The following is a 57,671-nucleotide window of genomic DNA, read 5'->3' as shown; positions in this document are numbered from 1 at the left end:
CAAAATGTCGTAGATTAAAACAAGAACAGGGTCTTGGTATGATATTGATTGACTACTTGCAGCTTATTCAAGGAAGTGGGAAATCAGGAGAGAACCGTCAGCAGGAAGTATCTGAGATTTCTCGTACATTAAAAGGGATTGCGCGTGAATTACAAGTGCCTGTTATTGCCTTGTCACAGTTATCTCGTGGTGTAGAATCTCGTCAAGATAAACGTCCGATGATGTCTGATATTCGTGAATCGGGAAGTATTGAGCAGGATGCTGATATTGTAGCCTTTCTATATCGTGAGGATTACTATGACCGAGAAACGGAAAATAAAAATACGATTGAAATTATTATTGCAAAGCAGCGTAATGGTCCAGTAGGCTCAGTAGAGCTTGCATTCGTTAAGGAGTTCAATAAGTTCGTTAACTTAGAACGTCGCTTCGAAGATGGACATGCACCGCCGGCATAAAGATAGTATAAAAAAGAAACGCATTTCTTATAATAAGATGTGTTTCTTTTTTTTTATATAAAAGATAAGGCTTTCATAATGTAAAAATATAATTCTTACGAACGAAAAAGTTTTTTTATAAAAAAATGTTCGCTTTTTGGTTGACTTCTTTTTCCGTTTTGGTACAATTATATTGTTTGAATAGATCGTTTGAAAATTGCGGAGGTGCTTTAATAATGTCTTCAGTAGTAGTTGTAGGAACACAATGGGGCGACGAAGGAAAAGGTAAAATTACTGATTTTCTTTCTGAGCATGCGGAAGTAGTTGCAAGATATCAAGGTGGAAATAACGCAGGACATACAATCGTTTTTGGTGGAGTTAAATATAAATTACACTTAATTCCATCTGGTATTTTCTATAAAGAGAAAATTTGTGTAATCGGAAACGGCTTAGTAGTAGATCCGAAAGCATTACTTGAAGAGTTAAAATACTTACACGATCGTGGTGTAAGTACTGATAATTTACGCGTAAGTAACCGTGCGCACGTTATTTTACCTTATCACTTAAAACAGGACGAGTTAGAAGAAGCAAGTAAAGGTGATAACAAAATCGGTACAACGAAAAAAGGTATCGGTCCTGCATATATGGACAAAGCTGCTCGTATCGGTATTCGTATGGCTGATCTTTTAGACCGTGAAGCATTTAAAGAGAAGCTTGAGCAAAATTTAGCACAAAAAAATCGTTTATTTGAAAAAATGTACGATACAGAAGGTTTCAGTGTAGACGAAATCTTCGAAGAGTACTTCGAGTACGGACAGCAAATCGCACAATATGTATGTGATACGTCTGTTGTATTAAATGATGCATTAGATAACAATCACCGTGTATTATTTGAAGGTGCACAAGGTGTTATGCTTGATATCGACCACGGTACGTACCCGTTCGTTACATCTTCTAACCCAATTGCTGGTGGTGTAACAGTTGGAACTGGAGTTGGTCCTGCGAAAGTTACTCGTGTTGTAGGTGTATGTAAAGCATATACAAGCCGCGTTGGTGATGGTCCATTCCCTACTGAGCTTCATGACGAAATTGGTCATCAAATTCGTGAAGTTGGTCGTGAGTATGGAACGACAACTGGTCGTCCACGCCGCGTAGGTTGGTTCGATAGCGTTGTTGTAAGACACGCACGTCGTGTTAGTGGTTTAACAGATCTATCATTAAACTCTATCGACGTTCTAACTGGTATTCCAACACTTAAAATTTGTGTTGCTTACAAATGCGATGGCAAAGTTATCGATGAAGTTCCAGCAAACTTAAACATTTTAGCGAAATGTGAGCCTGTATACGAAGAGCTTCCAGGTTGGACAGAAGATATTACTGGTGTAAGATCATTAGATGAGCTTCCTGAAAATGCACGAAAATACGTAGAACGTGTTTCTGAGTTAACAGGAATTCAATTATCTATGTTCTCAGTTGGACCAGATCGTAACCAAACAAATATCGTTCGTAACGTATACGAAGCTTAATTGATATTTTTGAGAAAAACTCATGTCCGCATGAGTTTTTTCTTATCTTTTATAAAAAAATAAAAAAAGGTATTGCGAAATATAAAGAAAATATGTTATGATACATCTTGTCGTCACGAAAATATGACGTTGGTGAGTATGAGCCATTAGCTCAGTTGGTAGAGCATCTGACTTTTAATCAGAGGGTCGAAGGTTCGAGTCCTTCATGGCTCACCATTTTATTTTTCGTGGCCCGTTGGTCAAGTGGTTAAGACACCGCCCTTTCACGGCGGTAACACGGGTTCGAATCCCGTACGGGTCATGTTTTTTTTATGTTTATTTTTGGTCCCGTGGTGTAGTGGTTAACATGCCTGCCTGTCACGCAGGAGATCGCCGGTTCGACCCCGGTCGGGACCGCCACTTTTGTTTATACCACCATTAGTGGTTTTATATATAGTTTTGGCTCGGTAGCTCAGTCGGTAGAGCAGAGGACTGAAAATCCTCGTGTCGGCGGTTCGATTCCGTCCCGAGCCACTCTCAGGATATTAAGTGGGCCCACTTAATATCCTTTTTATTTGTGTAATTTTACAAAATTGAGTAGTTATTTTAAAATAGAATGAGGAGCCTCTAGCAGTTGAAGCTAGAGGTTTTTCTATAGATCGTATAGGATTCCGTGTAAAAGTGGATTATACATGAGTCTGTGAGAATAGAGTAGAAGTTACTTAAGCAAAAGATGCGGTCATATAGGGACATACTATGTAGACATCAATGTGTTTAAGGATATTGACCATATTTTTACCCCGCTATTTACCGGGCAGTAAGACTCCCACCTTAAAATTTAGCGAAAGCAAAGAAGTTAGGTGGGAAGCGAGCTTCCCGTAAAAGCCCGATTGGTGAGGGCTGATTAAAGTTTCACTTTATAAGGAGGAAATAGACGATGATGGGAAAGAAAATTTTAGTAGTTGATGATGAAAAGCCGATTGCAGATATTTTGAAGTTCAACCTAGAAAAAGAAGGTTTTGAAATTGTAATGGCACACGATGGTGATGAAGCGATTGAAAAAGCGACTGAAGAACAGCCAGATATGGTTTTATTAGATATTATGCTACCAGGTAAGGATGGCTTAGAGGTTTGCCGTGAAATACGTAAAAGCTCAGAAATGCCGATTATTATGCTTACAGCGAAGGACTCTGAAATCGATAAAGTATTAGGTTTGGAGCTTGGGGCAGATGATTATGTAACGAAGCCATTTAGTACGAGGGAATTACTTGCTCGCGTGAAGGCGAATTTACGTCGCCATCAGCAAGGTGGTGCTGCAGAAAAAGAAGAAAATACGGAAATGGTTATTGGGCCAATTGTTATCAATCCCAATGCGTATAGTGTAACGAAACGTGAGGAAAATATTGAGCTTACACACCGTGAATTTGAGCTGCTGCATTATTTAGCAAAACATTTAGGACAAGTTATGACACGCGAACATTTATTGCAAACAGTTTGGGGTTATGACTACTTTGGAGATGTACGTACAGTGGATGTAACAGTACGTCGTCTACGTGAAAAAATTGAAGATAATCCAAGTCATCCTACATTAATTGTCACTAGACGTGGAGTAGGGTATTACTTGCGTGACCCAGAGCAGGAATAGTATATGAAGAAAGTCGGTTTTTTTCAATCTATTCATTTAAAATTTGTACTCATATATATGCTATTAATATTGATAGCTATGCAAGTTATTGGAGTATATTTCGTAAGAGAGTTAGAAAAGAGTCTTGTACAAGGCTTTAGAGATTCTTTAACGCAACAAACGAACTTATTATCGTATAACTTGAAACAAGAGTTTAAAAAAAGTTATACAAAAGCAGAGACAGAGTCAACAGATGAAACGATTAAAACTTCCATTCGAAAATTTGCCTCTGATCGAAAGAAAGATATTCAAGAGGTAAGTGTATTTGATGCGAATAGAAAGCTGCTCGCTATTTCAGATGAGTCAAAGCAAAACAAGGTAAATAGAACATCAACTGATATAGCTGTTCAGCGGGTATTGGTACAAAAAAAACCAGAAGTGAAAATTGAGAAGGATGGTCGTACAGGTCACCGTGTACAAGTTATGATTACTCCTATTATGGATGATAACAACAAAGATGCACTTGGTGCCATTTACGTTGTTGCATCCATGGAAGATGTTTATAAGCAGATGAAGGATATTAATCAAATCTTTGCGACCGGAACCGTTATTGCATTACTCGTAACAGCTGTACTTGGAATTTTGTTAGCTCAAACGATTACGAGACCAATCTCTGATATGCGAAGACAAGCGATTGAAATGGCAAAAGGAAACTATTCAAGAAAAGTAAAAGTGCATAGCCATGATGAAATTGGACAATTAGCATTATCTTTCAATAATTTATCAAAAAAATTACAACAAGCTCGTTCTTCAACAGAAAGTGAAAGACGTAAATTGTCATCTGTATTATCACATATGACAGATGGAGTAATCGCTACTGACCGAAAAGGGGACATTATTTTATTAAATGATCCTGCGGAAAAGATGCTAAATGTTTCGCGTGAAACGGCGCTCGATCAATCTGTTTTAGAGGTATTGGGAATACAAGAAGAATTTACACTCGATCATTTATACGAAGAGCCTGATTCTGTTTTATTAGATTTTAGTACGAGAAATGAGCCATATATTTTACGCGCTAGTTTTTCTGTTATTCAAAAAGAGACAGGAAAAGCAAATGGTTTAATTGCCGTATTATATGATGTGACTGAGCAGGAGCGTATAGAAAGGGAACGCCGCGAGTTTGTAGCAAACGTCTCTCATGAATTAAGAACGCCATTAACGACAATGCGCAGCTACTTAGAGGCACTTACAGACGGTGCATGGCAAGATCCGAATATTGCACCGCAATTTTTAACAGTTACACAAGAAGAAACAGAAAGAATGATTAGACTTGTAAATGCGTTATTGCAACTATCTAAACTAGATAGTACAGAACATCGTTTAATGAAAGAATGGGTCGACTTTACTGACTTCTTTAATAACATTATTGATCGTTTTGAAATGTCTAAAGAGCAAAACGTAAGTTTCAAACGATCTTTCTCTAAAAAATCTCGATTTATTGATATGGATACGGATAAAATTACGCAAGTATTGTATAACATTATTTCGAATGCATTAAAGTATTCACCAGAAGGTGGAACAGTAACATATCGTTTACGTGATCGCGGAGAATTATTAGAGATTAGTGTAAGTGACCAAGGAATGGGTATTCCGAAAGAAAACGTCGATAAAATCTTTGAACGTTTTTATCGTGTAGATAAAGCGCGCTCACGACAAATGGGTGGTACAGGACTTGGATTAGCAATTGCGAAAGAAATGATTGAGGCACATGGTGGCTCGATTTGGGCGAAGAGTGAAGAAGGAAAAGGGACAACGATTTATTTCACATTACCAATGGCAGCGGATGAAGAGGACGAATGGGAATGAGTATGGAAAATGTTAAAACGATAGTTTTAATTAACTTAGTTGTAATTAGTCTATTTCTTACTTTTAACTTATGGACGTATGTGCCAGATTCCACGTCTATGCAAAACGCAAAATTTGTACAGGGGAATGAAGGAACTACTCAAACTAAAATCGCTGATGTTGTCCGCCCTACTTCTATCATCGTGCATAAAGATAAAAATCATTACGGGAGCAAAAGAGAGGGAGATATAGAATCAATCTATAAACCTTTGGAAGCAGGGGAATTACATGAGTTCAAAGAGATATCGATTGCTAAGGCTGACTTCCTTCCTTATGTGCATGGTGAAGGGAAAATTGAACTTATTTTCCCTACCAATATCCCATTTGATGCAGTTAAATCTATGTTTAGTATGAAAGAAAAAAGTATAGATAAGCCTAAACACTTTAATCGAATTATTCTTGACCCTTCTAGAAGTAGGGATCAAGAAATTAAAATTAATTTTGTTTCCGATGGTGATAACTCTAGAATATATGAAGCAAAATTAAGTGGTGTGTATTTAAAAGATATTGTAAATGCACAAAATCAATTTATAGTATCAGCGAAACCTTATTTTGACTATCAAATTAATGATATGAAAAAGCTATTTTTACCAGATGGAACGACAGAATTAAGTAATATAACATATATTTCATCTAATTTAGCGGTTGATACATTTAAGAATGCTCTTTTTAGTGACCCACGTTATTTAAGCCCGATTACCGAGCAATCGAAAGAAATATTTACAGATGGTATTAGGTCTATGGAGATTGAAAACAATCAGCATATGCTAAAGTATAAAAATTCTTCCGTTTTAAGTGAGAAAAAGCCAGATAATTTAATGCTTTTACAAAAAAGTTTTGATTTTGTAAATGGTCACAGTGGAAGCTTGGATTCATATCGTTTGGACTATATGAATAAAGGACAGACAGTCTTCCGCTTACAGGAAGATGGATATCCCGTATTTAATACAGATGGGTTAGCTGAATTGAGACAAGTATGGGGATCAGAAGAAGTAATGGAATATGAAAGATCGTTGCTGTCTTTGAATACGAAAGGTATCGAACAGAAGGTTACTCTCCCATCAGGTCACGTTGTAATAGCATCCTTAGAAAATAATGCGGCTGTAGATAAAAGATTCATTAAGGACATTGGGATTGGATACAAATTATCACTAGATGGGCAAGTAGCGCGACTACAGCCGATTTGGTATGTAAAGTTTGTTGAAGATGAAGCTGGCAAACAAAAAATATATGAGTGGAGTGAGGGAGGACTAAATGGATTGGGATCGGATTAAAACCATATTTATTGTGACCTTTTTTGTTTTGGATCTCTTTCTCATTTTTCAATTCATTCAAAAGCAAGATAGTAATCAATTGGAGCTTATTGCAGAAACAAAGATAGATCAAGAATTAAAAGCAAACAAAATTACTATGGGTAATTTCCCTAAAGAACCGAAAAAAGAGTCATTTATTAGGGCTGAAAACAAGGCATTTAAAGAAGAAGATGTACAGTCTTTAAAAAATCAAACGGCGCATATACAAAATATGTACAAAATAGAAAGTAAGCTAAAAGAGCCCTTTTTAAATACAAAATCGTTATCCAAAGATAAGTATAATGATTTTTTGAAGAACTATGTATTGGATGGACAAAAGTATGAGTTTGGGGCGATGAAAGACTCTAAAATTTACTTCTTCCAAAAATATAAAGATAAGCCTATTTTCTATAATGATCAGGCAATGATTGTTGTGGAATTAAATGAAAAAAATGAACTTGTGTCGTACACACAGACGATGCTAACAGATTTAAAAGAAATGGGCGAAAGTGAAAAAACGAAACAGCAAGAAATTATTACTGCCCAAACTGCTTTAGAAAATCTGTATTTAAAAAATAAAATTCATGGGAATACACATGTAAAAGAAGCGCAAATTGGTTATGCCAACCTTACCGCATCTACTTCTAATAACCAAGTACTTGCTCCAACGTGGAATTTAAAAACGGAGCAGAAGCAGGACTTCTTTGTAAATGCAATTGAAGGACAAGTTATGGAATTAGGTGAAAAGGAAAATCAAGTGGTTGATGAACATACTGGAGTGAGAAAGAATGGGGTTGCATTTTAGTGTACTTGCGAGTGGAAGTACAGGGAATATGCTATATGTAGGAACAGATGAAAAAAAATTACTCGTCGATGCAGGTTTAAGCGGTAAAGCAACTGAGGCTTTATTTAAACAAGCAGAATTAAATATAAATGATGTATCGGGTATTCTTGTAACGCATGAACATAGTGACCATATTAAAGGATTAGGTGTATTGGCACGTAAATATGATTTGCCGGTTTATGCAAATGAGAAAACATGGAATGTGATGGAACACTTAATAGGAAATATCCCAACTGACCAAAAGTTTATTTTCTCAGTTGGGGATGTAAAAACATTCGGTGATATTGAGGTCGAGTCATTTGGCGTTTCACATGATGCGGCAGAGCCGATGTTCTATGCTTTTCATAACAATAATAGAAAGCTAGCTCTTATTACAGATACGGGATACGTGAGTGACCGTATGAAAGGTGTTATTAAGGGGGCTAATGCTTTCGTGTTTGAAAGTAATCATGACGTGGAAATGCTTCGTATGGGACGTTATCCATGGAGTATTAAACGACGTATTTTAAGTGATGTGGGGCACGTTTGTAATGAAGATGCTGCATTAGCAATGGCGGATGTAATTACAGATGAGACAAAGCATATTTATTTAGCCCATTTGAGTTTAGATAATAACATGAAAGAACTAGCACGTATGTCGGTATCACAAGTATTAGAGGAAAAGGGGTTTGGAGTGGGAGAAGCCTTTGAAATTCACGATACAGATCCAAAAATGCCTACAAAAATTCAATACGTATAATTCTCCATTTTAGTAAACAATAAAGGTGAATATAGTTGTTTTCAGGAAGATAGGTGAACAAATATGTCCTTTATTGATGGAGAAAATTATCGTATGAAACGTGCAAGGAAAAAGAAGCATAAAGGTATTGTTATTTCTAGTATAGCAGGAACAATTGTAGGAGCTTCGTTATTTGCATTTGGAGCTCCCTTATTTTCAAATGATGCGGACGCGTTTCCGCAAGCTGAAGCAAGTGGAAGTAATATGGCCGAAGCTCAAGGAATTAAACAGATTAGCTTTGTGGATGCTGTTGATCGTGCATCTGAAGCTGTTGTTGGTATTATTAATATTCAACGAGATAATTTTTCAGAGGCAGATTCAGAAGCTGGCACAGGCTCAGGTGTAATTTATAAGAAGACAGATGGTCAAGCTTATATTGTAACGAATAATCATGTTGTTGCTGGGGCAAATCGTATTGAAGTAAGTTTAAGTGACGGTAAGAAGGTGCCAGGAAAGGTATTAGGAACCGATGTAGTCACAGATTTGGCTGTACTAGAGATAGATGCAAAGCATGTGAAAAAGGTAATTGAGATTGGCGATTCTAATGCTGTTCGTAGAGGAGAACCAGTCATTGCGATTGGGAACCCGCTCGGGCTACAATTTTCTGGAACCGTCACACAAGGTATTATTTCGGCTAATGAGCGTATTGTTCCTGTAGATTTAGATCAAGATGGACATTATGATTGGCAAGTAGAAGTATTGCAAACAGACGCAGCAATTAATCCGGGTAATAGTGGTGGTGCGCTTGTAAATGCAGCAGGTCAATTAATTGGTATTAACTCAATGAAAATTGCCGCAAAAGAAGTAGAAGGAATTGGTCTAGCTATTCCAGTGACTAGAGCTGTTCCAATTATGAATGAATTAGAGAAGTACGGAAAAGTAAGAAGACCGTATGTTGGAATTGAACTGAGATCATTAAATGAGATTCCAAACTACTATTGGTCAAAAACATTGCATTTACCAGGCAATGTAACAGAGGGAGTTTGCATTTTAGATGTGAAAAGTCCTTCGCCAGGCACAGATGCTGGTTTACGAGAACACGATGTAATTGTAGCAGTAGATGGAAAACCGGTTCGTGATATTATCGGATTCCGTACGGCCTTATATGATAAAAAAATTAATGATAAAATGACTCTTACGTTTTATCGTGGTACAAAACGAGCAACAACAACGGTTAAATTAGGCATTCAAAAGTATTAAAAACAGGAGGGCCTACCTCCTGTTTTCTATTGTAGAAAAGTGAGGTGAAGAATATGAATTTACCTTGTTGTTTAGAACATGTTGAATTAGCGTTAGATATTATTGTGGATGAGTGTGAAGTCGCGCCAGTTATTAACAATGTGGATAACTCAGAAAAAGAGAAAAAAACATGTGAATTTTGTCAAAATGAGGCGACATATGTTGTATCGAACACAGATTCTCACACAATATGTGGGTAACAATTGTGGATATGTGGATAAGTTATGTGGATAACATGTTTGTAAGGTGGGGAATACGTGTGAATATCTCGATTATTTCAATTGGGAAATTAAAAGAAAAATATTTAAAACAAGGTATAGCAGAATACTTAAAACGATTATCTGCATATGCAAAAGTAGAAGTAATTGAATTGCCAGATGAAAAGGCACCAGAAAATTTAAGTGAAGCAGAAATGTTAATTGTAAAAGAAAAAGAAGGTATCCGTATACTGGATAAAATTTCTGATGATACGCATGTGATTGCGTTAGCGATAGAAGGAAAACAAAAATCATCAGAAGAATTTGCAGTAAGTTTAGATCGTCTTGCTACATATGGGAAGAGTAAAGTTGCATTCGTAATTGGTGGATCACTTGGACTAAGTTCAGAAGTAATGAAGCGTTCAAATGAATCTCTTTCTTTTTCAAAGATGACATTACCACACCAATTAATGCGATTAGTATTGCTTGAGCAAGTGTATAGAGCATTTCGTATTAATCGTGGAGAACCGTATCATAAGTAAAATTACTTTTTGCATATAAAAAGAGTAAAAAAGACCATTGGATAAAAATCACCGATGGTCTTTTACACATTAATAGGTGTTATATAGATTTCCTAAAATAAGTATGTTTCTATTTCTAAAAAAGTATGATGTAATATGAAGAGGAAAAAAGTACAAGTAGTCATAGAAGTGAGGAATTAAAGGTGAAGAAGTTTAAAAAGTTTTACTTGGAGATTACGAGTGTATGTAATCTTGCGTGCAGCTTTTGTCCGCCGACGGAAAGACAGAAGCAATTCATTTCTGTGGAGGATTTTGCGAAAAGATTAGACCAAATTAAACCACACACAGACTACATTTATTTGCACGTGAAGGGTGAGCCGTTGCTTCATCCGAAAATAGATCAATTGTTAGATTTAAGCTATGAAAAAGGGTTTAAAGTTAATATTACAACGAACGGAACGTTAATTAATAAGAGAAGGCATAGACTGTTAAATAAGCCTGCTTTAAGACAAATGAATTTTTCACTGCATAGTTTTGATGGACACCCAGGTTCGCAAGATAAAGAGGGCTATGTAAGAAGTATACTTACCTTCATTAGAGAGGCGACAAGTCAATCAGATTTAATTGTTTCACTAAGATTATGGAATTTAACGCAGGATAATAAAACGAATGCTGAAATCCAGAAAAATAGAGAATTATTATCCATCATTGAAAATGAGTTTGATCTATCTTATCAAATTGAAGAGAAGCTTACACCAGGAAAAGGTATAAAAATTGCGGAACGTGTCTTTATTAATCAAGACTATGAATTCCAGTGGCCAGCATTGCATGAAGAAGAGGATGATGGAAAAGGATTCTGTCACGGCCTTCGAAATCAAGCGGGTATTTTAGCGAATGGAACGGTTATTCCTTGTTGTTTAGATGGTGAAGGCATTATTAACCTTGGAAATATTAATAATGATTCATTTTCTAACATTATAGAAGGCGAAAGAGCAACAAACATTGTCGATGGATTTTCTAGAAGAGTTGCAGTTGAAGAGCTATGCAGAAAATGTGGATACCGTAAAAGATTTGGAAAGTAAATATGAAATAAGCCCTCATAAAGCGAGGGCTTATTTTTTATTCTTCATAAGAGCGTTCTAATTCATCAATTAAGGAACCGACGTAAGAAACAGCTTTCCGGATTGCATCTGGTTTTGACATATCGACTCCGGCATGTTTCATTAATTCAAGTGGTTTCATCGTACCACCAGCGCGAAGTACATCTAACCAGCGATCAACGGCAGGTTGTCCTTCTTCTTTAATCATTTGAGCTACCGCAGTAGATGCAGTGAGGCCTGCGGAATACGTGTAAGAATATAAGCCCATATAATAATGAGGTTGACGCATCCAAGTTAAGCCAGCACCTTCATCAATTTCTACGGAATTTCCCCAGAATGTTGAAAGGACATTTGTTTTTATTTCAGTTAAAGTTGTAGCTGTAAGTGCTTCTCCTTCTTCTGCTAGGCTATATACCCTCCTTTGATATTCTCCCTCAAGTAAGTGGGTAACAAAGTTATGATAATACGTGCCGAGTAGTTGCAGAATAACCCATCTACGCATTCTCTTATCGTCAGTCGTCGCTAATAAATGCTGGGCTAATAGTAATTCATTCATTGTAGATGGCGCTTCAACAAAGTACATAGATGGACGTACATTCATAATACGCTGGTTTTTATTTGCTAAATAAAAATGACCAGCATGTCCAAATTCATGAGCCAATGTGAAGCAGCCACGCATCGTATTTTGCCATGTAATTAAAATGTATGGATGAGAACCATATGGGCTTGAACAAAATGCTCCTGTTGATTTCCCCACATTATCTGCAAGATCGACCCATCTTTCTTTGAACCCTTTTTTGATAATGGCACTATATTCATCGCCGAGTACTTGTAAAGAGTCTTGAATAAGTTTTCCAGCTTCCTCGTAAGTAATTGCTGGATTAAATTCGGGATCTAAGGGTGCATGTAAGTCGCAGAAAAGCATTTGATCGAGTCCTAATACTTTCTTTTTTAAATCTGCAAAACGGCGCATATGAGGCGCTAATTCTTTATAAATAATATCAAGTTGATTGTTATACATTTCAAGTGGAACTTTTTGAGGTTCTAAAAGCATATGAGTAACAGATTCAAATTTGCGTAAACGAGAGAGTGTTACTTGTTTTTTTACCTCGGTAGCATATGTTGTTGCCACGGTATTTTTATATCGCTTCAAGGTGGACACAAATGATGAGTATGCCTTTCTGCGTATGTCTACGCTTGGAGAAAACTCATATTTACTTTCAAATAATGAAAATGAGACAGGGAGTTCATTTCCTTGTTCGTCTTGTATGGAGTTAAAATCCATATCGGCTAATTTAGTCATACCGTAAATTTTGTATGGAGAACTATGTACTTCGCCAAGTGCAGCAAGTGCTTCTTCTGTTTCAGGAGAGAGCGTGTGCTGCCTTTTTTGTAATATGTCTAGTAATGATTTACGGAAAGGTTCAAGTTTTGTTTCTTCAGTTAAATATTTTTCAATCGTGCCTTCTTCTAATGAGAGAATTTCATTATGAATAAAGGATAGCGCCGTATGTACTTTCGTCCATAAAGCAGCAATTTTGGAAGAGTTCGCTTGAATAACTGGATTTGTACGATCAGTAGATTCTTTTAAGTTTGCATAGGAGTATAGTTTTGTTAACTTCATTAAAAGCTCTTCTTCTAAAAGTAGGCAGTGTAATAAGGTGGTAGGGCTAGTGTGTAATTGTCCTTTAAACGCATCAAGTTTTTTTATATCATCTGTTAATACACGTAATGCAGTTTCCCACTCTTTATCAGATTCGTATAAATCAGAGAGGTCCCATGTTAATTCAATAGGAACTTCTGCGCGAATATGGCGTTTCTCAATTACATCTTTCATATATTATATCCCCCTTATTATAAGTATCTAAAAACATGATACTAGAAAATTCAGTAAAATGAAAATATTTTACATTTCTATATATGAAAAAGGACAAGCATAAAAATACTTGTCCTTCGAGTTAAGTTTAAAAATTAATATACTTTATCACCGTTGAAAATAGAGTTTTTTACGACTACATAATCTACAGTACGAATTGAGTCTAATTTTGTTCCACCAGCGTAAGAGATAGAAGATTGAAGATCTTGTTCCATTTCGATTAAAGTGTCTTCTAAAGAACCTTTATGCTCAACGAACATTTTTTTACCTTCAACGTTTTTCTTCTCACCTTTTTGGAATTCAGAAGCTGAACCGAAGTACTCTTTATAAAGTTTACCATCTTTTTCGATTGTTTCCCCTGGAGACTCTTCATGACCAGCAAATAGAGAACCGATCATAACCATAGTCGCCCCAAATCGAATAGATTTAGCTACGTCGCCATGTGTACGAATACCACCGTCAGCGATAATTGGTTTACTTGCAGCTTTTGCACACCAGCGAAGTGCAGCTAGTTGCCAACCGCCAGTTCCAAATCCTGTTTTAATTTTAGTAATACAAACTTTACCAGGTCCAATACCAACTTTTGTTGCATCAGCACCAGCGTTTTCTAATTCTCTTACCGCTTCTGGAGTTCCAACGTTTCCAGCGATAACGAAGCTTTCTGGTAAATGCTTTTTAATATGTTGAATCATGTTGATTACAGCATTAGAATGTCCATGCGCGATATCAATTGTGATGTATTCAGGCGTAAGATGCTCAGCAGCTAATTGTTGCACGAATTCATACTCGTCTTCTTTTACACCAACGCTAATAGAAGCAATTAACCCACGTGATTGCATATCTCTAATGAATGAGATTCGTTTCTCTGGTTGGAAACGATGCATGATATAGAAGTAATTATTTTCAGCTAAATAAGTTGCAATTCTTTCATCAATAATCGTTTGCATATTTGCAGGTACGACAGGTAATTTAAATTTATGTTTTCCTAAAGTGACAGTTGTATCACATTCAGAGCGGCTATTTACAATACATTTTGCAGGAATTAATTGAATATCTTCATAGTCGAATACGTTTTCCATCATTTACACCCCTAAAATACGAATATTTTATTCAGTTTGTTTAAAAATGTTCGTCCAAAGGATAATTTACATTATTTTCACTCATAAGTCAAAGGTTTTCATATTTATATTTGAAAATTAAAGTTTATCTATGTATTTTGTCAGTTCTTGTAATGAAAATATGTTTAAACATAGTATTATTTGATGTAAAATTATGTTTGGAAAATAGAAGTTAAAGAGGGAATTTTAGGAGGAGTACTAATGAAGCGTCTAGTATATATGGATTGGTTGCGAGTATTAGCGACAATCGCAGTTGTTACAATTCACGTTTCTGCTGGTTATGTTTCCGTTTTAGATGCAAATAATGCTTCACGCTGGATGGCTGGTAATCTATTTGAATCGATTTCACGTGCGAGTGTCCCAATTTTTGTAATGATTAGTGGAGCTTTACTATTAAAGGGGACAAAAGATATTTCAGTCGGGGAATTTTTACAGAAGCGTGCAAGTAAAGTGATTATACCTTTTATCGCTTGGAGTGCTATATTTTATGCATATGGAGCCTATGCAGGGTATTTTCCAGCATCTTTAAAGCAAGGGGTAAAGCACTTTTTAACGGATACTATTGGGGGACATTTATGGTTCTTATACATGATTGTAGGGATATATTTAATTACACCTCTATTAAAAGTCTTTGTGAAGAACGCTAAAAAAAGAGAGATAGAATACTTTTTAATTTTATGGCTATACGCGTCTGTTGTAGTCAATTTAGTTAAATATTATTATCCTATCAACTTTAATATTGAATTATTTTACGTTACAAATTATGTAGGGTATTTCCTACTTGGTTATTACTTATCTAATTTTGATATTTCGAAAAAGTGGAGAAATATTTCTTACATTGGAGGATTTGTAGGATTTATTAGTACATTCTTTATTACGTATTTCTATACAGTAAAAGCAAATGGACAGTTAGAGCAGTTTTGGTATGGATATTTTGCGCCAGGTGTCGTACTGATGGCGATTGGATTGTTTATATTTTTCAAATATGCATTCCAAAAATCAGAACGAGAATTACCATTGTTATTCCGTTTTATAAATCAAGCAAGTCTTGGAATCTATATTCTTCACTTCTTCTTATTAAATAACTTGTTGTACATGGTTTTCCCTAAAGTAAATAATCATGTGCATGCAATATTGGCAATACCTATTAATGTAACGATTACAATTGTTCTCAGTATGGTAATTACGTTAGTATTGCAAAGAATACCAGTTGTGAAAAAACTAGTTCCGTAAAAATGAATATGGTATAGATAGGGCAGACTTATTATTAAGGCTGCCCTTTATTATTTTAAAATTATACTTAGATAAATTTAGATTGAAACGAATGAAAAACAGTGGATTAATATAGTATCTTACTATAGTCTAAAGTGAGGTATAAAGAACATAATAAGTTAAATATAAAATCAAATGAGGTTAATATATGAGTAAAAAAAGTTTTAGTAATTATGCATTAAGTAAAGAAGTAAGACGAGCACTTACTGGTTTAGGATATGAGCATCCAACAGAAGTACAAGGAGAGGTTATTCCAGTTGCATTACAAAAGAAGGATCTTGTTGTAAAGTCGCAAACAGGAAGTGGAAAAACGGCTTCGTTCGGTATACCACTTTGTGAAATGGTAGAGTGGGAAGAGAATAAACCACAAGCGTTAGTTTTAACACCAACGAGAGAACTTGCTGTTCAAGTAAAAGAAGATATTACAAATATAGGGCGATTCAAAAGAATTAAAGCTGCTGCAATTTATGGTAAATCTCCATTTGCACGTCAAAAATTAGAGTTAAAGCAAAAGACGCATATTGTAGTAGGAACTCCAGGACGTGTGCTAGATCATATTGAAAAAGGGACTCTTTCATTAGAACGATTAAAATATTTAGTGATTGATGAAGCAGATGAAATGCTAAACATGGGCTTTATCGACCAAGTAGAGGCAATTATTGATGAATTACCTACAAAAAGAATGACAATGCTATTTTCAGCAACCTTACCGGAAGATGTTGAAAGGTTATCCCGTACGTATATGAACGCACCAACTCATATTGAAATTAAAGCTGCTGGGATTACAACAGATAAAATTGAACATACCCTTTTTGAAGTGAGGGAAGAAGAGAAGTTGTCACTTCTTAAAGATGTAACAACAATTGAAAATCCAGACAGTTGCATTATTTTTTGTCGTACACAAGAAAACGTAGATCATGTATATAGACAGCTAGATCGAGTTAATTACCCTTGCGATAAAATACATGGTGGCATGGTGCAAGAAGATCGTTTTGGGGTGATGGATGATTTTAGAAAAGGAAAGTTCCGTTATTTAGTAGCAACGGATGTAGCTGCGAGAGGAATTGATATTGATAATATTACACATGTTATTAATTATGATATTCCATTAGAGAAAGAAAGTTATGTACACCGTACAGGCAGAACAGGACGAGCTGGTAATAGCGGAAAGGCCATCACATTTATAACGCCTTATGAAGATCGATTTTTAGAAGAGATTGAGGCGTACATCGGTTTTGCAATTCCGAAGGCAAACGCCCCTTCAAAAGAAGAAGTTATGAAAGGTAAAGCTGCATTTGAAGAAAAAATACAAGCTAAACCAACTATAAAGAAGGATAAAAGTGCAGATATAAATAAAGGAATTATGAAATTGTACTTTAATGGCGGAAAGAAAAAGAAAATTAGAGCGGTGGATTTTGTCGGTACAATTGCTAAAATTCAAGGTGTTTCAGCTGAAGATATAGGCATTATTACAATACAAGATAATGTTTCGTATGTTGAAATATTAAATGGAAAAGGGCCACTTGTTTTAAAGGTTATGAGAAATACAACGATAAAAGGTAAACAATTGAAAGTTCATGAGGCAAATAAGTAAACAAAAAAACTATCCACTTTAATAGGTGGATAGTTTTTTTGTTTAAGATCCCTTTAAATCATCGACTAACTTCTCTGCTAAACGTCTATACATATTACTCATGTTCACTAAGGAGTTTAGTAATAGAAACTTTTCTAGTTTTGAATCTTCTAAGGAAGAAATCTCACTTACTTCTGAAACACGGTTATTTATGTCTTGTTTAAAGCTTTCGACGTTGTTTTCGGTAATAGTAAGATAATCTTTATATAGCATATTTAATTCGAATGAATCATCGCCTAATAAGGATTCATTTATATGTTCTAAGGAACTTTTTATGTCATTAATGGAAAGAGCTCCTTTTAATTGATAAATTAAACTGATTAAAATCATATGCTCTTTTGAGTATTTTTTATTTTTGATTGGAATAAACAATTTACCTTTTGCATAATTGTTAATCATTGTTTTTGTTAATACTTTTTCATCATCGGTTCTTGTTGTATCTGCATAAGTGTTTTCAAATAGTTGGACAACCTGGTCTACATACAAGTCGACATTTGGAATGTCTTCAAGTGTAATATTTTTTTCTAAATGTAATGTTTCAAGCAATTTATTTATATTTTCCACGTAGAATCCCTCACTTTTATAACTTAGCGGAGCATAATGTTTATCGTATCTCTAAATATGGTATTACGAAACAAATGAATTGTAAATGTTGACCTCTAATATTAATGAGTATATAATTACATGTAGTTATCAAAACTACATGTAATTATATGAGGGGTGTTTATATGAATGCTTACATAAGAGAACCGGTTAATGCTTTTACCCATTTGGGAGGAGCTGTATTATCATTTATTGCATTACTAGCTATGCTTGTAAAAGTTTCTATTAAGATGCCATCTTTTGCGGCAATTACAGCTATTATTTTGTTTGGTATCGGAATGATGGTTCTGTATACAGCATCAGCTGTATATCATAGTGTTGTAGCTAGTGAACGTGTTATTTATTTCTTTAGGAAGCTTGATCACTCTATGATTTTTATATTGATTGCAGGTACATATGCACCATTTTGTTTAATTACATTACATTCCGCAAACGGTTTATTATTATTTTGTTTAGTTTACGCAACTGCCATTTGTGGTATTGTTTTTAAAATGTTTTGGTTTAATTGTCCGAGATGGTTATCAACAGCAATTTATATTACAATGGGCTGGTTAATTGTTCTGTTCTTTGCACCGTTAGCCGCTAACTTAAGTACAGGAGGTATGGTGCTCCTAGTACTTGGAGGCATTCTTTATACAATTGGTGGATTTATTTACGGAACAAAGCCAAAGTGGTTAGAGTTTAAATATATGGGACATCATGAAATTTTTCACGTTTTCGTGTTATTGGGAAGCCTAGCTCACTTTTTAAGTGTATATTGCTATGTAATTTAACAATATAAAATTTCCGATTGATTTTTATTTTTCTTGATTAATAAAAAAAGATATAGACACATATGTATGTTGAAGAGTTGCATAACGTAAAGGTTATGTGGCTCTTTTTTATATAAATAATAATTGAAAATAATCTTTAGAATTATCAGTCTTTTTCGTGGTAAGATATATGTGCATTGAGATTATAAAATTTTATAATTAATAATTAGTGGGGGACTATAGATATGGCGATACTTATAACGGGTGGAGCAGGGTATATTGGTAGTCATACATGTGTAGAATTATTAAATAATAATTATAAAATTATAGTCGTAGATAATCTTTCAAATAGTTCAATTGAATCTTTAAATCGAGTAAAAGAAATAACAGGAAAACAATTTGAATTTTATAAAGAAAATGTTTTAAATCGTGAAAAAATGAATGAGATCTTTTTGGAAAATAACATTGAAGCGGTTATACATTTTGCGGGGTTTAAAGCAGTGGGAGAATCTACCACAACACCACTTGCATATTATTATAACAATATAATAAGTGCAATTGTACTATGTGATGTGATGCAAAAACACAATGTTAAAAATTTTATTTTTAGTTCATCTGCAACTGTATATGGAATTCCAAAAACATCACCAATTACAGAAGAATTTCCGCTGAGTGTGACAAATCCGTATGGACAAACAAAATTAATGATTGAGCAAATTATGCGTGATGTAGCAAAGGCTGATGATGAGTGGAGCATTGCATTACTTCGTTATTTTAATCCATTTGGAGCTCATCAAAGTGGCCGTATCGGAGAAGATCCAAATGGGATTCCGAACAATTTAATGCCATATGTAACGCAAGTAGCGGTAGGTAAGTTAAAGGAGCTAAATATATTCGGAAACGATTATCCAACGAAAGATGGGACGGGTGTCCGTGATTATATTCACGTTGTTGACCTTGCGAAGGGGCATGTAAAGGCACTTGAGAAAGTACTTAAGACGAAAGGAATCGAGGCATATAATCTTGGCACAGGTAAAGGGTATAGTGTATTGGAGATGGTAAAGGCTTTTGAGAAGGTTTCGGGTAAAAAAATACCTTATAAAGTGATAGGGCGTCGTCCTGGTGATGTAGCAATCTGTTTTGCGGATGTATCTAAAGCGAAACGAGAATTAGGATGGGAAGCGGAATATGGGTTAGAAGAGATGTGTGTAGATTCTTGGAGATGGCAAGTAAATAATAAAAATGGCTATCAAATGATTTAGGGTACCTAGTAAAGCATGCTCTTATTATGTTGCTTGAGGTCAGTAATATGTTCATTTTAGGAAAGAGAATGTAATAAAATATTACTGACCATAGCGTTTGAATAGTAACTAGTTATATAAATTGGGAATAGAGAAAAGAACCTTTAATGAATGCGAACAAGTTGTTTATGATACACCGTATTACCTTCTTGACTTGTATAAGGCGGTACGCTTCGTCCGAAACAATTTGCAATAATATTGGAGTGAGTAGGATAAGAAATACGAATTTCATACAAATTAATTGCTTCATCTAAATTAGCATAAAACACTGCTAGGTTGTTGCCTTGTAAAAGGTAGGGGAATTCTACCACTGTATCTTCACCAATTAGTACAGGTAATTTTACAGGATTAGAATAGTTAGACCAATCCCACACTTCTATATTTACATTGTGTGCGTAATATGCATCTAAATTTACAATGTTTATTACTGCTGAAACTGTTGCAGGTTCTCTTGTTAATACACCTGTTGAATGAATAACAGCGGGATGTGGATAATGAAGAGGCATAAATATCAGACCTTTCTAATTTAATATGATTGTACAATATTCTATGCAGATCATTGATAGATTGAGATAGGGAAAATGTATTATTCTATTAATTTTTTATAGAAATAAAAAATGTAATATTGAATAATATTTCAATACTTGTATCATTGTTAAAGTGCGTTTATAATCAAATAATCCCATTAGCTTTTTGATTGCGTTGTGTATTATTGAAAGCGTTTTTATTTTGTGATGCGTTTTGATTGATATCACTACTGTATGACATGTATCGAAGGGATTTTTTTATTGTTTTTTAAGGTAGGAAGTCTGACTTATTTTCGAAAAAACTTTGTATGGAGTTGTAAGTAAGAAGAAGAATAAGGAATAATGTAATTTTTACAAGATAGGGAGGGTACAGTGTGAAAATGTAAAGTTTTCACATGAGGATATATGGGTTACGTAGGATTATTACTTTCTGGTGCAGCTTTATTTTTAAATAGTCTTGTTATATTAGGAAAAGCAGAGATGAAAAGTGCGGGTGTTTTTAATTTATTTGTGGGTGCACTGCAAATTATTATTCCGTTCTATTTGATCATGATTTCTGACCAAAGCAATTGGACAGTGTATTCATATGCAGCTACTTTCTTATTTGGATTAACTTATTTATATGTGGGCGTTACCTTTATAAAAGGAATGGATAGTAGCGGTCTAGGGTGGTTTTGTATTTGGGTAGCAATTATTGCTTTATTTTATATGGTTGTTTCATTTGTTCAATTCCACGATGTTGTTAATGCGTTAACGTGGTTTATGTGGGCATTACTTTGGTATTTATTCTTTGTATTAAATACACAAAAAAAGAACATTAATCAATATCTTGGAAGGATTGCCTTTGTGCAATCATGGGTAACATTGACGTTACCTTCACTCTTTTATTTTATGGGAGTATGGGGAGAGGGATTCGTATATGAATTATGGGTTTATGTATCTGTAATTTCTATTTTATACTTCTGTTATTGTATTTATAAATATCGAGTACGTTAATATATTTTCTGTAGAAAAGCATGGAATCGTTAAACGAATTCCATGCTTTTTATATGTTAGCATTTATAATAGAGAGGTAGTATTTTACAATTTATTAAAACGGGGATGATGAAGTTGAAAAAAGTATTGGTACTAGGGGGAACAAGATTTTTTGGGAAACATTTAGTAGAAGCACTCTTAAAAGATGGACACGATGTAACGATTGCGACGAGAGGAATTACGGAAGATTCTTTTGGAGGTACAGTAAAAAGACTTATTGTAGATAGGGAAGACGAAAAACAACTAGCAAGTTGTTTAGAAGGAAAAAGTTATGATATCGTATACGATAATTTATGCTATAGCTCGAATGCGGCAAAGATAGTATGTGAAGTTTTGAAAGGCAAAACGAACAAGTATATTATGACATCTTCAATGGCCGTCTATACCCCTGCACTAAACCTATCAGAAGAGGACTTCAATCCGTACGAGTATGCAATCGTGTATGGAGATAGGAATGACTTCGATTATGGTGAAGGAAAGAGAGTAGCCGAAGCAGTTGTATTTCAACAAGCAACATTCCCAGTCGTTGCAGTTCGTTTTCCAGTTGTTATTGGAGAAAACGATTATACGAAAAGGTTACAATTTTACGTTGAACATATTGTGAGGAAAGAACCTGTCGCCGTGAATCATCTAGATGGAGAGTTGTCGTTTATAAATGAAGAAGCAGCAGGAGAATTTTTAGCTTGGTGCGGGATGAAAGACATAGAAGGGCCAATTAATGCTTGTAGCAACGGGGTAGTTTCTAGTCGTGAAATTCTTCATTTCATAGAAGAAAATACGGGAATAAAATCACTCGTTCAAGAAGTAGGAGATCATGTAGCACCTTATAATGAAGTGACTAATTGTACGTTACATAATGGAAAAGCTAATGAATTAGGATTCCAGTTCCGAGAGTTGAAAGTAGAAATAGAAAAAGTATTACGTTATTACATACATGTAATGAAATAATCATAAATCCCCCGGTGGCAATCCGGGGGATTCTGGAGGATTTCGACAATACTAATTTTACATTACCAAACTTACCTTATACGCACGACTAATGTTTTTGTGATTGAATTGCTTGTAAATACTTTTCATTTACCCGGTCCCAGTTCACTGTATGCCACCAGTTGGTAACAAATTCTGGGCGCCGATTTTGATATTTTAAATAATAGGCATGTTCCCATACATCAATGACGAGTAATGGAATTTTGCCTTCTTGCAAAGGTGTATCTTGATTCGGTGTACTCATAACAGAAAGTTCTTCACCGTCAAGAACAAGCCACCCATAACCACTTCCAAAACGGCTAATAGCTGCTTTAGACAGTTGATCTTTTAAGTTGTCAAAGGTATTGAAATAATAATCAATTACTTTTGCAACGTCTCCATTAGGCTCACCGCCACCCCGTGGGCTCATTACTTCCCAAAAAAGACTATGACAATAATGTCCACCACCGTTATTTCTGACAGCTGTAACAATTTCCTTTGGTAAAGTTTCTAAATTACATAGTAACTCTTCTAAAGATTTATTATGTAATTCCGAATAGTTTTCTAATGCGGCATTCAAATTATTTACATATGTCGCATGGTGCTTTCCATGATGAATAGAAAGTGTATTGCTATCGATATATGGCTCTAGTTCATCATAGTCATATGAAAGTTTTGGCAATTGAAATGAAGACATGACATTCCCTCCTTTCACCCAAAAAGTTGGTCTAGGTAAAAATAATTTACCTGAGTCAAAAATACACCTATTTTTTATAGAAGTCAATAGTAATCTCTTTAATTTTCTGAAAAATATTACAATAAAAGTAACACTGCGACTTTCATTTGTGACTCTCATTCTTTTTGCTTATACTGTAAAGTAGTAATGTTTTGTTGAAATAGAAGGAGATCGTTTATGAGTAAAACGAAACAATTAATAGAGGAAGCGAGTCATTTTATTACGATTTGCTATAAAGAGCTTAGTAAAGAACATTTCATAGAAGAACGCATGAAAGAAATTCAAGCTGAGATAGAGAAGACAGGGACATATGAGCATACATTTGAAGAACTTGTTCATGGATCGCGAATGGCATGGCGCAATAGTAATCGATGTATCGGAAGACTATTTTGGAGTAAGATGCACATATTAGATGCACGTGAAGTAAACGATGAGGAAGGTGTATATCATGCATTAATTCATCATATTAAATATGCAACGAACGACGGAAAAGTGAAACCGACAATTACAATTTTTAAGCAATATCAAGGTGAAGAAAATAATATACGAATTTATAATCATCAATTAATTCGATATGCAGGATATAAAACAGAAATGGGAGTGACTGGTGACTCTCATTCCACTGCATTTACAGATTTTTGTCAGGAACTTGGCTGGCAAGGAGAAGGCACGAATTTTGATGTATTGCCACTTGTGTTTTCTATAGATGGAAAAGCGCCTATATATAAAGAAATTCCGAAAGAAGAAGTAAAAGAAGTGCCAATTGAACATCCAGAATACCCGATTTCATCACTTGGAGCAAAATGGTACGGGGTTCCAATGATTTCAGATATGCGCTTAGAAATTGGTGGTATTTCCTATACAGCAGCTCCGTTTAATGGATGGTACATGGGTACGGAAATTGGGGCGCGTAACTTAGCGGATCATGATCGTTATAATTTACTGCCCGCCGTTGCGGAGATGATGGATCTAGATACATCGAGAAACGGTACATTATGGAAAGACAAGGCATTAATTGAATTAAACGTGGCTGTTTTACATTCCTTTAAAAAACAAGGAGTTAGTATTGTTGATCATCATACTGCTGCACAACAATTTCAGCAATTTGAGAAGCAAGAAGCTGCTTGTGGTCGTGTTGTAACCGGCAATTGGGTGTGGCTCATTCCACCGTTATCTCCAGCTACCACTCATATTTATCATAAACCGTATCCAAATGAAATTTTGAAGCCGAATTTCTTTCATAAATAGTTTGTAGTATAAGGCATTTTCTATAAAAATATAATTTTTTTAATTACTGTTACGTAGCAAATGGAAGCCTTTACTCTCGGTTATTTTTGGAAGGAGCTTTTTGAACCAAGGAGTTCCTTATGTTATAATCAAATTTCTGTTTCGAAGACCTTATAGAAATATAAGGTCTTTTATTTTGCTTTTTTATGTAATAGAAATAGAAATTTTCTTTTAAATAAGGGATTTAGCATATTTTTAGGGACAACATAAGTGTGTAGAAAATAGATGAATTATTATACTTATATAATCATTGTGTTTTGGGTGTAAACAATAAAACATAATAAAGTTGTTTTTTTAGATTGCTGAGGAAGGAGGAAGTGTGAATGAGGATGAAGAGTCGGAAAACGGATTGGCCTGTATTTCTTATTAGTGGTGGCTCACTTTTATTATTTGTAATTGCGGTTTTTTTAAATAAAAGTTACGTAGAGGGAGTCATTAATAGCAGTTTTGCAGCTTCAATTAAATACTTTGGTGCTTTTTGGCAGATTTTATTAATTGGTACATTTGTTGTTGCAATGTGTATGGCGTTCTCAAAGTATGGGAGAGTTAAACTTGGGGGATTAGAAAAACCTGAGATTAGTACGACGAAATGGCTCGCTATTATAATGTCTACATTACTGGCCGGAGGTGGTGTTTTCTGGGCAGCGGCAGAGCCGATGTACCATTTAATGACGGTGCCACCAATACATGAAGGTATAACTGCTGGAACGAAAGAAGCAGTAATGCCTGCTTTAGCACAAAGTTATATGCACTGGGGTTTCCTAGCTTGGACGATTTTAGGGACAATTAGTGCGGTAGTTATGATGTATGGGCATTATCATAAAGGTATGCCGTTAAAACCTCGAACGCTTTTATATCCTATTTTTGGAGAGAAATTGCGAAAGAGTTGGCTTGGAACACTAATTGATGCATTTGCCATTATTGCAGTGGCTGCAGGGACGATTGGTCCAATCGGATTTTTAGGTCTACAAGCAAGTTATGGCCTACAAGCATTGTTTAACATCCCGGATGTGTTTACAACTCAATTAGCCATTATTGTTTGTGTAGTAGCTGTTTCTACTATATCTGCGGTGACTGGTATTGATAAAGGGATTCAAATTATAAGTAATTTAAATGTTAGATTGGCAATTTTATTAATGGTATTCGTATTACTATTTGGACCAGGTGGATTTATTATTGATTCATTTGTTTCTTCGTTTGGATTTTATATAAATGAATTTATTCCAATGAGCACATATCGTGGTGATACAACTTGGTTAGGGTCGTGGACAATCTTTTTCTGGGGATGGTTTATTGGGTATGGACCGATGATGGCAATTTTAGTGAGTCGTATTTCAAGAGGAAGAACAATTCGAGAAATCATCGTTGCAATTGGAATTATCGCACCGATTATTACAACGTTTTGGTTTACGATTCTGGGAGGATCAGGTGTGTTTTATGAGTTAATGAAGCCTGGTTCTATCTCAAGCGCACTAAGTGAATCGGGTATGCCAGCTGCTATGATTGCAATTACAGAGCAACTGCCACTCTCTCATATTATTGGACCTGCATTTCTTTTATTAACAATTTTATTTGTAGTGACAACAGGAGATTCAATGGCGTATTCGATTTCAATGGCAGTAACTGGAGATGGGGATCCTAGAATTAGTTTGCGAGTTTTTTGGTCGCTTATTATGGGAACCGTTGCAGCGATTCTTTTATACATGGGTGAGGGTAGTATTAATGCATTGCAATCATTCATCGTAGTAACAGCTGTCCCAGTATCCATTCTGTTATTCCCAATGCTATGGCTAGCACCAAAAGTTGCGGGGGAATTAGCTTTAAAGCAAGGTATTGTAAAAGAAGAAGAGAAAACCTCCTTCTTGTTCCAAAAAGCTAGTAAATCAAAGTAAATAATTGTATTTATATAAAAAGAGGAAGCATCTCATTTGGGATACTTCCTCTTTCCTATTTATCCAACTATTTTTTTTGAAGGATACAGTTTCAATCTATTCTAATACTTTATCTTTCGTCTCTGGAACACATAATAACATCGTAACTAAACCAATTGGATAGATAATGAAGATGAGAGATAATGCTCCCATTAAATTACCACCTGCAGCAAGTAAGCCGATAATAACAGGCCCAAATCCAGCTAAACCACGTCCTGTACCGAAAATAAAGTTTTCTGCTGTAGAGCGAGCTTCAGCAGGATAGTTTTCGGCTAAAACTGCCCCGAATCCCCCCATCATGCCATTTGCGAAGAATCCAAGCAATGCGCTGCCCCATAACAATAATGTTGAATCTGTGAATAAGAAGAAGTAAATGAGACAGTATATAGTACCACCGACATAATAGATTGTAAAAGTTTTACGGCGACCAATTTTATCAGCTAGAATACCAAAAGTTGCAATTCCAATGAGCATGCCGATTGTAGAGATGAACATCCAACCGCTCGCTTTTGCTAATGTGTAGTTATATTTATTCGCTAAAATGGTTGGCATCCATGTGAAAATTCCATAATATCCGAAGTTTTGGATGAATGACATAATAATAAGACCAATTGTTGTTATCGTTACTTTTTTATTTGCAAATAACTTTCGAAGTGGGAACTTTTTCATTTGCTTTAATTGCTCTGCCTCAGTAGTTGTTAAATTACCTTCAGATTCTTTTTGTAACAATTCTTTTTTGTATCGTTGCTTTTGTTCCCATATTTTCGGTTCACTTAAACTCTTACGGACATAGACAGCTAGTAAAGCGGGAATGAGTCCAAATAAGAACACAGCTCTCCATCCAAAATGCGGAACGATAAATGCTGGTAGGAGCGAAGCGACTAATACGCCAAATTGCCATCCAAGTGCAACAACTGATGTCGCCTTTGCGCGCATTTCTTTAGACCAAGTTTCAGTTACGATGGCCATCCCAATTCCGAATTCACCACCAACTCCCATTCCTACTAAAAAGCGAAGAATTAATAATTGCCAATAATCTGTTGCGAAATAAATAAGTGCTGTCGCTAGTGAAAATAGTAAGATTGTAAAGGCCATCGTACGGATACGCCCAAATAAATCAGCAATAAATCCAAATAAATAAGACCCGATCAGCATTCCTATGGTGGTAGCTAAGGTTAAGTTTCCACCTTCAACAGGGCTTAAGTGAAATTCTTTTAAAATGTAGACGAGTACGAAAGATAAGAGCAACATATCTAAACCTTCTGCTGCATATCCTAGCGCAGAACCAAATAATGTTTTATATCTTTTCTCTTTCGTCTCCTCTGTTGTTGATTGTACATCAGTAGTGACGTTCATCATTATTCCTCCTTATTTTCTTCTACAGTCGCTATGGAAGAATAACAAAAGGCCTTCTCACCTGATATGATGAGAAGGCCAAAAAAGCATACGTATTTCTAAAAAAGAACATACGTATATTGTATTCCGACTTCCTTCTCAACCTCACGGGGTTGGGTTAAAGGACTGTATTATATTACTTTATTTTTAGCACTCTTCTATTAGATTGTCAAATAAAGAGGGAATTGTTATGTGTAAAATATTGCAAAAGGTATTTCATTCTTCTTGACGCCCACTTCACTATTTTCCGATAATAAAACTAACTACTATAAAAAGGAATGAATCACAGATGCTAAATTTAGTACTTATGATGATTGAACGCGTCGGACTTATTGTTATTCTAGGATTTTTACTTTCGCATATTAAAACATTCAGGCGCCTTCTTCATAAGCAAGATGGTTATGTAGATAAGCTTAAGCTTATTTGTATTTTTTCGGTGTTTACAATTGTAAGCAATTACACCGGGATTGAAATAGCAGGGAATACGATTATGAATGAAAATTGGCTACAGGGTGTTTCATCATCGAGTACCATTGCAAATACACGTATTATGGGTGTTGGAATTAGTGGATTGCTTGGTGGTCCTATCGTCGGAATTGGAGTAGGATCGATTGCTGGTATTCACCGTTATATGCTTGGTGGGACGACAGCGCTAAGTTGCGCGATCTCTTCAATTTTAGCAGGCGTTATAACTGGGTATATTGGATACATTTTTAAAAAGTATAATCGTACAATTACGCCTAAATTTTCAGCAGTTTTAAGTGTGTTTATCGTTTCTTTAGAAATGATTATGATTCTATTAATTGTAGAGGATGGCATTAGCATTGTGAAAACAATTGCGATACCAATGATCCTTGTAAATAGCTTTGGAAGTTTTATTTTACTTTCTATGATACAAGCTATTTTGCGCCAGGAAGAGAACGCAAAGGCACTTCAGACTCATAAGGTATTACGTATTGCAGATAAAACGTTACCGTATTTTCGCCAAGGCTTAACAGAAGAATCTTGTAAGCATGTGGCACAAATTATTCACCGCTTTACAGGAACAGATGCGGTATCCTTAACAGATACAGAGAAAATATTAGCTCATGTTGGATTAGCGTCAGATCACCATATTCCTTCACATAGTTTAATAACCGGTTTGTCGAAAGAAGTGTTACATACAGGGAAAATAATGAAAGCGAAATCACGTGAGGTCATTAATTGTCAACATGAAGGCTGTCCTTTGCAAGCGGCGATTGTTATTCCGCTAACTTCACATGGAAATACGATAGGGACATTAAAACTATATTTCAAAAATCCTAACCAGTTAAGTCGTGTGGAAGAGGAATTAGCAGAAGGGTTAGCAAAAATATTCTCTACACAACTTGAATTAGGTGAAGCTGAGTTGCAAAGTAAATTATTACAAGATGCGGAAATAAAGGCATTACAAGCACAAATTAACCCACACTTTTTATTTAATGCGATTAATACAGTATCAGCTTTATGCCGAACAGATGTAGAAAAGGCAAGAAAGTTATTATTACAGCTTAGCGTGTATTTCCGTTGTAATTTGCAAGGGGCACGTCAGTTATTGATTCCACTAGAACAAGAATTAAACCATGTACAGGCATACTTATCACTAGAACAAGCAAGGTTCCCAAATAAGTATGAAGTAAAGATGTATATTGAGGATGAGCTCAAGACAACTTTAGTACCACCGTTTGTTCTTCAACTATTGGTTGAAAATGCATTGCGACACGCTTTTCCAAAGAAGCAACCCGTATGTGAAGTGGAAGTGCATGTTTTTGAAAAAGAGGGTATGGTTCATTTTGAAGTAAAGGATAATGGACAAGGGATTGAGGAAGAACGTTTAGAACAATTAGGAAAGATGGTAGTTTCGTCAAAGAAAGGGACTGGAACAGCTTTATATAATATTAATGAACGTCTTATTGGGTTATTTGGGAAGGAAACGATGCTTCATATCGAAAGTGAAGTAAATGAGGGGACAGAGATTACTTTTGTTATTCCAAAAAAAGTAGGGGAGGAAGAGCAGATTGTTAAAAGTACTAGTAGTTGATGATGAAATGTTAGCACGTGATGAACTAAAGTATTTATTAGAGAGAACGAAGGAAGTTGAGATAATTGGTGAGGCTGATTGTGTAGAGGACGCATTAGAAGAGTTAATGAAAAACAAACCAGATATTGTTTTCCTAGATATTCAATTATCGGATGATAACGGATTCGAAATCGCGAATATATTAAAGAAGATGAAAAATCCACCTGCAATTGTATTTGCGACTGCCTATGATCAATACGCGTTGCAAGCATTTGAAGTAGATGCGTTAGACTATATTTTAAAGCCATTTGATGAAGAACGTATTGTACAAACATTAAAGAAATATAAAAAACAAAAACAATCGCAAATAGAAATGAAGCAAGAAATAAAAGGGGCAGATGTAACGGCAGAGATGCATAAATTAGCATTACCAATTGAGGAATCGATTGTTCTTGTAAATATTGAAGATATTGTATATGTAGGGCTTGTGGACGGAAAAGTGACAGTAAAAACAGTGAGGGAAACATATGTAACACACGATACGCTTGTAATTTTGGAAAAGAAGTTGCCACAAGCAAGTTTCATGCGTGTCCATCGTAGCTTTATTGCAAATATTAATCATATTACTGAAATTCAGCCATGGTTCAACTCTACTTATAATTTAATTATGAAAGAAGGATCAAAAGTACCTGTTAGTCGTACATATGCAAAAGAACTCAAGAAGCTGCTTCGTATTTAAGAAGCAGCTTTTGTATTTCATCCTTTTATATTTGTAACTGATTCTGTATATTTGACGTTCCATTATGTAAACGCTTACTATAGCGGTTATATCCTATACAATAAAGGTACCAAATCGAAAGAGGTGGCCAAAATGAGTACAAAAAAAGTATATAGTTTCTTATCACAAGCATTCATATTCTCAGCTATTATGTTAATTTCTAATATTATTGCAACACATTTACCAATTCCAATGCCCTCATCGGTAATCGGGTTAGTCATTTTATTTAGTCTATTATGCTTAAAGGTTATTAAATTGGAACAAGTTGAATCACTTGGAACAGCTTTAACAGGTATTATCGGATTCCTTTTCGTCCCATCAGGTATTTCAGTTATTAATTCCCTTGGTGTAATGGGACAATATTTTGTACAAATCTTAACTGTAATTGTTGTCGCAACAGTTATTTTACTTGCTGTAACAGGATTATTTGCACAATTTATTTTAGGAAAAGATGAAAAAGAAACAGAAGATACAAAAGAATTGAAAGTAGTAAATAAAGGACGCAAGCACGGAAAAGTTGCGTAACCATTGTAGTATATATTGTTAGGAGGTAATGAACATGGCAAGCACAATGACTCCATATTTCGGAATCGTCGTTTCATTAATCGCATACGGAATCGGAACATTATTGTTTAAGCATTCAAAAGGCTTCTTCTTATTTACACCGTTATTCGTAGCAATGGTTTTAGGGATTGTCTTTCTAAAGGTAGGTAACTTCACTTTTGAAGAGTATAATACTGGCGGAAAAATGATTAGCTTCTTCTTAGAACCAGCAACTATCGCCTTTGCAATTCCATTATATAAACAGGTTGATAAGTTAAAAAAATATTGGTGGCAAATTTTATCAGCTATCGTAGTTGGATCTATTTGCTCAGTAATTGTCGTATTCATTGTTGCAAAAGCAATTGGTTTAGATACAGCAGTAATGAATTCAATGTTACCACAAGCAGCAACAACAGCAATTGCGTTACCAATCTCTGAAAGCATTGGTGGTATACCAGCAATTACATCGTTTGCAGTAATCTTTAACGCAGTTATTGTATACGCATTAGGAGCATTATTCTTAAAAACATTTAGAGTGAAACATCCAATTGCAAAAGGTTTAGCACTTGGAACAGCGGGTCACGCATTAGGAGTGGCAGTAGGAATTGAAATGGGTGAAGTAGAGGCAGCTATGGCAAGTATTGCTGTAACGGTAGTTGGGGTTGTAACTGTAGTTGTCATACCGATGTTTATGCCGTTTATTGGATAGGAAAACTTACTTAAAAAAATGAGAAAAGCAAGCTATTTGTAGGACAGATTTCTACTGATAGCTTGCTTTTTATGTTACAGTAGTGGTAAGACCTCTTTTAACAAAATGTAAGTTTCCTTAAATCTTTATTAATACTTTGTAGAATACGTTTTGAATTAGGTCATTGTATTGTAAAATAAGAAGTAAGCTACTATAGATCTGCTAAGGTAGGCGTATAGTGAGCTTATAAAAATCTTAATATGAATGAATAATTAAAAGTAGAAAAGAGAGAAAAATCTACTTATTAACGTTTTACTTTATAGGACAGGAGAGAGTACTCGTCGATTATGCAAATAAAAAACCTGTTTCAAAGCAAAGGATTTCAGAGGTTACTCGTATTAGTAATACTTGCTCTCGTGTTATATGGGCTGCAAAGTATGTTGAATTTAATATTAATTACGTTTATTCTTACGTATTTAATGGATCGATTCCAAAAGTTTATTTCTCGCAAATTAGACCACTTTATGCCCATTAATCGAAAGCTCATTATAGCATTTCTATATGTCATGTTAATTGGTGGAATTGCTATTACGCTATTTAAATATTTACCAGTGTTAACAATACAAATTTCACAATTAATTTATCAATTTAACGTATTTTTAAGAAACCCACCAGATAGTGAATTAATTAAGTATGCAGTTAATGCTGTCAATCATATGGAACTTTCGAAGTATGTAGGACAAGGCGTTGACATTTTGTATAAATCGATTACGAATGTTGGAAAATTTGGCCTTCAAGTGTTACTTTCTTTAATCTTAAGTTTATTTTTCTTATTGGAGAAAGCTCGCATCGTTGCTTTTACTGCAAAATTTAAGGAAAGTCGACTTGCAATTTTCTATACTGAAATCGAGTACTTCGGTAAGAAATTTGCACGTTCATTCGGAAAAGTAATCGAAGCCCAATTTTTAATTGCAGTTGTTAACTGCGTTTTATCCGTTATTGCACTATGGATATTAGGATTCCCACAATTATTAGGTTTAGCATTAATGATCTTCTTACTTGGTTTAATTCCAGTAGCTGGGGTTATCATTTCGTTATTCCCGCTTTGTATGATTGCTTACAATATCGGCGGTATTATGTACGTGGTTTATATTTTAGTTATCGTAACAGTCATTCATGCGCTTGAAAGTTACGTGTTAAATCCGAAGTTTATGTCGCAAAAAACAAACTTACCTATTTTCTATACGTTTATGGTATTAATCTTCTCAGAACACTTCTTAGGTGTGTGGGGATTAATTATCGGTATTCCAATCTTTATTTTCTTATTGGATGTCTTAGATGTGACAAGTGATGAAATGGAGAAGGACGTTAGAACAAAATAAAGCGAAGAAAAGAAAAAGCATCGATTTTCGATGCTTTTTCTTTTATAACATGATGTTTCTTATGCCATACTGTAAGGAGAAGATAGAATAGGGGTGAAGTAATGGCTGTAAATGAAAAGGTAGAGTTAGCTACATTTGCTGGAGGATGCTTCTGGTGTATGGTTTCGCCATTTGAAGAGATGGAAGGAATTATAAAGGTTGTTTCTGGCTATACAGGTGGTCATAAAGAGAATCCAACATATAAAGAAGTATGTTCAGAAACGACGGGACATTATGAGGCAGTACAAATTACATTTGATGCAAATAAAATGCCGTATGAGGAGTTATTAAATATATATTGGAGACAAATTGATCCGACTGATGTAGGCGGGCAATTCCACGATCGCGGACAGTCTTACGAAACAGTGATTTTTTATCATAATGAAGAACAACATAAAAAAGCAGAGACTTCAAAAGAAGAGCTTGCAAAGAGCGGGCGCTTTTCAAAGCCGATTGCGACAAAAATATTGCCAGCTGCTACGTTTTATCCGGCTGAAGAATATCACCAAGGATATCATAAGAAAAACACATTCCGCTACGAGTTATACCGTAAGGGCTCAGGGCGAGATGCATTTATTAAGCAACATTGGCCAAAGGATAATGCTCATTTAAAAGAAAAACTGAATGAGATGCAATTTTATGTAACACAGGAAAATGGTACAGAACCACCATTTCGAAATGAGTATTGGAATCATAAAGAAGAAGGTCTTTATGTAGATATCGTTTCAGGTGAACCGTTATTTACTTCTATAGATAAATTTGATAGTGGATGTGGTTGGCCTAGTTTTACGAAGCCGGTTATGTCAGCAAGTGTGAAAGAAAAAATGGATGTGAGTCATAATATGACGCGTACAGAAGTGAGAAGTAAGGAAGGAGATTCACATCTCGGGCACGTATTTCCAGATGGTCCAGGACCGAATGGACTTCGTTATTGTATAAATTCAGCAGCTCTTCGATTTATTCCGAAAGAGGAATTAGAAAAAGAAGGCTATGGTGATTTCCTAATGTTGTTTGGAAATAAAAAATAACCTCGCAGTTAGCGAGGTTATTTTTTTGTTATTTTGCTTTTTTCTTTTTGAACTTGCTTAATACTTCATAAACGATTGGAACAATAAGAAGTGTTAATAATGTTGAACTTGTTAATCCACCAATTACTGTTACACCAAGTCCTTTAGAAATTAAGCCGCTACCTTCAAATCCTAATGCAAGCGGGATAAGGGCACCGATTGTTGCAATTGCAGTCATTAAAATCGGGCGAAGGCGTGTTGCACCAGCTTCTAATAAAGCTTCACGTGTTGATAGACCTTCATTTTCTTTATGAATAACGCGGTCGATAAGCACGATTGCGTTTGTTACAACGATACCGATTAACATAAGCGCACCGATCATTGCAGAGACACTTAACGTTTCACCAGAGATTAGTAAGGCAACAAGAGCTCCGATGATTGTAAATGGTAGCGAGAATAAAATTGCGAATGGTGCAAGAGCACCGCCAAATGTAACGACAAGAACGAAGTATACAATGGCAATCGCAGCTAACATCGCTAAGCCAAGTTGTTTGAATGATTCTTCAATATCTTTTGTAACGCCGCCCATAGAAACATCTACGCCAGAAGGAAGATCCATTTTATCTACTTCTTTTTGAACCGCGGCGGATGCTTTTGAAACATCATCAGATGTTAGTTTTGCACTTACTTCCGCATAAACACGGCCATCGCGGTGTTTCACTGTATTCGAAGTTTCTCCTTCTTTTACAGTCATGACATCTTTCACAGCCACTTCATTACCAAGTGGCGTTGTAATTTTACGATTTGTTAAGTCATCGATTGTTTCATAAGTTTGTTTTTCAGCTTCTACATATACATTGACATCTTTACCGTCTTTTTTAATTGTTGTCAGAACAGGGCGATCATGTTGATTAGAAAGTCCCATTCCGATTTGTGCAGCTGTTAGACCCATTTTACTTAGTTTTTCCTGATCAGCGACTAAAGTGTATTCTGCATATGTTTTTGCAATACTAGAGTCTATATCCTTTAAGTCTTTATTTTTCTTCATGATATTTTGAATATCTTTTACGACAGGCTTAATGTCTTCCGAGCTATCTCCGTAAACGTATAGTTTGATTTCGTTACTACCGCCACTTGCTCCGAAGTCTTGGTTTTTCCATTCGCCTTTTCCAGACATCTTCTGTAAATCTTTAACGACTTGTTCTTTCTCTTTTTCAAAGTTTTTTGTGTCGTTATCATATTGTACGAAGAACATTGCTTGGTTTGATTGACCAGGACTCATTGGGTTTTCGCCACCTAATGAGAATTGAATTGTTTTGACGTCTTTATTATCTTGGAAGTGCTTCTCAGCTTTCGTTGCAATTTTTTCAACGTCTTCTAACGTTTGACCTGGTTCAGGGTTGTACGTTGCAATGATCATTTTTTCTTCTTCAGATGGTAAGAAACTTACACCGATAATTGGCACAAGTGCAAGACTACCAACTAATAGAAGGACAGCAATACTTGATGTAATAATTTTGTGATTTAAAGCCCATGCAAGTATGCGTTTATAAATATTTGCTAATTTACTTGGTTTTTCTTCATGATGTACTTCTTTTTCTCTCATGCTCTCTTTTTTAAATAAAGAATGAGCTAGCATTGGCACAATTGTAACTGCCACTAGTAATGATGCTAATAAAGCGAAGACGATAGTTAAAGCGAATGGTAAGAACATCTCGCCAATCATGCCTTTTACTAGTCCAAGTGGTAAGAATACAGCAATTGTTACAATGGTAGAAGACATAATCGGGATAAACATTTCTTTCGTAGCTTCACGAATTAAATCTTTTCCGCGTAATTTCTCTTCTGACAATGACATACGTCGGTAAATATTTTCAATAACAACAATAGAGTCATCCACAACCCGCCCGATAGCGACTGTCATTGCTCCGAGCGTCATAATGTTAAGTGTAATATCCATTTGCTTTATGACTAATACAGCAATTAATAAAGAAAGTGGTATGGAAACGACAGAGATTAATGTTGTTCGGATATTTCGTAGGAACAGCATAATAATAACAATGGCAAAAATAGCACCAAAAATGGCTTTGCTCAGCATTGTTTCTACTGATTTCTCAATAGGTGCACCTTGGTCGAATGTTGAAATAATCTCTAAGTCTTTATATTTTTTCTCAAGTTCTTTTACTTTATCTTTCACTGCATTTACAACATCAACTGTGTTGGCGTCAGCAGCTTTGACAATTTGAATTCCAATTGCTTCTTTTCCATTTGTTCGAGAAATAGATTCTGCTTTTCCGACTTCCTTAATGTCAGCAATTTCGCTTAATGTAACTGCCGGAATCCCGTTCATAGCGGCTGGATTCATTTGCGGCATTTGTGCACCAGCTCCAGCAGTTTGACTTCCTTGACTGCTTGCTGATGAAGGAACAGCAGGGATTTTTAGTTCTTTTAATGCTTTCATTGTTGTAATATTTCCATCTACAACAACTGATTTTTCTGTGTCTTTAAATGTATATAGGCCAAGTGGTAAAGATACGTCCGATCCTTTAATTACATTTTTTACAGTATCTTCACTTAAACCTAATTCTTTCATCTTATCTTTTTTAAAGACAAGTTGTACTTCATCTACTTGTTGACCTGAAATTTGAACAGATGCGACCCCATCAAGTCCTTTTAATCCTGGAACAACATTTTTTTCTACATTTTCAGTTAAGGTAGCTAAAGATTCATTTTTACTTGCTACACTTAATGAAATAACAGGAAAGGCATTGAAGTTTACACGTGAAACTTTCGGATCCTTTATGCCTTCTGGCAGTTTTACATTTGCAAGAGCGTCTTTTATTTCCGTTTCAGCCTTTTCCATATTTTTATCAAAATCATATTCTACCTGAATAGAAGATGCATTTTGAAAAGATGATGAACTAACAACATTTACACCATTTAAATTTTGCAGTTGCTCTTCCATCGGTTTTGAAACTTTATCAGCTACTTCTTCTGGTGTAGCACCAGGATAAACCGTGGTTACTGTTACAACAGGTGTTGTAATATCAGGAATTGTTTCCAGCTTCATATTTAGCCCAGAATAAATACCTGCAATGGTAACGATAATGGTTAGTAGCCAAACTGCGAACTTATTTTTTAACGAAAAATTAATAATTTTGTTCATGTTTGCGCTCCCTTTGTATTATATTGACCAACTGGTCAGTCTAATACATAATATAACTGACTGATTGGTCAGCCGTCAATGAAAAGGAATGGTATAATGAATTCATAATAAGATGCGAGATTAAATTTAGGAGAGACGATATGAAAGAAAAAGAGCGCTTAATTATAGAGATGGCTATGAAGTTATTTGCGACTAAGGGTGTAAATGCGACATCAGTGCAGGAAATTGTGACAGCTTGTGGCATATCTAAGGGAGCCTTTTATTTATACTTTAAATCGAAAGAGGAACTTTTATTAGCAACACTCCGATATTACTATGACAAGATTCAAAACAAAATGATGGATATTGAAAAAGAGTCGTTATTGCCACGTGAAAAATTTGCAAAACAACTGCATTGCCAGTTTAACGATATACAAAAGCATAAAGAATTCATTATTATGCATGCCAGAGAAAATGCTATTCCCTTTAATAAAGAAGTAGAAGAATTTATGATGCGGATGAAGTTAGAGTCTCACGCCTTTTATCGAAATAGTTTACTGTCTATTTATGGTGATAAGGTTATGCCATATTTATTAGATTTAGTCATTATGGTAGAAGGCATATGCCGTGGATATTTAGAACTAATTATTTTACAAGCGCCAGAAATCGACTTATCTTACGTCTCTGCGTTTATTTTGAAAAGAGTAGACGATTTAGTAGATGGATTGGTAAAATCTTCGGAAGAACCTGTGTTACATGAAGAAAAGCTTGGAGAATTTCTTTGTAAATCAGAGCTTATTAAGGAGCAGGTTAAGGAACACTTTTTAAAAGAAATTATTGTGTTTAAACGTACATTAGCGGATCAATTAGAAGATGAGGAATTGCTTGTTACGTTAGATGTTTTAGAGGCAGAAATGAGGTTGCCAAATCCAAGGATTCCGGTTATACAAGGAATGCTGTCTAATTTAGAAGTATATCCAAATTTAAAAGAATTTCGTTTGAGACTTATGGGCTATTACAATATAAAAAGGTAACAATGATAGTTTTCATTGTTACCTTTTTTATTATGCATTCACTTTTTCTTTTTTCAGTGCAGTCTCTTCTTGGTCAATGTTGATTGTTTCTTTTACGATATAAATCGGACGGTTTTTACTTTCGTCATAAATACGAGCGATATACTGACCAACGATTCCAAGACCAAGTAATTGAATACCGCTAAAGAATGTAATAGCAACCATAATAGATGCCCAACCTGTTTGTGTACCATTGCCGATAATTTTCACAGTAATTGTATATAGTAAGACAATTATAGAAATTAGAACTGATAATAAACCTAAAGACATAACGATGCGTAATGGCTTTGTCGAAAATGCAATAATGCCGTCAGATGCAAATTTAATCATTTTCTTTAATGGATATTTTGTTTCACCAGCAAAGCGCTCATCGCGTTCATATTCAACATACGTTTGGCGGAAGCCAACCCAAGACATCATACCGCGGATGAAGCGATTTCGCTCAGTCATTTGATTGAAAACATCAGCTACTTTGCGATCGATGATTCGGAAATCACCAGTATCTTTTGGGATATCGATATCAGACATGTAGTTTAAGAACTTATAGAAATATTTAGCTGTTAAAAGTTTAAACCAAGTTTCACCTTTACGTTGCTTACGTTTTGCATAAACAACTTCATATCCTTCTTCCCATTTTGCAATAAGTTCAGGAATAACTTCAGGCGGATCTTGTAAGTCTGCATCTATAATTACAATAGCGTCACCTTTTGCAGCAGCGATACCAGCTGTAACAGCTACTTGGTGTCCAAAGTTACGTGCGAAGTTAACGATTTTTGTACGGTAATCATTTGCTGCAATCTCAGATAAGATTTCCATTGTACGATCTGTACTACCGTCGTTTACAAAGACAAACTCGTAATTAATACCATTTTGAAGCATAACGGACTTTAAACGGTTATAACATTCCTGTGCTACTTCTTCCTCGAAGTACATAGGAACTACAACCGAGATTAATTTTTGCATGTTGTATCCTCCGTATTTTTAATAAATTGTTTCAGTTTAATTAGTAGCCTTTTCCGTTTGGTTGAATGTCCAAATTTTATTAAGGACAAAATTTATAACCATTCCGACACCAATTGCGAAGATCTGTGCAATTAATTTATTGACAGTAAGTTTATCTACCAATATAAATAAACATAATGTATTAAAACCCAATACAATTAAATTTACAGTTAGAAATTTAAAGAACATTGACGTGCTTTTATTATTAGGTTTAAACACCCAATTTTTATTCCAATAGTAGCTATTGGCAACACCAATTAAATAGGCAATGGTATTCGCAATCAGGTAGTTCATCCCGAATTTTAATAATATCCAAAAGCTAATAATTGTAATGAGTGTATTAAAGATCCCTACTAAACCAAACTTTAAGAGTTTCTCCATAATAGTATCCTCAACTTTATAAAATGTATAAACAAAACAGGAAATGTAGAAAGGTTACTCGTACATAACAACTATCAATTATAGCATAATTTATGCTAAGATGTTATATGTTTTGGGCGAATACCATTTTAGGATATAGAATAAATCTGTCAATAATAAAAATGGTTATTTAAAATTGGTATACTTTGAAATATAAAAGCAAACATGGAAATCATGGTAATATTAATGTATAGTAGCTGGTAGTGTAATTTTTTTAGGAAATATAATGTTTTCCCATATAAATATGTTAAGGAGTGAATTTTTTTGGAACGTTTTTCTGGATTATTTTCAACTTTTTCTACACGTGCCATATACGGCATTTATAGCTTTTTCGTTGCAATATTAATTTTTGATTATTTTTCAGATACTCAAAAGTATAATTATGTAATGATATTAGTTGGAGTTTTATTATTATGTACAATTGGAAACTTTATACTTAGCAGTGGATCGCTATATCTTGAAAGAGTAAATGAAAAAATATGTTTTTTTGTACTACTAATTATTTGTTTAGCAGTGAAAACTGCATGGATTGTTACATATAAGATTGATCCGATTGGTGATTATGAAGCCTTTTTCAATACTGCAAAAGCATTAGGTGATAACTTTGTTATTCATGATAGATATGTAGCACTATTTCCACATATTTTTGGTTATGCTTCATTCTTAAGTATCTTCCTAAAAATATTTGGGGCAAACTTTATGATTCCGCCAATTATTAATGTTGTTTTAACTACAATTTCGATGGGATTAATATATTTTATAGCTAGACGAATTGGTGGAGTGAGAACAGCGATAACAGCAAGTGTTTTATGGATTCTCTTACCATCACAAACGATGTATAACATGTTTGCACTTTCAGAACCGTTGTATTGTACAATACTGTTATTAGCCTGGGCAATTATGATAATTGTTTATGATAAAATTGAAAATATGAAGATTGCAAAGGTTCTTATGTATTCAATTCTATTAGCTGCATTACTTGTATTAATAAATATGGCAAGACCAATTGCAGCAGTGCCAATTATAGCCTTAGCGATATGGATGTTTATTATAGATACAAAGCATATCGGGAATAAAAAGCTACTTATTAATAAGTTGGCATACGTAGGGGTTATCATTATTGGATACTTAATGATGTCTTCAGCGGCAAATCATTATGTAACATTACGTTTAGGTGAAGAGATAGCAACAGTGCCGGGATACAATATTCATGTAGGATTTAATAAGGGAGCCTCAGGAACATGGAATCCAGGAGATTCAGCGTTACTATATCATTATAGTGGTCAACCAGGATGGAGTGCTCAGGACGTTCAAAAGCAAATGCTTGAAGAAGCGAAAAAGAGAATCAAAAACGATGATATAGATTTCGGGAAACTAATGTATGATAAATTTATTATCTTTTTAGGTAATGATGATCAAGCTGTTAAATATGCAGATCCAATTATGGACCATAAAGTACGCTATACTATAATTTCTAATGTTTTCTATTACTTTTTACTAGTTACTTCACTGTTCGGAGCGTTAGTAGCTATAAAAAATAAAAATAAATCTTCACTTTTAATTATTTGTTTATATGTGATTGGGCTAACAATGGCACAAATGATAGTAGAAGTAGCACCGAGATATCATTATTCGGCTACAATACCTATGATCTTTTTAGCTGCTTTTGGTATTAAGCATATTTACAATAAAAAAAGAATATAAATAAAAAGCGTAAGCTCGGTATTGCACCGAGCTTACGCTTTTTTATTTGGCCTTTCTTTTAGACATGAGATGATAAACTACATATAACCCATAACCTTGAATGATTGTAAAGCTAGGGATGATAAAGTATCGATATCTTGTTTGATATTCTATTAAGAAGTGAATCGTTATATAACCAATTATTAATAATAAAAATAGTGTGTAATGTGTGTTGTTCTGCTTCGTTAATAAGAGATAAAGAGTTGCTAACGTACTAAATAACATCGTTGTAATATAAATATACTTGTCGTATGTTTTAAGATCATCTTGTAAGGTAACCATATCACTCTCTGTGTTACTTAGTGTTGCCAGGCTCCATACTGGGGCGGAATCATAATCTGCCCACATAATCGTGAATTTATCACCAAATAAAGATAAAACCTTTTCTGGATCAGCTAGTCGCTCTTGAATCAATTTCTTCTCAACGGCTTCTCGTTCTTTTCCAAGCTTAAAGGACATAACATATTCTACATCTGCTGAAGAATATCCACCTCTTGTTTCGTGATTAAGTCCTACTGTGAATTTCCAAAGAGGATCTCGGTTAGATAGCGGATATTGTGTAATTCCGGCATATATAAATGAAGAGCTTATAATGTAATGAACAAGATAAAAAACGATGAAAATCCCAGAAAGTTTTTTTATAGAAGTTAAAATATCCTGTTTTGATTTTCCTAATATACCTTGTAAAAAGACGTAAAGAGCTACTGCAATCAAGACGAAAGCGCCAAGTGGACGCATAATATCTCCTAAGGCTAGGAATATCCCTATAAAAATCCACATATATTTATGGGTTAGACCTTTTGTAATTAATAAGTAAAATCCAAGATAAAATAGGAATGTGGCAATATGTTGATTCGTTAGTAAAGAGCTCAATACAATGCTAGGGATATATAATGCATATAGTAATCCAGCCATTCTTCCAGCCCATTCATTAAAAACATATGAAGTTATTTTGTAAACTAGCCATGTTGTTCCTGTGCAATACATTATATTTAAAAGTTTTAGAAGGAAAGGCCCTTCGCCGAATAACTTAATAATGAAAGCTTGGTACATTGTAAAGCCAAGTTGATAAACCCATGAAGTATAATAGTCGTCTTGTGCAAAACTAAAATCGCCTTTAGTAGCTTGAATAGCACTATTGTACATCACTGAAAAATCTGATTCGATAGGGGTTGGAACGTTGAGAACCCAAATTAATCGAACAGAAAAAGCTAAAACAATGAGTGAAACGGTAAATATAAATGTAGACATATACTTGTTAGAAATATAGCCAATAAGCAAAAATAGAAGACCTATTAAAATAATAATCGGGATTATAATAAAGGAATGCGTGTCGGTTTTTTCTTGAATGATGCCTATTGATTGCCACGTTATAGCAGCAGAAATAATTAGACATAGTACTAATAAGCACTTTACAAAAAACGTATTAAGCTTTAGGGGGAATGTTTGTTGCATTATTAAAAACTCCTTGTCGAATTGCATGGTTATTTTAAAATGAAATCCCTTTACACATTAAATATCAGTGTAAAGGGATGTTTTTAGGGGATTAAGAATTTTCCTGGGCCCATTTCTCTACATCCCAAGTTTTTGTTACCCAATCTTCATAAAAATCAGGTTCGTGGCATACAAGAAGAATTGTTCCTTTGTATGCTTTCATCGCCTTTTTCAGCTCTTCTTTCGCTGTAACATCAAGGTGGTTTGTTGGCTCATCAAAGAGTAACCAGTTACTTTCTTCACCCATTAGTTTACATAAACGAACTTTTGCTTGTTCGCCACCACTTAATTGGTTCAGTGGACGAGAGATATGTTCATTCTTTAAACCGCATTTTGCTAACATTGCACGGATTTGATGTTGGTCTAAGCTAGGGAATGTATTCCAAACATCATCAATTGGTGTTATATTATCAGCTTTTACTTCCTGCTCGAAGTATGAAGGATTTAAAAAGTCACCAAGACTTGTCTTTCCGCTTAATGGTTTAATCTTACCTAAAATTGTTTTTAGCAGTGTTGATTTACCGACACCGTTACATCCAACAATTGCAATTTTTTCGCCACGTTCAATTGTCATTGTTAATTTCGGTAATAGCGGATGTGTATATCCGATCTCTACATTTTCCCCTTCAAAGACAAATCGACTACTTGCACGACTTTCTTTAAAGGAGAACTCAGGCTTAATAGCTGTTTCAGGACGATCAATACGCTCCATACGATCAAGTTGTTTTTGACGACTCTTTGCACGGCCTGTCGTTGAGTAACGAGCTTTATTTTTTGCGATAAAGTCTTCTTGCTTTTTAATAAATTCTCTCTGCTTTTCATAGGCGTTGATATGTTGATTTTTATTGATTTCTGCTAGCTCTAAGAATTTTTCATATGTTGCTGTGTAACGCGTCATCTTTGTGAATTCTAGATGGAAAATAACATCAACACATTTATTCATAAATTCCGTATCATGGGAAATCAATAGGAACGCATGTGGATACTCTTTTAAATAATTTGTTAACCAATGAATATGTTCAACGTCTAAATAGTTGGTAGGCTCATCTAATAGAAGTACTTCTGGTTGCTCAAGTAGTAACTTTGCAAGTAACACTTTTGTACGTTGTCCACCACTTAATGCCGCAACATCACGATCTAGCCCAATTGCGTCAATTCCAAGACCACGCGCTGCTTCTTCAATTTTAATATCTAATAAATAGAAGCCACCTGCTTCAAGAGCATCTTGAATTTCTGCCATTTGCTCAAGAAGTTCCTCTAATTCTTCTGGTGTAGCAGTTCCCATTTTCTCTGTAACTTCATTTAAAGCTTTTTCTTTTTCAAATAAAGGTAAAAACGCATCTGCTAATACATCACGAATTGTGCGACCAGGTGTTAAAATAGTATGCTGGTCTAAGTAACCGTAATTCGTACCAGGTGTCCATTCAACGCGACCTTCGTCATGGATCAGCTGACCAGTAATTATATTCATAAATGTTGATTTACCAACACCGTTTGCTCCAACTAATCCAACGTGTTCTCCTGCAAGTAAGCGCATGGATACATCTTTAAATAATGTACGATCACCAAATGTATGGCCTAATTTTTCAACAGTTAATAAGCTCATAATGTCCTCCGTTCATTTCTAAATAGTGTCTTGAATCATGATACTAAATTCTTGGGTAGAATGCTATCATTTCCAAAATATATAATGTAATTGAATAGTAGGGTATACGATGACAAAAGGATGATGGATTGCTGTGATGTGAGAGAAATAAAAATAAGGTATAACCATTTTATATAAGTGGTTACACCTTATTTTTTATTTTAAATATCCACGAACAATTCCGCGTAAGCGATTTGCATGGAATTTGCGTTTATCATTAGAAATATTTTGTGTCATACGGAATGTTGCAGCAGCGACAGCACGCAAGAAATAAGGGAATCCATAGTGTAAGCGAATAACTCTACCAAAACCACCAGCATAAGAAATGGCACGTTTTAATGATTGTTCATTAATAATTTCCTCTTTTACAGGATGGTATACGAACAGATCTTTTCTAAATAGACCAGTATAATTTTGTTTCATACCGCGTAACACAAAGTCAGTTTCTTCACCGGCTCCATAAATCGTTCCAGAACCAACACCTAAATCTTCATCAAATGTACCTACATCTTGTACAAATTGCTTTGTGAAGAATAGGGTGAAAGAAGGCCCCATGAATCCATACTTATTATTTAAAATAATGTCTGTATTCGGTGCGTGTATTAAAGAACCAGTTCCTTCAACATTTGTCGTGTTTGTTGAGATGAAATGCACATCTTTATTAGAGTTGAAAGTTTCTAATATACTCTCTAAAACATTCTTTTCATAAATACAATCATCATCTGGAAAAGCGATAAAATCGCCATCTGCTACTTTTAAGCCCGCATTGCGAGCTCTTGATAGTCCTTTAATAGGTGTATAAATGTAATTAATAGAAAATTTATCTTTATATTCATCAAATAAATCAGAGATTGGCGTATCATTTTGATCTACTACGATAAGTTCAAAGTTTTTGTAAGTTTGTTGTTCAAGTGATTTTAGTAAGTCAAGAATATCATCACGTCTGCCACAAGTAGCCATGATTAAAGAAAATTTCAAGTTTAACAGCTCCTTTTAGAGATTGCGTTTAAGCCTTTTTGAATCGTGCTAGTATCTTTTCAAGTAGCGAAAAGAGAATTTCATCCTTTGTTATAAAGAGGATAAGGGCATACGTTAATCCACACGTTATTATTACTAGGATAACTTGTAGTATTTGTCCAGATACAATCATATCAATAACGAATGCTATCGGTATAAATGTTAGGGAATAAAATAGATATTTAAGTTTTTGTATATCGAATAACGTATAATTCACTTTTAGTTTCTTTTTCACATAAATATATTCAAATGTAATTAAGAAGCAATTCGCAATTGTTGTTGTGAAAATCGCTGTTGTTGGTGTAAGTACATGGAAGAATATGAGTGCAATATTAGATGCTAAGTTGATAAATCCGCAAATGAATAAAAATCGCACTAAAATGCTTTCTTTCTTTTTCACATAAATAATTTGATTCGATAAAATGGACTCAATACCAACCGTAATCATATAGAAGGCGAAGACAATTAATGTATTACCAGCTGCAGCAAATTGTTGTCCACCGTAAATAACAACAGCCCCATGAGCAATGAGCATTAAACCAATTGCAGCAGGGAATAGGGTAATGAAATATACTTTTGAAATTTTATTTAGTAAAGATTCATACTCCATTTCAGATGCATTCCCTGATAAGTAAGACAGCCTTGGAACGGTTACTTGTACAACACTTAACATAAGTGTGTTAATAATCATCATAATTTGAAAAGCCATTACGTAATATGCGACTTCTTCTTTTCCAACATATACTCCTAAAACAAGACGATCTAATTGAGTATATAAAATATTAGCATTTGAAAAAATCAATACTAATAGTAACGGTTTTAAATGAGGAATAATCGTTAAGTCGGAAAAATCAAATTTCACTTGGCGTTTCACATATACAAAGCTAATAGAGTGGTTTAAAAATGTTGATAATACTAATAAACCAGCATATGTTTTATAATCATCAACCCCATGAATGAAAGAGAAAAGAAGTACGACATAGATTAATCGAACGATAACTGTTTTTTTAGTGATGAAGTCATAATTTTCATATGCTTCATTAAACCATTCCACATAAAACATGTTAGATATAAAATTAAAACCGAAAATAAGAAGAACAGGAAATAGACTTTCATGTCCATATCCAATATAGCTAAAGAGCACAAAGGATGATAAAGCTAAAATACTAGTTGTGAAGTTAATTACATAGAGACTTGTAAATAACTTAGAAACCTTCTTCTTATCGTTTTTAATTAAGCTAATTTCGCGTAAACCATATTGATATACACCAAATACGGCAAACACGAAGAAGTAATTGAAAAAAGTTTCAGCAAGATTAACGGTTCCGATTGAAGTTGCTCCTAACGTTCGATATGCGTAAGGACCAACTAAAATTGGAAGGATAATATTAAACGTATTGAGCAGTATTTTATAAAAAATATTTGAAGCAATTGATTTCTGCATAATTTCACCTTTCCATTAAAATAATCCAATTTAATTAAAATACTTGCTATGTCATAGTAAGGTTTTTAACTACAGTTAATTCTGTCAATATAATGAAGTGTAAGGTGTTTCCTACACGATTTACAAATCCTTAAATTGTTTTGTTGACCACCCGTATAAGTGTACCCTACATAAACTTTGTAAAGCAACTGTTGATGGTATAGAACCGTGTTATAAATGAGATTTTATTCATTAGAAAAAGTGAATAGCGAGCGGGTATGTATAAAAATATTACATAGTATGTGTGAAAAGGAGGAATGGTTGTATGAAGACGGGAAATTGTTTATAAAAAATGAGCGAATACATGATAGTTATTCGCTCAGAAGATGTCTTAATGGTGAAGGCCTACATACTCCAAGGTTTACTTAAAGTTAGAACTTCAGCCATTTCTTTGCTTTTTACACGCCCTTTTTTTCTACTTTCTGCACGCTCAGCACCAGTTGTGTGTAGCCAATGTTCTTCTTCCGTTTCAGGCAGTACTTGTGGAACAGAAGAAGGTTTTCCATCTTTTAATGCAACGAATGTAATAAAACATGTTGCAGCTATTCTACGTTCTCCTGCTAATAAATTCTCTGCAATTACTTTTACGAACACTTCCATTGAAGATTTTCCTGTATAACATACGAATGCTTCGTAACAAACAGAATCTGCTTGGTGAATGGGAGTTAAAAAATCAACAGAATCGATAGATGCTGTTACGCAATGTTTACGACTATGCCTTGCAGCTGCAATTGAAGCGATACTATCAATTTCCGCTAATAATTTTCCTCCGAAAAGTGTTTGATGATTATTTAAATCATTCGGAAAAACACGTGTTGTTTTAATTGCTTTAGATTCTCGCATGAATTTCTTTTCCATATGGTCAGCCCCTATTTTCTGTTTTCGATCAGAATGACATGTGTTGTAAGTGGAGTACAAAGTTATTAAAAATCTATAGATATTTAATGAAGTAAAGAATTCCAGAAGAGGGTTAGTAAAACTTCTGTATTTGTATTCATGTAACTGAAAGAAAATTTATCATATATAAAATGTAGTGTAAAAGAGTAGTCGCTTACATTGCAAGTGAAAAAGTTATGACCCTGTATTTGTCATACAAATTCCCTATCAGCTGTGTACCTATTCGTGATAGAATCGTTTTGTTATGAATGGAAATAGAGGTGCAATGGACATATGAATCATATACAAACAAATTTTTCGTCTTTTTTCAGTAAAATAATGATCGGTGCGATGCTCGCATTTTTTGTTTATAGTTGTTGGTCTGCGTTCGAAACAAGTAAACAGTTTTTTGGAGGCAGTACAACAAGTGTAACAATTGTATTGATTATTTTTGTTATTCTCATGCTGTTAGTAGCATCGATTTTACAGTATCGTTTTACAGATAAACAATTTCTTATTTTTCTTATTGGTACATCTATAGTCGTGAGACTGAGTATGGTTTTATTTGTAGATGTTCCGGTAATCGATGATATGAAAGCTATGTTTGAGTCTGCAAAGCAGATTGCAATTGGTAATAGCGTAGAGAATGTTGCGCAGTTACCTTTTATTATTTATGAATCAATTATTATTCGTGTATTTGGCGATACGGTATTCGCATTGCAGCTATTTAATATTTTATTTTGCACAGGGACTGCATTTTTCATTTATCGTATTGCAGCGATGGTTTTTGGAGAAGAATGCGGCCGTATTGCTTCTGTATTTTATGCTTTATATATTCCAAATATATTTACAAGTGCTTTATTAACATCAGAATCGCTTGCAATATTTTTATTTTATTTAGCTTGTTACATACTTTTATATAAAGGCTTAGATCATCCTTATATGTGGGTGCTTTCAGCAATTTTATTTGCATGTAGTAATATGATTTTTCCAATGGGATTATTTCTCCCTATTTTTATTGCTGTATATGTGTTGTTAATTGAACTTTTTCAATCAGCAATGAAGCAAAAAGTATTACTAAAGATGATAGGGATACTTATTCTATTTTATAGTGCCCATTTTGGTGTGAGTTATGGAATTCAGACAATGGGAATGTCACAATATACGATTTCGAATGAGACGTATGTTCAATCTGTTTTAATTGGAAAAGGTAAAAATGAGGAGAAAGTAACAAAGAATCGAAGCGTAACAGAACATATTGATCAAAAGCAAAAAGAGATGGAAGAAGAAAGATTTAAACTTTTAAAACCAGTAATTAATCAATTCTCAGATGAAGGAATACATTCTATTCTATTTAAATGTGAAAAACTTATATATATAGCGGTAACATTGTTTATGTCTATCGCCTTATTACACTTTCTTATTAAGAAACAACAAAACGAAGGGTATATGTTATTCTTATTGTTAATTAGCGGGTACGTATTGTTAAGACTCTTACAAGTAGATATGACCTATTACAATCTTATTGTGCCAGCATTGTTTATTTTGCAAAGCTTTGGTGTTTATATGAGTTATATGTACTGTCAAAAAATATTCTTTAGAAAATAAAAAGAATCCAAATTGGATTCTTTTTTTTTGAATGGAAGATGAAGACTAAGAGGCAGCGGAGATAAAGAATATGTACTGACATGAGCTTCAATCTATCGGTTGAGTTCCAGTTGTAAACTATCGGCTGTTAGAGCCATTTTTGAGGAATCGTCTTGGATTCCTTTCATTACTTGTGAAATGGTCTCTAATTCATTTTCAATTTTTTTATTCTGTTCTTTCGAGTTAGACATGTCTTTTACAATTTCTTGGAAGTATTGATCTGTTGCAGACATACTATCTGTTCCTTCAGATACGAGGGAGCTAATTTGTTTCACTGAAGAAGAGACACGAATAATTTGTTCATTTGTTTTTTCAACGAGCTTTGTAACGTTGAATATAGATTCTTTCGTCTGCTCCGATAACTTTCGAATTTCTCCAGCTACAACGGAGAAGCCTTTACCAAATTCCCCAGCACGTGCAGATTCAATAGCAGCATTTAGTGCGAGCAAATTTGTTTGCTCTGCAATTGATTTTACAATATCTATAATTTCATTAATTTTGTTAGAAATATCGAGAAGTTCATGAGTATCAGTAATAATCGTTTCCATGTTTGCTTGAATGTATTCCATTCGTTTATTTTGCTGATTTAATTGTTCTTTACCTTTATTTGCTTTTTCTTCCGATGTTGTAGCTAATGATGTACCTGTTTTGGCAATTTCTACAATAGTTTCAGATTTAGCGGTTAATTGTTGAATAGAAGCGCTCGTTTTTTCAGATACAGATGCTAATTCTGTTGCAATATGCGTAATGGTCATAGATGTTATTTCTTTTTCTTTTTCAAGTTCTTTTTGCATTCTTTCATATTCAGATTCATAGGCCGCAATAACAAGTTCTTGTTCAAGTGTAAATAATTTATTTATTACGTTTATAGAGTAAGAAAAATCATCAATTGTTGTAATTTTTGTTTTTAAAATCTTCATAATAGAGCGGAATAATTCTTGATAAGCAGCTGTATACCATTTTCTATGTAACCCAATTTGTACATGTCTTTTTGCAATTCTAACACGTTGCTCAATGAAATCTTCATGCATATCTCCGCTGAATAATTCTTTTATATGTGTTTTTAAAGTTTGCTTTAGCTTTGGAATAGAGCTATAACGTTCAATAATGGTAATTAAATTAGGCTGTTTTGTAATATTGGCATAGAATTTTTCTGTAATCCAATCAATTTCTTCATAAATAAAGGGCTGTAGTACCTTTACGATTTGTAAATCTTCTTTTGAAATATGTAGCATATCCATTTGCACTTTTAGTTCAGAATTAGTAGGCACGTTAAAAGTGATTTGTTGATCCTTACTTAATTCAAGTATACTGGCGTTTGTTTTATTTGTATGTTTTTTAAAAACCGCAAGCATCGTTCTTCCCCCTGTATGTGAAGCGTTTTCATTTTTTGTTTCTAATATAATTATATATTTTTATATACAATTACTCTACATTAGTGTGTAGAATAGTATATAAATTAAGAGAATTCTATGTAGAATTCTCTTAATGGCCTTTATTAATTTTAGCATGTGTTTTAAAGAAAACTGGGAAATGTACATTATATATTACAGTGACAACACGAATAATGAATGTTACTAATAAACAAACATAGAAAGCTAATATGTGTGCCCCCATTGCATATGTGATTAGGAAACTAATTGCTCCTAAAATAGAAGCGATTGCGTAAATCTCTTTTCGGAAGACGTAGGGGATATCTTGAGCGCAAATGTCACGCAAAATACCGCCTCCAATACCTGTAATGACTCCCATTGAAACGACTAGAAATGAGGCGTCAACATGATGTGACATTGCCGCATTTGCACCGATAGCTGTAAAAACACCTAAGCCAACAGCATCAGAGAGCATAATAACGACTTGCAGTTTATTGATACGCTCAAAAAACATACAAGTAAATAGTGCTGATAATACGCTTACGAAAAAGTAAATAGGTTTAACAAATGCGACAGGAGGCAGGTTACCGATCATAATATCACGAATAATACCGCCGCCGAGCGCAGTAGCTACAGCTAAACAAAGGACACCGAATAAATCTAAATCTTTTTTTAAACCAACTAATGTACCGGAAATAGCAGCGGCGATAATGCCAAGAAACGTAAATATGTCGATTAATAACATTGCTGTAATCCCTTCCTCCTAAAGATGTTCCAGAGAAAAAATATACACTAAAGTTATGTAAATAACAATGCATTTTCGTTACATGTAGAAAAAAAGAAAAAATGAGGAAAGAAAGCGCTTGAAAATACAAATAATCTTTTTTTGAAAGGTAAGGTTGGGGTAGAAATGTGAGACGTTTAATTAAAAAATATATGTTATAATAAATATTTGAGATGAGAAAAAAATATTAACTGTATAGATTGAAATTAGGTAATAGTTATGGAGGTTCTAGATGTTAAGCGAAAATAGTAAAAGTAATAAATTTGAAAATTTTCTACTAATCTTTATTTTGTTGCAACCGATTTTAGATTTACTTACAGCGTTCTGTATCATGGTTTTAAAAATTGATACGACCATTGGAGTTATTACACGCTTATTCGTTATGTTCCTAGGCGGGATATATATTTTAATTCAAACGAAGAAACAAGGAAATATAAAATATATATTGTATATAATCTTAGTAGGAATAGTCTTTACTATCGGATTGGTAAATAATAAGCTTACAAAAGATCCTATGGTACTTACAGAAGAAATGAAGTTTATAGCAAAAGCTTTATATCCGTTTGTTATGCTTACTTGTTATGTGTTTGTGTTTAAGTCTTTAAAAGAAAAAAGTCATTCGAAAATGCGTAACTACATTACGTATGCATCGCTAATTATAGGAGTAGTAATGGTAGCTTCGATTACTACTGGCACAGATTATAATAGTTACGAATGGGTAAAGTTAGGATCACGCGGTTGGTTTTATGCAGGTAACGAGCTAGGATCTATTTTAGCTATCATGTGTCCAATTGTTATTTTGTACTCAATCGAAAAAACAAAAAGTATAGGTAAAGCATATTATTGGATTCCTTCAATTTTAGTTGTTTATTCACTATTTGCAATTGGGACAAAGGTTGGCGTAGGAGCAATTTTTGGATCAATGGCTATCGCAGTTGTTATGTGCTTTATTCAAGCATTTACACAACGTAAAGATGGAAAGAAACATGCCTATTTATTAAATGGTTTTCTTGCAATGACTGTATTTGTAGGCATATTGGCATATACACCTTTTTCACCATTTATGAAAAATATGGGATTCCATTTCCAATTAATTGAACAAGAACAGAGTGCGAAAAAGGAAGAGAAAAAGAAGGAGGAAGCTAAAGAACACAAACCTCCTGTGACACAGCAAGAAAAAGAAAAAGAGAAAGAAAAAGAAAAAGTAGCAGAGAAAAAAGAAGAAACGCAAGCTCTTATTTTTAGTGGGCGTCAACTATTTGAACAAATGTATAAAGATTTCTATAATGAAGCCCCAATGTCTCAAAAATTATTAGGAATGGGTTATGCGGGTAACTATAAAGAACAGCCGAAATTAATTGAACGTGATTTCCACGATTGGTTCTATTCTTTCGGAATCATAGGGTTCATTTTACTTGTAATTCCATTCTTATACTTTGGTATTAAATTTATTGCATGTATATTTACTAAATTTAAACAAATATTCACTGTGAAATATGCAATGGTGATTGCGGCGATACTTCTTGGATTAGGTATCTCATTCATGGCTGGTCATATTTTAATTGCACCTGGAGTGAGTTTCTACTTAGTAGTAATCATGGCATATTTAATAGTTGACCTGGAAATTGAATGATAGAAAAATAAAAGCTAGCATATGTTAGCTTTTATTTTGTTATAGTAAATAAAAAGAAAAAATGGGGGATGTAAGAAATGAAAGTGTTGCATATGAATGCTGGTGCGGAAGAAGGTGGGGGAAAAACACATATTATTTCACTTTTATCTCAATTTTCAAAGGAAGAAGTGGAATTAATGGTATTTGAAGAAGGTGCGATTGCTAGAGAGGCGAGAAACCTTGGTATTCAAGTACATGTTTTTACCCAATCATCTCGGTACGACCTATCAATTCTTTCAAAAATAAAAGCATTTATTAATGAAAATCAATTTGACATTGTGCATACACATGGCGCACGAGCAAATTTCTATCTCTCCCTCTTGAAAAAAGGTATAAAAGCGAAATGGATAATGACTGTCCACAGTGATCCAACTTTGGATTTTATGAAGAGGGGATTAAAAGGATGGGTATTTACAAAGTTAAATTTACGTTCTTTCAGGAAGGTAGATTTATTCTTTGCAATTACAGAGAACTTTAAGAGAAATATAATAAAACTAGGTGTACCAGAAGAGAAGATTTGTACTGTTTATAATGGAATTGAGTATGATAGTAATCCGGCAAAACCTTATGATAAGAGTGAATTTGGCATCGATGAAGGAATATTTACAGCCATTCAAGTAGCACGTCTTCATCCTGTTAAAGGTCATGATATTTTATTTGAAGCATTACAAAAAATTAAAATTCCCAATATAAAGGTACTCTTGCTTGGTGATGGTCCTATAGAAGCAGAATTAAAAGAGATGGTGAAACAAAAGGGTCTAGAGGATAAAGTAATGTTTCTAGGTTTTCGTACAGATTCAAAGGAATTATATGCGTCTGCACACATTAATTTGTTAACCTCTTATAGCGAAAGTTTCCCTCTCGTTTTATTAGAAGCGGCTAATCAACGCTTAACATCTATTGCAACAAATGTAGGTGATATGAAAAAGTTAATAGTTGATGATACGTATGGATGGATTGTACCGATTGGTGATGCAGACTCGTTAGCAAATGCATTAGAAAATGCTTATGAAAAATGGTTGAATGGTGAATTAGAAGCGATGGGAAATCGTTTATATACTCACGCATCTACTCACTTCTCGCTAAAGAATTTGTATGAAGATACTTATAATGCATATAAAACACTTTTACTGAAATAGAGAGGATAGTTAATCATGCAAGTAAAAACGGTTGATATTCTAGGTGTTCCTTTTTCTACAATGACAATGGATGAAACAATCCAATATTTGAAGGGACAACTAGAAGTGGAGCGAACGCATACTTTTCAGGTAGTAACAGCAAATCCTGAAATTGTTATGTGTGCAAAAAAAGATGAAGCATTCTATAAAACATTATTAAATACAGATTTAATTACGCCTGACGGAATTGGGGTTGTAAAAGCAAGTGGTATGCTGGGCGCACCTTTAAAGGAACGTGTAGCAGGTTTTGATTTAATGTGTAATTTATTTGCGAAGCTATCAGAAGAGAATAAACCAGTATCTGTTTTCTTACTTGGTGCAAAACCACATGTTGTACAAGCTGCAGCAGATCATTTAACGAAGACGTATTCAGCTGTATCTATTGTGGGTATACAAGATGGATACTTTAAACAAGAAGAAGAAGAGAATATTGTTTCTCGTATTCAAGAGGCAAAACCAGACTTATTGCTTGTTGCACTTGGTTTCCCGAGACAAGAGAACTTCATCCAAACGAATAAGCATCGTTTAGAAACGAAAATGGCTGTTGGAGTAGGCGGAAGTTTAGATGTATGGGCTGGAGAGGTAAAACGTGCACCAAAATGGATTCAAGCGATCCATTTAGAGTGGTTTTATAGATTGTGTAGCAATCCAACGCGTTGGCGTCGTCAGTTAGTATTAGCGGAATTTTTAAAAGAAGTTATGCGTTCGAAAAAGTAGCGGAATATCGCTACTTTTTTATTTTTCCATTTTTGATAAAGTAAGGTTTTGTTCGTTTACCATCAATTGCGAATCCTCACGAAACGGGTGTTTACTGGCAATGGATTTTTAATCTAACCCCTGGCGTGGATCTTACTGCCCTCAAATAGTCGGATAAGTATTTTACTTTTTGGGAATGATGAAGGGGAATTTTTACACGAAAGTATTTTACTTATACAATTCACACATGTAAAATGATGTGTAAAGACAGCTGTGTAAGGAGGACTTCTTGTGGGCAAGGTGAAAGAAATTTCGAAGCGAAAGCTACTTGGTATAGCGGGGCTTGGATGGTTATTTGATGCAATGGATGTTGGAATGCTTTCATTTGTAATGGTGGCATTGCAAAAAGATTGGGGATTAAGTACGCAAGAAATGGGCTGGATAGGCAGCATTAATTCAATTGGTATGGCAGTTGGAGCGCTCGTTTTTGGAATACTATCAGATAAAATAGGGCGGAAATCAGTCTTTATTATTACATTATTATTATTTTCTATCGGTAGTGGTTTAACGGCTTTAACGACAACACTTGCTATGTTCCTTGTTTTAAGATTTTTAATCGGTATGGGGCTAGGGGGAGAGCTTCCAGTTGCCTCTACATTAGTATCAGAGAGTGTTGAAGCACATGAACGCGGAAAAATAGTTGTGTTATTAGAAAGTTTTTGGGCAGGTGGATGGTTAATTGCGGCTCTTATCTCGTATTTTGTTATACCGAAATATGGTTGGGAAGTTGCGATGATATTAAGTGCGATTCCGGCGCTATATGCTTTATATTTAAGATGGAATTTACCGGATTCTCCGAGATTCCAAAAGGTTGAAAAAAGGCCATCTGTTATCGAAAATATAAAGTCAGTTTGGTCTGGAGAATACCGTAAGGCAACAATTATGTTATGGATTTTATGGTTTTCTGTTGTCTTTTCCTATTATGGAATGTTCCTTTGGTTACCTAGTGTAATGGTATTAAAAGGATTTAGTTTAATAAAAAGTTTCCAATACGTACTTATTATGACGTTAGCTCAATTGCCGGGTTATTTCACAGTTGCTTGGTTTATTGAACGTCTTGGTCGTAAGTTTGTTTTAGTTACGTATTTAATTGGTACAGCATGCAGTGCTTACTTATTTGGAGTAGCAGAGTCATTAACAGTATTAATCGTAGCAGGCATGTTACTATCCTTCTTTAATTTAGGTGCTTGGGGTGCATTATATGCCTACACACCTGAACAATATCCAACAGTTATTCGTGGTACAGGTGCAGGGATGGCAGCAGCATTTGGTCGTATTGGTGGTATTCTTGGACCGCTATTAGTAGGATATTTAGTTGCTTCACAGGCTTCATTATCGCTAATATTTACGATTTTCTGTGGATCCATTTTAATAGGCGTATTTGCTGTAATTATACTTGGGCAAGAAACGAAACAACGAGAATTAGTATAAGATGAGGCTTTAATCAGTGAGGGGGTTATTCCCACGCTGATTATTGGTCCTTACCGATAGCGGAATAAAAAGGCAGGGGGAACCGTGAAGGTTTCCTTTTTTCTGTTTTTTTAGATAAATAATGGTATAGTAAGAAAAAGGGAATGTTCTTTATAAAAGCGAATGTATACAACAGGACATACGGACAAAAGAATTAGGTGGTTGAAGAAATGAAAATTTTACTGATTATGGAAGAAGCAGAAGAGCGAAGAAGTTTAGCTGAAAAATTTATTGAAAATATAAAGAATGTAGAATGTTTTGAAGCAAGTATGGGAACAGAAGCACTATTTATCATGAAAAAGCATACACCAGATTTTGTTTTTCTAAACTCAAAATTAATGGATGGAATTGGATTTGAATATGCGAATTTATTAAGGGAAGTAAATTGTTATGCAAAATTTATTTTTATGGGTGAAGATATAGAAGAATCCATTACGGCATTTCGTTTTCAAGCATTTTATTATTTACTACGCCCATTTCGCGAAGAAGATTTGCAATTCCTTTTATATAGAATGGGTAAAGAGCAAGGAGAGAAAGCAAAGAGTTA

At 34.5% G+C, this 57,671-nt stretch carries 49 protein-coding genes, 4 tRNA genes and 1 pseudogene (2 of these 54 cut by a window edge); 37 read left to right on the top strand and 17 right to left on the bottom strand.

The window, feature by feature from the left end:
• The 15 genes from dnaB to AC0L0O_RS27610 form a co-directional block, all read left to right on the top strand.
• A protein-coding gene (dnaB, locus tag AC0L0O_RS27680) for a replicative DNA helicase (protein WP_001286244.1) crosses the window boundary here: on the top strand, window positions 1-455 show its end. It extends 907 nt beyond the left edge of the window; 455 of the gene's 1,362 nt are visible here — the last part of the coding sequence; its start codon lies beyond the left edge, outside the window; the stop codon is at window positions 453-455.
• Between the two features lie 215 nt (window positions 456-670).
• The gene (locus tag AC0L0O_RS27675; RefSeq protein WP_000100223.1) at window positions 671-1,960 is read left to right on the top strand and encodes an adenylosuccinate synthase; all 1,290 of its coding nucleotides are present in this window, start codon (window positions 671-673) and stop codon (window positions 1,958-1,960) included.
• A 140-nt stretch (window positions 1,961-2,100) separates the two neighbouring features.
• Window positions 2,101-2,176, top strand: a tRNA-Lys gene (locus AC0L0O_RS27670).
• A 13-nt stretch (window positions 2,177-2,189) separates the two neighbouring features.
• Window positions 2,190-2,261 (top strand) — tRNA-Glu (locus AC0L0O_RS27665).
• Window positions 2,262-2,283: 22 nt separating this feature from the next.
• A tRNA-Asp gene (locus AC0L0O_RS27660) sits at window positions 2,284-2,359 on the top strand.
• Window positions 2,360-2,400: 41 nt separating this feature from the next.
• A tRNA-Phe gene (locus AC0L0O_RS27655) sits at window positions 2,401-2,473 on the top strand.
• Between the two features lie 403 nt (window positions 2,474-2,876).
• Window positions 2,877-3,584, top strand: coding sequence for a cell wall metabolism DNA-binding response regulator WalR (gene walR / locus AC0L0O_RS27650; RefSeq protein WP_000971872.1), 708 nt, complete (start codon window positions 2,877-2,879; stop codon window positions 3,582-3,584).
• A gap of 3 nt (window positions 3,585-3,587) precedes the next feature.
• Entirely contained in the window at window positions 3,588-5,429 is a 1,842-nt protein-coding gene (gene walK / locus AC0L0O_RS27645) for a cell wall metabolism sensor histidine kinase WalK (RefSeq protein WP_000755373.1), read from the top strand.
• Window positions 5,426-6,742, top strand: a complete 1,317-nt coding sequence (locus AC0L0O_RS27640; RefSeq protein ID WP_000061592.1) for a YycH family regulatory protein — start codon at window positions 5,426-5,428, stop codon at window positions 6,740-6,742. The genes walK and AC0L0O_RS27640 overlap by 4 nt, the downstream gene beginning before the upstream one ends.
• Window positions 6,723-7,565 carry a two-component system regulatory protein YycI gene (locus AC0L0O_RS27635; protein ID WP_000383731.1) on the top strand — a complete coding sequence of 281 codons (843 nt, stop codon included), beginning with the start codon at window positions 6,723-6,725 and terminating at the stop codon, window positions 7,563-7,565. The genes AC0L0O_RS27640 and AC0L0O_RS27635 overlap by 20 nt, the downstream gene beginning before the upstream one ends.
• Complete coding sequence (locus AC0L0O_RS27630) at window positions 7,549-8,343, top strand: MBL fold metallo-hydrolase (RefSeq protein ID WP_473786213.1); 795 nt, start codon at window positions 7,549-7,551, stop codon at window positions 8,341-8,343. Before AC0L0O_RS27635 ends, AC0L0O_RS27630 begins: the two co-directional genes overlap by 17 nt.
• Window positions 8,344-8,406: 63 nt before the next feature.
• The gene (locus tag AC0L0O_RS27625) at window positions 8,407-9,582 is read left to right on the top strand and encodes a S1C family serine protease (RefSeq protein WP_000008050.1); all 1,176 of its coding nucleotides are present in this window, start codon (window positions 8,407-8,409) and stop codon (window positions 9,580-9,582) included.
• A gap of 53 nt (window positions 9,583-9,635) precedes the next feature.
• The gene (locus tag AC0L0O_RS27620) at window positions 9,636-9,821 is read left to right on the top strand and encodes a CxxH/CxxC protein (RefSeq protein ID WP_001052827.1); all 186 of its coding nucleotides are present in this window, start codon (window positions 9,636-9,638) and stop codon (window positions 9,819-9,821) included.
• Between the two features lie 59 nt (window positions 9,822-9,880).
• Window positions 9,881-10,360: a 23S rRNA (pseudouridine(1915)-N(3))-methyltransferase RlmH gene (rlmH, locus tag AC0L0O_RS27615; RefSeq protein ID WP_001027003.1), complete on the top strand. Its 480-nt coding sequence runs from the start codon at window positions 9,881-9,883 to the stop codon at window positions 10,358-10,360.
• Between the two features lie 182 nt (window positions 10,361-10,542).
• The gene (locus AC0L0O_RS27610) at window positions 10,543-11,421 is read left to right on the top strand and encodes a radical SAM/SPASM domain-containing protein (RefSeq protein ID WP_000713639.1); all 879 of its coding nucleotides are present in this window, start codon (window positions 10,543-10,545) and stop codon (window positions 11,419-11,421) included.
• 37 nt (window positions 11,422-11,458) lie between these two features.
• Here AC0L0O_RS27610 and pepF read toward each other — a convergent pair whose 3' ends face one another.
• Window positions 11,459-13,276, bottom strand: a complete 1,818-nt coding sequence (gene pepF / locus AC0L0O_RS27605; protein WP_000655837.1) for an oligoendopeptidase F — start codon at window positions 13,274-13,276, stop codon at window positions 11,459-11,461.
• Window positions 13,277-13,410: 134 nt separating this feature from the next.
• Window positions 13,411-14,394 (bottom strand): GMP reductase, encoded by a 984-nt coding sequence (gene guaC, locus AC0L0O_RS27600; protein ID WP_000432434.1) that lies wholly within the window; start codon window positions 14,392-14,394, stop codon window positions 13,411-13,413.
• 240 nt (window positions 14,395-14,634) lie between these two features.
• Between guaC and AC0L0O_RS27595 the strand changes: the two genes are divergently transcribed.
• Together AC0L0O_RS27595 and dbpA are read left to right on the top strand one after the other, a co-directional pair.
• On the top strand, window positions 14,635-15,666 hold the full coding sequence (locus AC0L0O_RS27595; RefSeq protein ID WP_000827032.1) for an acyltransferase: 1,032 nt from the start codon (window positions 14,635-14,637) through the stop codon (window positions 15,664-15,666).
• Between the two features lie 187 nt (window positions 15,667-15,853).
• Complete coding sequence (gene dbpA, locus AC0L0O_RS27590; RefSeq protein ID WP_000039360.1) at window positions 15,854-17,299, top strand: ATP-dependent RNA helicase DbpA; 1,446 nt, start codon at window positions 15,854-15,856, stop codon at window positions 17,297-17,299.
• A 42-nt stretch (window positions 17,300-17,341) separates the two neighbouring features.
• Here dbpA and AC0L0O_RS27585 read toward each other — a convergent pair whose 3' ends face one another.
• Complete coding sequence (locus AC0L0O_RS27585; protein WP_000427899.1) at window positions 17,342-17,902, bottom strand: DUF1836 domain-containing protein; 561 nt, start codon at window positions 17,900-17,902, stop codon at window positions 17,342-17,344.
• A 164-nt stretch (window positions 17,903-18,066) separates the two neighbouring features.
• Here AC0L0O_RS27585 and trhA point away from each other — a divergent pair, with 164 nt between their 5' ends.
• Together trhA and galE are read left to right on the top strand one after the other, a co-directional pair.
• On the top strand, window positions 18,067-18,714 hold the full coding sequence (gene trhA / locus AC0L0O_RS27580) for a PAQR family membrane homeostasis protein TrhA (RefSeq protein WP_000995318.1): 648 nt from the start codon (window positions 18,067-18,069) through the stop codon (window positions 18,712-18,714).
• A gap of 224 nt (window positions 18,715-18,938) precedes the next feature.
• Window positions 18,939-19,955: a UDP-glucose 4-epimerase GalE gene (galE, locus tag AC0L0O_RS27575; RefSeq protein WP_000996163.1), complete on the top strand. Its 1,017-nt coding sequence runs from the start codon at window positions 18,939-18,941 to the stop codon at window positions 19,953-19,955.
• A gap of 143 nt (window positions 19,956-20,098) precedes the next feature.
• Here the strand turns inward: galE and AC0L0O_RS27570 are convergent, their stop codons facing one another.
• Window positions 20,099-20,500: a hypothetical protein gene (locus tag AC0L0O_RS27570; protein WP_001128266.1), complete on the bottom strand. Its 402-nt coding sequence runs from the start codon at window positions 20,498-20,500 to the stop codon at window positions 20,099-20,101.
• 426 nt (window positions 20,501-20,926) lie between these two features.
• Between AC0L0O_RS27570 and AC0L0O_RS27565 the strand changes: the two genes are divergently transcribed.
• Both AC0L0O_RS27565 and AC0L0O_RS27560 read left to right on the top strand, forming a co-directional pair.
• Complete coding sequence (locus tag AC0L0O_RS27565) at window positions 20,927-21,517, top strand: AmiS/UreI family transporter (protein ID WP_000542569.1); 591 nt, start codon at window positions 20,927-20,929, stop codon at window positions 21,515-21,517.
• 105 nt (window positions 21,518-21,622) lie between these two features.
• Window positions 21,623-22,504 carry an NAD-dependent epimerase/dehydratase family protein gene (locus tag AC0L0O_RS27560; protein WP_000976956.1) on the top strand — a complete coding sequence of 294 codons (882 nt, stop codon included), beginning with the start codon at window positions 21,623-21,625 and terminating at the stop codon, window positions 22,502-22,504.
• 88 nt (window positions 22,505-22,592) lie between these two features.
• Here the strand turns inward: AC0L0O_RS27560 and sodA are convergent, their stop codons facing one another.
• Entirely contained in the window at window positions 22,593-23,219 is a 627-nt protein-coding gene (gene sodA, locus AC0L0O_RS27555) for a superoxide dismutase [Mn] (protein WP_000094049.1), read from the bottom strand.
• 216 nt (window positions 23,220-23,435) lie between these two features.
• On the opposite strand from sodA, the gene AC0L0O_RS27550 reads away from it, so the two are divergent.
• Both AC0L0O_RS27550 and AC0L0O_RS27545 read left to right on the top strand, forming a co-directional pair.
• Window positions 23,436-24,506, top strand: a complete 1,071-nt coding sequence (locus tag AC0L0O_RS27550) for a nitric oxide synthase oxygenase (RefSeq protein WP_000047612.1) — start codon at window positions 23,436-23,438, stop codon at window positions 24,504-24,506.
• 362 nt (window positions 24,507-24,868) lie between these two features.
• The gene (locus AC0L0O_RS27545) at window positions 24,869-26,437 is read left to right on the top strand and encodes a BCCT family transporter (RefSeq protein WP_001242469.1); all 1,569 of its coding nucleotides are present in this window, start codon (window positions 24,869-24,871) and stop codon (window positions 26,435-26,437) included.
• A 96-nt stretch (window positions 26,438-26,533) separates the two neighbouring features.
• Here the strand turns inward: AC0L0O_RS27545 and AC0L0O_RS27540 are convergent, their stop codons facing one another.
• On the bottom strand, window positions 26,534-27,832 hold the full coding sequence (locus AC0L0O_RS27540) for an MFS transporter (protein ID WP_001103435.1): 1,299 nt from the start codon (window positions 27,830-27,832) through the stop codon (window positions 26,534-26,536).
• A gap of 328 nt (window positions 27,833-28,160) precedes the next feature.
• On the opposite strand from AC0L0O_RS27540, the gene lytS reads away from it, so the two are divergent.
• From lytS to msrB, 6 genes are all read left to right on the top strand, one after another.
• Window positions 28,161-29,930 (top strand): two-component system sensor histidine kinase LytS, encoded by a 1,770-nt coding sequence (lytS, locus tag AC0L0O_RS27535; protein WP_000933571.1) that lies wholly within the window; start codon window positions 28,161-28,163, stop codon window positions 29,928-29,930.
• The gene (locus AC0L0O_RS27530) at window positions 29,908-30,648 is read left to right on the top strand and encodes a LytR/AlgR family response regulator transcription factor (protein ID WP_000921829.1); all 741 of its coding nucleotides are present in this window, start codon (window positions 29,908-29,910) and stop codon (window positions 30,646-30,648) included. Before lytS ends, AC0L0O_RS27530 begins: the two co-directional genes overlap by 23 nt.
• 132 nt (window positions 30,649-30,780) lie before the next feature.
• The gene (gene lrgA, locus AC0L0O_RS27525; RefSeq protein ID WP_000104901.1) at window positions 30,781-31,212 is read left to right on the top strand and encodes an antiholin-like murein hydrolase modulator LrgA; all 432 of its coding nucleotides are present in this window, start codon (window positions 30,781-30,783) and stop codon (window positions 31,210-31,212) included.
• Window positions 31,213-31,246: 34 nt separating this feature from the next.
• Entirely contained in the window at window positions 31,247-31,939 is a 693-nt protein-coding gene (lrgB, locus tag AC0L0O_RS27520; protein WP_000168869.1) for an antiholin-like protein LrgB, read from the top strand.
• Window positions 31,940-32,265: 326 nt separating this feature from the next.
• Entirely contained in the window at window positions 32,266-33,300 is a 1,035-nt protein-coding gene (locus AC0L0O_RS27515; RefSeq protein WP_001166018.1) for an AI-2E family transporter, read from the top strand.
• A 101-nt stretch (window positions 33,301-33,401) separates the two neighbouring features.
• Window positions 33,402-34,367 (top strand): peptide-methionine (R)-S-oxide reductase MsrB, encoded by a 966-nt coding sequence (msrB, locus tag AC0L0O_RS27510; RefSeq protein WP_001984918.1) that lies wholly within the window; start codon window positions 33,402-33,404, stop codon window positions 34,365-34,367.
• 28 nt (window positions 34,368-34,395) lie between these two features.
• On the opposite strand, the gene AC0L0O_RS27505 is transcribed toward msrB, so the two are convergent.
• A complete protein-coding gene (locus tag AC0L0O_RS27505) occupies window positions 34,396-37,512 on the bottom strand; it encodes an efflux RND transporter permease subunit (RefSeq protein WP_473786212.1) in 3,117 nt (1,038 codons plus the stop codon).
• A 140-nt stretch (window positions 37,513-37,652) separates the two neighbouring features.
• On the opposite strand from AC0L0O_RS27505, the gene AC0L0O_RS27500 reads away from it, so the two are divergent.
• Window positions 37,653-38,525 (top strand): TetR/AcrR family transcriptional regulator, encoded by an 873-nt coding sequence (locus tag AC0L0O_RS27500; protein ID WP_000659615.1) that lies wholly within the window; start codon window positions 37,653-37,655, stop codon window positions 38,523-38,525.
• A gap of 30 nt (window positions 38,526-38,555) precedes the next feature.
• Here the strand turns inward: AC0L0O_RS27500 and AC0L0O_RS27495 are convergent, their stop codons facing one another.
• Window positions 38,556-39,527: a glycosyltransferase family 2 protein gene (locus AC0L0O_RS27495; RefSeq protein WP_473786211.1), complete on the bottom strand. Its 972-nt coding sequence runs from the start codon at window positions 39,525-39,527 to the stop codon at window positions 38,556-38,558.
• A 36-nt stretch (window positions 39,528-39,563) separates the two neighbouring features.
• The gene (locus AC0L0O_RS27490) at window positions 39,564-39,947 is read right to left on the bottom strand and encodes a GtrA family protein (RefSeq protein ID WP_000413283.1); all 384 of its coding nucleotides are present in this window, start codon (window positions 39,945-39,947) and stop codon (window positions 39,564-39,566) included.
• A 303-nt stretch (window positions 39,948-40,250) separates the two neighbouring features.
• Between AC0L0O_RS27490 and AC0L0O_RS27485 the strand changes: the two genes are divergently transcribed.
• The gene (locus AC0L0O_RS27485) at window positions 40,251-41,690 is read left to right on the top strand and encodes a glycosyltransferase family protein (RefSeq protein WP_000439383.1); all 1,440 of its coding nucleotides are present in this window, start codon (window positions 40,251-40,253) and stop codon (window positions 41,688-41,690) included.
• 42 nt (window positions 41,691-41,732) lie between these two features.
• On the opposite strand, the gene AC0L0O_RS27480 is transcribed toward AC0L0O_RS27485, so the two are convergent.
• The 5 genes from AC0L0O_RS27480 to AC0L0O_RS27460 form a co-directional block, all read right to left on the bottom strand.
• On the bottom strand, window positions 41,733-43,184 hold the full coding sequence (locus AC0L0O_RS27480) for an ArnT family glycosyltransferase (RefSeq protein ID WP_473786210.1): 1,452 nt from the start codon (window positions 43,182-43,184) through the stop codon (window positions 41,733-41,735).
• 91 nt (window positions 43,185-43,275) lie between these two features.
• Window positions 43,276-44,829: an ABC-F family ATP-binding cassette domain-containing protein gene (locus AC0L0O_RS27475; RefSeq protein WP_000055390.1), complete on the bottom strand. Its 1,554-nt coding sequence runs from the start codon at window positions 44,827-44,829 to the stop codon at window positions 43,276-43,278.
• A gap of 195 nt (window positions 44,830-45,024) precedes the next feature.
• Window positions 45,025-45,846 (bottom strand): glycosyltransferase family 2 protein, encoded by an 822-nt coding sequence (locus AC0L0O_RS27470; RefSeq protein ID WP_000672695.1) that lies wholly within the window; start codon window positions 45,844-45,846, stop codon window positions 45,025-45,027.
• A 28-nt stretch (window positions 45,847-45,874) separates the two neighbouring features.
• Complete coding sequence (locus AC0L0O_RS27465) at window positions 45,875-47,329, bottom strand: oligosaccharide flippase family protein (protein ID WP_001172394.1); 1,455 nt, start codon at window positions 47,327-47,329, stop codon at window positions 45,875-45,877.
• Between the two features lie 384 nt (window positions 47,330-47,713).
• A complete protein-coding gene (locus AC0L0O_RS27460; protein ID WP_000412133.1) occupies window positions 47,714-48,226 on the bottom strand; it encodes an acyl-CoA thioesterase in 513 nt (170 codons plus the stop codon).
• Between the two features lie 312 nt (window positions 48,227-48,538).
• Between AC0L0O_RS27460 and AC0L0O_RS27455 the strand changes: the two genes are divergently transcribed.
• Window positions 48,539-49,852, top strand: a complete 1,314-nt coding sequence (locus tag AC0L0O_RS27455) for an ArnT family glycosyltransferase (protein ID WP_001015662.1) — start codon at window positions 48,539-48,541, stop codon at window positions 49,850-49,852.
• A 92-nt stretch (window positions 49,853-49,944) separates the two neighbouring features.
• On the opposite strand, the gene AC0L0O_RS27450 is transcribed toward AC0L0O_RS27455, so the two are convergent.
• The 3 genes and pseudogenes from AC0L0O_RS27450 to AC0L0O_RS27440 form a co-directional block, all read right to left on the bottom strand.
• Window positions 49,945-50,751: a methyl-accepting chemotaxis protein gene (locus tag AC0L0O_RS27450; protein WP_369862069.1), complete on the bottom strand. Its 807-nt coding sequence runs from the start codon at window positions 50,749-50,751 to the stop codon at window positions 49,945-49,947.
• A pseudogene (locus AC0L0O_RS27445) lies at window positions 50,749-51,126 on the bottom strand (protoglobin family protein); the annotation flags it as partial. The pseudogene AC0L0O_RS27445 and the gene AC0L0O_RS27450, both read right to left, overlap by 3 nt.
• Window positions 51,127-51,376: 250 nt before the next feature.
• A complete protein-coding gene (locus tag AC0L0O_RS27440) occupies window positions 51,377-52,009 on the bottom strand; it encodes a trimeric intracellular cation channel family protein (protein WP_000924375.1) in 633 nt (210 codons plus the stop codon).
• Window positions 52,010-52,280: 271 nt separating this feature from the next.
• Here AC0L0O_RS27440 and AC0L0O_RS27435 point away from each other — a divergent pair, with 271 nt between their 5' ends.
• From AC0L0O_RS27435 to AC0L0O_RS27415, 5 genes are all read left to right on the top strand, one after another.
• A complete protein-coding gene (locus AC0L0O_RS27435) occupies window positions 52,281-53,681 on the top strand; it encodes an O-antigen ligase family protein (RefSeq protein WP_000947783.1) in 1,401 nt (466 codons plus the stop codon).
• A gap of 77 nt (window positions 53,682-53,758) precedes the next feature.
• Entirely contained in the window at window positions 53,759-54,859 is a 1,101-nt protein-coding gene (locus AC0L0O_RS27430) for a glycosyltransferase family 4 protein (RefSeq protein WP_000865946.1), read from the top strand.
• A gap of 15 nt (window positions 54,860-54,874) precedes the next feature.
• Window positions 54,875-55,615, top strand: coding sequence for a WecB/TagA/CpsF family glycosyltransferase (locus tag AC0L0O_RS27425; protein WP_428889714.1), 741 nt, complete (start codon window positions 54,875-54,877; stop codon window positions 55,613-55,615).
• Between the two features lie 270 nt (window positions 55,616-55,885).
• Window positions 55,886-57,085: an MFS transporter gene (locus tag AC0L0O_RS27420; RefSeq protein ID WP_473786209.1), complete on the top strand. Its 1,200-nt coding sequence runs from the start codon at window positions 55,886-55,888 to the stop codon at window positions 57,083-57,085.
• A 209-nt stretch (window positions 57,086-57,294) separates the two neighbouring features.
• Window positions 57,295-57,671, top strand: partial view of a LytR/AlgR family response regulator transcription factor gene (locus AC0L0O_RS27415; protein WP_428889713.1) — the 5' portion only. The gene runs 340 nt beyond the window's last position; 377 of the gene's 717 nt are visible here — the first part of the coding sequence; the start codon lies at window positions 57,295-57,297; its stop codon lies off the right edge, out of view.

Source organism: Bacillus sp. GS3m_15504, assembly GCF_055825275.1.
Note: the sequence above shows the minus strand (reverse complement) of the source record. Positions and strands in the feature narration are given on the sequence as shown.

What these genes read in the sequence shown, in the direction of transcription:
- AC0L0O_RS27675 (WP_000100223.1), top strand. Translation starts at nt 671, where the DNA reads ATGTCTTCAGTAGTAGTTGTAGGAACACAATGGGGCGACGAAGGAAAA.
- walR (WP_000971872.1), top strand. Translation starts at nt 2,877, where the DNA reads ATGATGGGAAAGAAAATTTTAGTAGTTGATGATGAAAAGCCGATTGCA.
- walK (WP_000755373.1), top strand. Translation starts at nt 3,588, where the DNA reads ATGAAGAAAGTCGGTTTTTTTCAATCTATTCATTTAAAATTTGTACTC.
- AC0L0O_RS27640 (WP_000061592.1), top strand. Translation starts at nt 5,426, where the DNA reads ATGAGTATGGAAAATGTTAAAACGATAGTTTTAATTAACTTAGTTGTA.
- AC0L0O_RS27635 (WP_000383731.1), top strand. Translation starts at nt 6,723, where the DNA reads ATGGATTGGGATCGGATTAAAACCATATTTATTGTGACCTTTTTTGTT.
- AC0L0O_RS27630 (WP_473786213.1), top strand. Translation starts at nt 7,549, where the DNA reads ATGGGGTTGCATTTTAGTGTACTTGCGAGTGGAAGTACAGGGAATATG.
- AC0L0O_RS27625 (WP_000008050.1), top strand. Translation starts at nt 8,407, where the DNA reads ATGTCCTTTATTGATGGAGAAAATTATCGTATGAAACGTGCAAGGAAA.
- AC0L0O_RS27620 (WP_001052827.1), top strand. Translation starts at nt 9,636, where the DNA reads ATGAATTTACCTTGTTGTTTAGAACATGTTGAATTAGCGTTAGATATT.
- pepF (WP_000655837.1), bottom strand. Translation starts at nt 13,276, where the DNA reads ATGAAAGATGTAATTGAGAAACGCCATATTCGCGCAGAAGTTCCTATT.
- guaC (WP_000432434.1), bottom strand. Translation starts at nt 14,394, where the DNA reads ATGGAAAACGTATTCGACTATGAAGATATTCAATTAATTCCTGCAAAA.
- AC0L0O_RS27595 (WP_000827032.1), top strand. Translation starts at nt 14,635, where the DNA reads ATGAAGCGTCTAGTATATATGGATTGGTTGCGAGTATTAGCGACAATC.
- dbpA (WP_000039360.1), top strand. Translation starts at nt 15,854, where the DNA reads ATGAGTAAAAAAAGTTTTAGTAATTATGCATTAAGTAAAGAAGTAAGA.
- trhA (WP_000995318.1), top strand. Translation starts at nt 18,067, where the DNA reads ATGAATGCTTACATAAGAGAACCGGTTAATGCTTTTACCCATTTGGGA.
- galE (WP_000996163.1), top strand. Translation starts at nt 18,939, where the DNA reads ATGGCGATACTTATAACGGGTGGAGCAGGGTATATTGGTAGTCATACA.
- AC0L0O_RS27570 (WP_001128266.1), bottom strand. Translation starts at nt 20,500, where the DNA reads ATGCCTCTTCATTATCCACATCCCGCTGTTATTCATTCAACAGGTGTA.
- AC0L0O_RS27565 (WP_000542569.1), top strand. Translation starts at nt 20,927, where the DNA reads ATGGGTTACGTAGGATTATTACTTTCTGGTGCAGCTTTATTTTTAAAT.
- AC0L0O_RS27560 (WP_000976956.1), top strand. Translation starts at nt 21,623, where the DNA reads ATGATGAAGTTGAAAAAAGTATTGGTACTAGGGGGAACAAGATTTTTT.
- sodA (WP_000094049.1), bottom strand. Translation starts at nt 23,219, where the DNA reads ATGTCTTCATTTCAATTGCCAAAACTTTCATATGACTATGATGAACTA.
- AC0L0O_RS27550 (WP_000047612.1), top strand. Translation starts at nt 23,436, where the DNA reads ATGAGTAAAACGAAACAATTAATAGAGGAAGCGAGTCATTTTATTACG.
- AC0L0O_RS27545 (WP_001242469.1), top strand. Translation starts at nt 24,869, where the DNA reads ATGAGGATGAAGAGTCGGAAAACGGATTGGCCTGTATTTCTTATTAGT.
- AC0L0O_RS27540 (WP_001103435.1), bottom strand. Translation starts at nt 27,832, where the DNA reads ATGAACGTCACTACTGATGTACAATCAACAACAGAGGAGACGAAAGAG.
- lytS (WP_000933571.1), top strand. Translation starts at nt 28,161, where the DNA reads ATGCTAAATTTAGTACTTATGATGATTGAACGCGTCGGACTTATTGTT.
- lrgA (WP_000104901.1), top strand. Translation starts at nt 30,781, where the DNA reads ATGAGTACAAAAAAAGTATATAGTTTCTTATCACAAGCATTCATATTC.
- lrgB (WP_000168869.1), top strand. Translation starts at nt 31,247, where the DNA reads ATGGCAAGCACAATGACTCCATATTTCGGAATCGTCGTTTCATTAATC.
- AC0L0O_RS27515 (WP_001166018.1), top strand. Translation starts at nt 32,266, where the DNA reads ATGCAAATAAAAAACCTGTTTCAAAGCAAAGGATTTCAGAGGTTACTC.
- msrB (WP_001984918.1), top strand. Translation starts at nt 33,402, where the DNA reads ATGGCTGTAAATGAAAAGGTAGAGTTAGCTACATTTGCTGGAGGATGC.
- AC0L0O_RS27505 (WP_473786212.1), bottom strand. Translation starts at nt 37,512, where the DNA reads ATGAACAAAATTATTAATTTTTCGTTAAAAAATAAGTTCGCAGTTTGG.
- AC0L0O_RS27500 (WP_000659615.1), top strand. Translation starts at nt 37,653, where the DNA reads ATGAAAGAAAAAGAGCGCTTAATTATAGAGATGGCTATGAAGTTATTT.
- AC0L0O_RS27495 (WP_473786211.1), bottom strand. Translation starts at nt 39,527, where the DNA reads ATGCAAAAATTAATCTCGGTTGTAGTTCCTATGTACTTCGAGGAAGAA.
- AC0L0O_RS27490 (WP_000413283.1), bottom strand. Translation starts at nt 39,947, where the DNA reads ATGGAGAAACTCTTAAAGTTTGGTTTAGTAGGGATCTTTAATACACTC.
- AC0L0O_RS27480 (WP_473786210.1), bottom strand. Translation starts at nt 43,184, where the DNA reads ATGCAACAAACATTCCCCCTAAAGCTTAATACGTTTTTTGTAAAGTGC.
- AC0L0O_RS27475 (WP_000055390.1), bottom strand. Translation starts at nt 44,829, where the DNA reads ATGAGCTTATTAACTGTTGAAAAATTAGGCCATACATTTGGTGATCGT.
- AC0L0O_RS27465 (WP_001172394.1), bottom strand. Translation starts at nt 47,329, where the DNA reads ATGCAGAAATCAATTGCTTCAAATATTTTTTATAAAATACTGCTCAAT.
- AC0L0O_RS27460 (WP_000412133.1), bottom strand. Translation starts at nt 48,226, where the DNA reads ATGGAAAAGAAATTCATGCGAGAATCTAAAGCAATTAAAACAACACGT.
- AC0L0O_RS27455 (WP_001015662.1), top strand. Translation starts at nt 48,539, where the DNA reads ATGAATCATATACAAACAAATTTTTCGTCTTTTTTCAGTAAAATAATG.
- AC0L0O_RS27440 (WP_000924375.1), bottom strand. Translation starts at nt 52,009, where the DNA reads ATGTTATTAATCGACATATTTACGTTTCTTGGCATTATCGCCGCTGCT.
- AC0L0O_RS27435 (WP_000947783.1), top strand. Translation starts at nt 52,281, where the DNA reads ATGTTAAGCGAAAATAGTAAAAGTAATAAATTTGAAAATTTTCTACTA.
- AC0L0O_RS27430 (WP_000865946.1), top strand. Translation starts at nt 53,759, where the DNA reads ATGAAAGTGTTGCATATGAATGCTGGTGCGGAAGAAGGTGGGGGAAAA.
- AC0L0O_RS27425 (WP_428889714.1), top strand. Translation starts at nt 54,875, where the DNA reads ATGCAAGTAAAAACGGTTGATATTCTAGGTGTTCCTTTTTCTACAATG.